Raw genomic sequence first — 57,671 nt, forward strand, 5'->3', positions numbered from 1 at the left:
GAATTCTCAAAGTCCAATTATAATGTCACTTTACCTATTGCATATATCAACACGCATTTAAAACAGAGCCAATAAATTTAATAGAGCATTAATTAATAGTAGTAGGTAATTTTTTTATTAGAATTATCTACTATTTTTTTATTCTTTAGGAATTTATATTATTAAAAAATTTGTGGATAACTTTTAAAATAATGTGTTTTAAAGGTATTATGAGTACCCCTAAAGAATAAAAAATAATCATATGCCGCACCATTATTCCTGCACTGCGTTTGGAAAGGGCGCATGGCTAAAAAAATCGACGGTTCCAAAGTCGCCTTAGCGATTTTGTTCTTGTAAATAAAGTATAGAGTTACTTAATAGTAAATATTATTCATATAAATACATTATATTTACATAAATGTTATAATAAACATTAAAGAGGAGTGATAATATTGGAGACAAATTATATGGTTATTATAAGTACAGTTGCAAATATTTTATTAATAATAGGAATTTCAATAGTAGTGGTTAAAGGTATTAAAAAAATAAAGAACTTTGTTAATAAAGTTGAAAAACTAGATAAGAAAATGGATGAGGTTTTAAAGAAATTATAAAAAATATTATGTTAAGTTATTATCAAAAAATATCTTAACATTTAATAATATTACTTATTAGGGGGATATTTATGGAGAATATGAGTATTATGAGTGGAGCTATAGCATTTGGTATAATTCCAAAGTTAATTTTATGGGTAATGGAAGTTTATGCATTATTTTTAGGGATTAAAGCACTTAAGATTTATATTGATAAGAATTCTTAGAAATAATTCAATATTATATAACAAAAGAGTTAGCAAAAATTTGTCTAACTCTTTTTTAATTAAATTAAGATATTTTATAACAACTAAAATAACTATTCTAAATGTCACTCCATGAAAAAAGGAATACTTTCTGCAAAGAAGTAATTAAAAATTTTAATAAAGTCTTTTTGTTTTTGTGGATGAAGTCCCAAAAAATATTATATTGCTTTCTTAAGTAGTAGTTCATAAATAAATTAAGTATAATAATAGCATGTAATGTTATTTTAAAAATAGTTATATGAGTATTGGAGAAATATATATATGGAAAATTACATGAACTTTATTAATAATGCATGGAAAAAATTTATTGCTACTGGAGAAGTAGATAGTAAAGTTAGAAGTGAAATAGCGGAATCATGGATAAGGTGTAGGAAATATGGTGTTGATCCTAACAATGGTAAGGGAAATGTTAAACATCCAGAGATAGATAAATTAATAAAAAGTAATATTGAACTTATTTCAGTAGCTCGACCTATTATGGAAAGTATTTATAGTATGGTTTCTGGATCGGGTTTTGCTTTATTTTTGTCAGATAAAGATGGCTATTTATTAGAGATAATAGGCGATCAAGATATAATGGAGAGGGTTAATGAATTAAACTTTTTAAAAGGAGAATTATGGACAGAAAATATAGTTGGAACTAATGCTATAGGAACAGCACTATATCTTAATAAGCCAGTTCAAACAATAGGTGCAGAACATTATGGAATAAATCAACATTCATGGACTTGTTCAGCATCACCAATTCATGATGAAGACGGAAATTTAATAGGGTGTATAAATATGTCTGGAAATTATTATAATGCTCATTCTCATACTATGGGAATAGTAACAGCTGCAGCTCAGTCAATTCAAAAACAAATGGCTTTAACTATTTCATATAAATTATTAAATGTAACTTTTGATTCTATATCTGAAGGTATGATAGTTATTAATGAAAATATGAAAGTGAAAAGGGTAAATGGAAGAGCATTAGATATATTAAATATATCATTAGAAGAAGCTATGAAAATGAACATTGATAAATTTTTAAATGGGGTACATTTTCATAAATTACTTAAGGAACAGAATAAATCTTTAAATAATATAGAATGGGATTTTCATATTAATGATAGCGTAGTTAAGTGTGTTATAAATGTAGTGCCATTAAATATAAGTGGTAAGAATAATGGGATGGTAATAACTTTTACAGAAGTTAAAAGGGTACATAAATTAGTAAATAAATTTGTAGGATACAAAGCTCAATATAAATTTGATGATATTATGACAACAAATAAAGATATGAAAAAGATGATAGCTTTTGCAAAAAAAGCTGCTGTAAGTGATTGTAATATATTAATTCAAGGAGAAAGTGGAACTGGAAAAGAATTAATAGCACAATCAATACATAATTATAGTGAGCGAGATAAAGGACCATTTGTTGCTGTAAACTGTGCATCAATTCCGAGAGAATTAGTTGAAAGTGAATTATTTGGATATGAAAAAGGTGCTTTTACAGGAGCTTCAAAAGAGGGACACCCAGGAAAATTTGAATTGGCAGATGGAGGAACAATATTTTTAGATGAAATAGGGGAACTTCCGTTAGATACTCAGAGTAAGCTTCTTAGAGTTTTAGATAATGGAAAGATTATAAGGGTTGGAGGAAATTATGAAAAGCAACTAAATGTGAGAGTTATTGGTGCTACAAATAGAATATTAAAAAATGAAATAAATAAACAAAATTTTAGAGAAGATTTATATTATAGATTAAGTGTAATGGAGATAAAAACTATTCCTTTAAGAGATAGAATAGATGATATAAATGTACTTATAAATTATTTTATAGAAAAACTAAATTTAAAAAATAAAGATAAGATTACAAAAATAAATGATTACTATGTAGATGAATTAAAAAAGTATAATTGGCCAGGAAACATAAGAGAACTCAGAAATGTAGTAGAGAGAGACTATTATCTAAGTGATGATGAACTTATAAGTATAAATAATATGAATTATGTAGAGGCAAATAAGAACTTAGAAGAGGAAAAATTTACAGAAGAAGATATAAAAATACTACCTCTTGATTACTTAGAGAGGAATGCTATAAAGGATGCTATAAAAAAATGCAATGGAAATATTCAAATGGCATCAAAGTTACTGAATATAGGAAGAGCTACATTATATAGAAAGATTAAAAAGTATGACATAAGTGTATCAAAATGAGAATGAAAAGAGTAAGTGTATCAAAATGATAAAAATAAATGTATCATATTGATACATTTATTTTTATATATAGATATAATTAAAGTTAATTTTAATATTTTATAAATAAGCTATATAGTTGTAAATACAGAGGTTTTCAATAAATAACTTTATAATTTAATAATTATGTTAAGAATTTGGCATGGATATTGCTATGTAAATATGTATGTTAATTAATTAACAATATATTTAGATATTTAGGGAGGAATTTTAATATGAAAGCAGCATTATGGTATGCAAAGAAAGATGTTAGAGTAGAAGAAATTGAAGAGCCAAAGGTTACAAGCAATGGTGTGAAAATAAAAGTAAAATGGTGTGGGATATGTGGATCAGACTTACATGAATATTTAGGAGGACCTATATTTATTCCAGTAGGACAGCCTCATCCATTAAGTGGAACAACTGCACCAGTAGTTTTAGGTCATGAATTTTCAGGTGATATTGTAGAAGTTGGTGAAAATGTAACAAAGTTTAAGGTTGGAGATAGAGTAATTGTTGAACCTATAGTTGCATGTGGAAAATGTCCAGCATGTTTAGAAGGAAAATATAATTTATGTTCATCTTTAGGATTCCATGGACTTTGTGGAAGTGGTGGAGGACTTGCAGAATATACAGTTTTTCCAGAAGAATTCATACATAAGATACCAGATGAAATGTCTTACGAACAAGCAGCCTTAGTTGAACCAATGGCAGTAGCACTACATTCAATTAGAGTAGGAAACTTTAAAATTGGAGATACAGCGTTAGTATTAGGTTCTGGTCCAATAGGATTAGCAACTATAGAATGTTTAAAAGCAGCAGGTGCAAAATTAGTAGTAGTATTACAAAGAAAATCCATAAGACAAGAATACGCTAAAAGAGCAGGCGCTGATGTTGTATTAGATCCTAATGAAGTTGATATAGCAGAAGAAGTTAAAAAGCTTACAAATGGATTAGGAGTAGATGTAGCATTTGAAACTACAGGAGCTCAAATAGGTTTTGACACAGGTATTAATAGTTTAAAATTTGAAGGAACTATGGTTATAACAAGCATATGGGAAAATGGAGTTACATTTAATCCTAATGCTTTAGTATTTACAGAAAAGAAGATAGTTGGGACATTAGCATATAGACATGAATTCCCAGCAACTATGGCTCAAATGAATGATGGTAGAATAAAAGCTGAAGGATATGTAACTAAGAGAATACACTTAGATGACATAGTAGAAGAAGGATTTGGAGCATTAACAGGTCCAGAAAAGAAGAAACACGTTAAGATATTAGTAACACCAGATAAAGGTCTTTTATAAAAGAATCAGGGGGAACATAAATGTACAAGATAGTTAGTAAAAGAGAGCTTACAAATAATATATTTTTAATGGATATAGAAGCTCCAAGAGTAGCAAAATCAGCACAGCCAGGTCAATTTATTATTATTAAGAATGATGAAAAAGGTGAAAGAGTACCTTTAACTATTGCAGGTTATAATAGAGAAGAAGGAACTGTAAGTATAGTATTTCAAACAGTTGGTAAAAGCACACAAGAACTAGCTCAATATGAAGTTGGTTCTTATGTAGCAGACTTTGTTGGACCATTAGGACAGCCAAGTGAATTTATTCATGAAGATTTAGAAAGCTTAAAAAAGAAAAAGCTAATATTCATTGCTGGGGGAGTAGGTGCTGCACCTGTTTATCCTCAAGTTAAATGGATGCATGATAATGGAATAGATGTAGATGTTATTGTTGGATCTAGAACAAAAAATTTATTAATATTAGAAGAAGAAATGAAAGCAGTAGCTGGAACTCTTTATGTAGCAACTGATGATGGAAGCTATGGATTTAATGGAAGAGTTACTGATTGTTTACAAGGTCTAGTTAATGAAGGAAACAAGTATGACCATGCAGTTGTTATAGGACCTATGATAATGATGAAATTTATGGCAGATTTAACTAAGAAATTAGATATACCAACTACAGTAAGCTTAAATCCTATAATGGTAGACGGAACAGGAATGTGCGGAGCTTGTAGAGTAACTGTTGGTGGTGAAATTAAATTTGCTTGTGTTGATGGACCGGAATTTGATGGTCACTTAATAAATTACGATGAATCAATGAGAAGACAAGCTATGTATAAAACAGAAGAAGGTAAAGCTAAACTAGCATTAGAAGAAGGTAATACTCATAGTCATGGTGGCTGTGGTTGCAGAGGTGATAAGTAATAATGGATATGAAAGAGAGAATGGTAAGAGTACCTGTAAGAGAACAAAATCCAAAAGTTAGAGCAACAAATTTTGAAGAAGTTTGTTTAGGATACAATGAAGAAGAAGCGATTAAAGAAGCTTCAAGATGTTTAAATTGTAAAAATCCTAAATGTGTAGAAGGCTGTCCAGTATCTATTAATATTCCAGGATTTATTTCACATGTTAAAGAAGGTAACTTTGAAGAATCAGCAAAAGAAGTTTCAAAGTATAGTGCACTACCAGCAGTATGTGGTAGAGTATGTCCTCAAGAAAGCCAATGTGAAGGAAAATGTGTTTTGGGAATAAAAGGTGATTCAGTATCAATTGGTAAGCTTGAAAGATTTACAGCTGATTGGGCAAGTTCTAATAACGTAGATTTAAGTGAAACAGCATCTAAAAATGGAATAAAAGTAGCTGTTATAGGAAGTGGCCCATCAGGACTAACTTGCGCAGGAGATTTAGCTAAAAAAGGATATGATGTTACTATATTTGAAGCACTTCATAAAGCGGGTGGGGTTTTAGAATATGGTATACCAGAATTCAGACTTCCAAAAGAAAAAGTAGTTAAAAATGAAGTTGATAATATAAGAAAACTTGGCGTTAAGATTGAAACTAATGTTATTGTAGGTAGAACAATAACAATTGATGAACTTTTTGAAGAAGAAGGTTTCAAAGCAGTATTTATAGGTTCAGGAGCAGGACTTCCTAAATTCATGGGAATAGAAGGAGAAAATGCAAATGGAGTATGTTCTGCAAATGAGTTCTTAACAAGAGTAAATTTAATGAAAGCAGCAGTTGATGGATATGATACACCTGTTAGAGCTGGTAAAAAAGTTGCTATAGTTGGTGGCGGAAATGTTGCTATGGATGCAGCAAGAACTGCATTAAGACTTGGAGCAGAAAGTCATATAGTATACAGAAGAGGTGAATCAGAACTTCCAGCAAGAGTTGAAGAAGTACATCATGCTAAAGAGGAAGGTGTAATCTTTGATGTTTTAACTAATCCAAAAGAAATATTAGTAGATGAAAATGGATGGGTTAAAGGAATGAAATGCATTAAGATGGAACTTGGAGATCCGGATGAATCTGGAAGAAGAAGTCCAGTTGAAATTGCAGGATCAGAATTTATTATTGATGTAGATACTGTAATAATGTCACTTGGAACATCACCAAATCCATTAATATCTTCAACAACTAAAGGATTAGAAATAAATAAGAGAAGATGTATAATTGCTGAAGATGAAACTGGATTAACATCAAAAGAAGGTGTTTATGCTGGAGGAGATGCAGTAACTGGTGCTGCAACAGTAATTCTTGCTATGGGAGCAGGAAAAAAAGCAGCTAAGGCAATTGATGAATACTTAACTAAATAATTTAGATATATTGAACTAAGCACACACTTATAAAAAGTCCTTTACTTAATAAAATGAGTAAAGGACTTTTTTTATAACTATTTTTATATAGTATTGTATAATATGATAATTATTTAAAAATAAATATAATTGAGTAAATATTAAATAATAATAAAATTTTAGCTATAAAAATAAAATTCTACAAAAAACGACCAATTTAGTAAAAACTATTTAAAAAATGAAATGAATCATATATAATGTAGCTATAAATATAAAATACAAAAACTATTTTTATAAAACCATATTTTAAAATTGAATTATATTAAAATATTATTTAAAAACATAATAGAAGCATATTAAAAATACTTAAATTTTACTTATAGTAAGGGGATAGGGGAATGTTAAAAACAATAAAAAATAAACTGATTTTTCTTGTAACTATTTTTGTAATTACTATTATATCTATGGGTATTTATTCAGTAAGGACTTTAGATGTTGTAAATCAAAAATCAACAGTTATTGCACAAGAATGGGTTCCAGCAATTATATATTCAGAAGAATTAAATACTATGACATCAGATTTTAGGCTTCTTGAATATGATCATATTATTGCAACAAGTCCAGAAACGATGCAAGAAAAAGAAAAAGCTATGGAACAAAAGAATGCAGAAATACAAAAAAAATTAGATCTTTACTCAGAAACTATAGGAACAGAAGATGATCAAGTATTATTTAATAGTATTAAAGAAGAGTGGAATAAATACTTAGAATTAAATAAACAAGTAATTACTTTAAGTAGAGAATTAAAAACAGAAGAAGTAATGAATATAATGAATAATGAATCAAAAGAAGCTTTTGATAAAGCATCTTCTTCTTTAGTGAAATTAGCTGATCTTAATGTAAAAATGTCTGAACAAGAAAGTTTAAATGGTGACAAACAATATAGTGCTACTGTGAAAATAAATATTATTATAATAGTAATATTAAGTATAGCAAGTGTAATTTTTGGAGCACTTATTATTAAGTCTATAAGAAGACCATTAAATATTTTAAAAGTTGAATTAGATTCTCTATCAGAAAGAGGAGGGGATTTAACTCAAGAAATAAAAATTAATTCTGAGGATGAAATAAGTGATTTAGCCAAGAGTTTAAATAAATTCATACAAAATTTAAGAGAAATTATTAGAACTGTTAATGAAAGTTCGGATGATATAGAAAATGTTGTAGATATTATAAAAGGTAATGTTACAAATTTAAATTCAGACATAGAAGAAGTTTCAGCAACAACAGAACAACTTGCTGCAAACATGGAAGAAACAGCAGCTTCAGCTGAAGAAATGTTAGCAACATCACATGAAATAGAACAAGCAGTAAACTCTATTGCACAAAAGTCTCAAGAGGGAGCAATTAAAGCGGGAGAGATAAATAAAAGAGCAGAGGATACTAAGATATATGTACAAGCTTCTCAAGAAAAAACAAATGAAATATTTGCAAATACAAAAGTAGAATTAGAAGAAGCTATACAATCATCAAAAGTTGTTGAACAAATAAATGTACTTTCTGAGTCAATAATGCAAATAACATCACAAACTAATCTTCTAGCACTTAATGCTGCTATAGAAGCTGCAAGAGCTGGAGAAGCAGGAAAAGGATTTTCAGTTGTTGCAGAAGAAATAAGAAAACTTGCAGAGCAATCAAAAGACACAGTAATAGAAATTAAAAATATAACAGGAAAAGTAACAGATGCAGTTAAAAATCTTTCAAACAGTTCAAACAAATTATTAAAATTTATGTCTGTAGAAGTAGATAGTGATTATAAGAATATGTTGGATGTAGCAGATAAGTACAGTAAAGATGCTGACTTTGTTGATAATCTTGTAGCAGATTTTAGTTCAAGTTCAGAGGAACTTTTAGCATCACTACAAGATGTAATTAGAACTATAGATGGAGTAGCACAAGCAGCTGGTGAGGGAGCAGGTGGTACTACGGATATTGCAAGTAGTATATTACAGGTTAACGATAAATCTAATGATGTTTTAGAGAATGCATTAAGATCACAAGAAAATGCTCAAAAACTAAAAGAAGAAATTTCTAAATTTAAGGTTTAGAATATACTTAATTTTAGAATATAGATTAAATAATTATAAGGGTAGACATTAAATGTTTGATATGCTCTCTTTATAATAGACGGTTTTATTATTTTAACTGTCTATTATAAAGGGGGCAGTTCAATTATATGATGTCTGCCTTTGTTTTTATTCTTAAATGTTTTTAGATAAGTTTATTCCACAATTATTTGTTAAGTACAATGCTTGGATAGTGGATATTTACTATTTTGAATATTTGAATTTAATTTATAATAACTATTTTAGAGATTAGATAATTCTATAAAATATATCATTTGATAATTATTATTTATATAAAATGCTTTAAATATTAACAGATAAACAATATAAGAGATGAAAAACTACAAAAAGCGACTAAATAATCAAAATTCGTTTTAAAATTTTAACAAGTAATATATAATATTATTTGTAATATAAAATAAAAAAATACAATTTTGTAAAATTAAATTATATTAAAAATACAATTTTGTTTAATTTTGAAAAAATATAGACGAAAATACATATAAGGTATTAAAATTTTATTTATAAACAGTAAGGAGCTAAAGATATGTTAAAAACAATAAAAAACAAATTGATTTTTCTTGTAGCTATTTTTGTAATTACAATTATATTTATGGGTATTTATTCAATAAAAACTTTAAATAATGTAAATAAACAATCAACAATCATAGCACAAGATTTTATCCCAGCAATGATATGTTCAGAAGAATTAAATACAATGACATCAGATTTTCGATTACTTGAGTATAGTCATATAGTTGCAACAATTCCAGAAATTATGGAAGAAAAAGAAAAAGCTATGGAAGAAAAAGAGAAAGAAATACAGAAAAAATTAGACATTTATTCAAAAACTATATATGGAGAAGAAGATAAAGAATTATTTAATATTGTTAAAGAAGAATGGAACAAATACTTAGGATTACATAATCAAGTTATTGCTTTAAGTAAAGAATTAAAAACACAAGAAGCAATGAATATAATGAATCAGGATTTAAGAGAAGCTTTTAATAAAGCATCATCTTCTTTAATAAAATTAGCAGATCTTAATAAAAAAATGACTGAAAATGCTAGTTTAAAAGGGGATAAAGAATATAATGAGTCTATTAAAATAAATATAATAATAATAGCAGTATTAAGTGTATTAAGTATAATATTTGGAACTATTATTATTAATGCTATAAGAAAGCCATTAAATGTTTTAAAATCAGAGTTAGATTCATTAGCAGAAAGAGGCGGAGATTTAACGCAAGAAATAGAAATAAATTCAGAAGATGAAATAAAAGATCTTTCAATAAGTTTAAATAAATTTATACAAAATTTAAGAGCGATTATTAGAACTGTTAATGAAAGTTCTAATAATATAGAAGATGTTGTAGAACTTATTAAAGATAATGTTACAAATTTAAATTCAGACATAGAGGAAGTATCAGCAACTACAGAAGAACTTGCTGCAAATATGGAAGAAACAGCAGCTTCATCAGAGGAAATGTTAGCAACATCACAAGAGATAGAAGAAGTGGTTAAGTCTATTTCGCAAAAATCTCAAGAAGGGGCTATTAAAGCAGGAGAGATAAGTAATAGAGCAGTAGATACTAAAATGAATGTACAAGCTTCAGAGAAAAAATCAACTGAGTTATTTAAAAGTACAAAAGTAGAATTAGAAGAAGCAATACAAGAATCAAAAGTTGTTGAAGAGATAAATGTACTTTCTGAATCAATAATGCAAATAACATCACAAACTAATCTTCTTGCGCTTAATGCTGCTATAGAAGCTGCAAGAGCAGGAGAAGCGGGAAAAGGATTTTCAGTTGTTGCTGAAGAAATAAGAAAACTTGCAGAGCAATCAAAAGACACCGTAATAGAAATTAAAAATATAACAGGAAAAGTAACAAATGCAGTTGGAAATCTTTCTAGTAGTTCAGATAAATTATTAAAATTTATGGCTGTAGAAGTTAATGGTGACTATAAAAACATGCTAGATGTAGCAGATAAATATAGCAAGGATGCCGAGTTTGTTGACAATCTTGTAACTGATTTTAGTTCAAACTCAGAGGAACTTTTAGCATCTTTACACGAAGTGCTTAAAACAATAGATGGAGTTTCACAAGCAGCAAATGAAGGGGCTGGAGGTACTACAGATATTGCAAGTAGTATTTTACAAGTCAATGATAAGTCTAATAATGTTTTAGAAAATGCATTAAAATCACAAGAAAGTGCTCAAAAATTAAAAAAAGAAATTTCTAAATTTAAGATTTAGAATATATTTAATTTAAGGTTATGTTTTAGTAGTGTGTTAATAAAATCTAATTACAATGCCACTTTGCCTATAGCATATATAAACACATATTTAAAACAAAAACTGATTTAAAAATATAATCTAAATTAATGATAGAGATAGATGTTATATATTCAAAATAATGTCTATCTTTATTTTTGTATAGCAAAATAGAACAATATATTTATAATAAGTAAAAGTTGAACAACTTATTTACAAATATGATAATACAAATGATAATCATTGTCAAGTAAGCCCCTTAGTGGTATATTATTACTATAAAGAATTTAGGTAATTAAATTTTATATTACATGATAATATTTGATTTTTTATATAATTAAAAATATTTTATAGAGGAGTTTAAGAATGGAATGTATATTTAATAATCATGAATTAATTTGTCATGATCTTATCGAAAGCATTGTGTTTGCACTGGATGCAAAAGATAGTTATACTGCGAAGCATTCAATGAGAGTTGGTGACATGGCATGTGAAGTTTGTAAATTTCTAAATTTAAGTACTGAAGATAGAGAAATAATACATATTGCTGGGCATGTTCATGATATAGGTAAAATTGGAATTCCAGATAATATATTAAATAAAAAAAGTAAATTAAGCGAAGAAGAATGGAATGTAATAAAACAACATCCAGCCATCGGTGCAAAAATTTTAAGCAGTTCAAAAAAATTAGCAAAGATAAGTGAAATTATATTATATCATCATGAACGTGTTGATGGTAATGGATATCCAAAGGGGTTAAAAGAAAATCAGATTCCATTAGGAGCTAGAATTATTTCAATATGCGATTCTATTGATGCTATGTTAAGCAAAAGAGCGTATAGAAATAGTTTGAAATTAAGTGCCTGTAAATTAGAAATAGAAAAAAATATTGGAATAATGTATGATGAAAAAATTGCAAAATGTGTATTAAACAATTGGGATTCTCTTAATAAAAGTATAAAAAGATAATTTTGAAATTATTGGGATAAAAATTTTCTACATAAGTAAAAATAAAAAATTACTAATAACTATTTAAGATATTATTATAATTTTTTATTTTAATAAAGTATTATGATAAAAATAAATTGTAAACTTAATTAATGCTAGAGGATGATAGAGAATGAAAAGTATTTATTTATTAAAAAATGATATGAATGGAGTGATATATTATTTACAAGATTTTATAAATAATCATAAGAAAATATTGATTATTATTTTAATTTTTATGTCTATTTCATTATTAGATGCATTGTATTGTTTTTTAGTTAATATTAAAGAACAACGAAAGTTTATGAAAGAATTAGAATTAGAAAGAGAAAAATATTTAATTGTAATAGAGCAGTTAAATGATATTATATTTGATTTTGATTTAATTAATGGAAAGGTAATAACTTCACCAAAGTTCAAAGAAAAATTTGGATGGAAATTAACATCAAGAGAACTAGATATAAACAAGTTAAAAGATTCTAAGATTTATACAGAAGACATATCTATAATAAGAAATATTATACCTAATATTGAAAATATGGAAAAACAATCAATAATAAAGAAGATAAGAATAAGAAAAAGTGATGGATATTATTTATGGTGTGAATTAATACTAAGTTATATTTATAGAAATAATAAGATTGTTCGCATAATTGGTAGAATTACAGATATTGATGATGAAGTGAGAGAACGAAATATACTTAAAGTAAAGTCAGAACGTGATCAACTTACTGATTTATATAATAAGTTAACGTTTTTTAATAAAGTAGATGAAAGAATAAAGAATAATGAAAATAATGAAAGTATATTAGTTTTTATAGATATTGATAATTTTAAATTAGTAAATGATTGTTTAGGTCATATAAGTGGAGATGAAGTTTTGAGAGATGTTGCAAAAAAAATTAATAGTATCTTTGATAAAGAAATTAATATCAATGCTAGATTTGGAGGAGATGAGTTTTGTGTATTTGAAGAGAATTCATCTATTTTAATGATAAAGGAAAAGATAAAGAAGTTATCTATAATATTAGAAGAAACTTATATGGGGAAAAATGGGCAAAAAGTTAATGTTTCAGCAAGTATAGGAATTGTATCTTATCCTTATGATGGGACAAATTTAAAAGAATTAATTGAAAAAGCTGATAGAGCATTGTATAAATCAAAAGAAAATGGAAAAAATCAAGTTACAATTTATAACGATGGTATTAGTATAAGTATATAAAAATAAATAAATTATGTTATACTTATAGTATTAAATTTTAATTGTAGGGTGGCGAAATTTGATGAGTATAAAAAGTATAAAGAAGTATACCAAGTTGATTTTATTATTAGTTTTTATTAGTTCTTTAGGCGGAGTTGGTTGTGGAAACCTTAAAGATAATGATACAAAACAGACTTCAGAATCAAATTCTACAGCAGAAGAGGTTCACATTAATTCGCCAGAGGGAATTGAAAATTTACCATTAGCAACTATAAAAGTTAAAGATTATGGAGTTATTGACGCTGTGTTATATCCAGAAACTGCTCCTAATACAGTAAATAATTTTATAAATTTAGCTAATAAAGGTTTTTACAATAACCTTAAATTCCATCGAATAATTAAAGACTTTATGATTCAAGGTGGAGATCCTAATGGAGATGGAACTGGGGGTCCGGGTTACTCAATTGAAGGAGAGTTTAGCTCAAATGGTATTCCAAATGGATTAAAACATACAAAAGGTGTACTATCTATGGCAAGAACCCAAAATCCTAATAGTGCAGGAAGTCAGTTTTTTATAATGACTGCAGATGCACCACATCTTGATGGGGAATATGCTGCTTTTGGTGAGGTGATATCAGGTTTGGATGTTCTTGAAAAAATAGGAAATGTTAAGACTAAATCAAAAGATATTCCTGAAGATGATGTGATTATTGAATCAATTACTGTTGATACTAAAGGTGTAGAATATAAAGAACCAAATAAAAAGTAGAACTATCTTTATAAATATATCATCATTGCTATTTAAGCTTTGATGATATATTTTTTATTCTTTAGGAATTTATATTATTAAAAAATTTGTGGATAACTTTTAAAATAATGTGTTTTAAAGGTATTATGAGTACCCCTAAAGAATAAAAAATAATCATATGCCGCACCATTATTCCTGCACTGCGTTTGGAAAGGGCGCATGGCTAAAAAAATCGACGGCTCCAAAGTCGCCTTAGCGATTTTGTTCTGTTGTACAAAAGGGGGAAATTTAAAATTGTGTACTAAAGATATGAATATTAATATGTGTAAAAACAAAAATGTTAGAACTTCTGAATCAGTACATTTAGGAATGCTTTTAGCCATTGTTGGGGGATTCCTTGATGCTTATACTTTTGTTTGTAGAGGTGGAGTTTTTGCAAATGCAGAAACAGGTAATATTGTTTTAGTAGGAGTAGAAGTAACAAAAGGAAACTTAAAAGGAGCTATCATGGCATTTTTACCTATTTTAGCATTTATAATAGGAGTTATTGTTGCAGAAACAATAAAAGAATTTGAATCCTGTATTAGAGTGGTAGATAGTCATCGTACTATTTTAATAATTGAGATGTTAGTGCTTTTTAGTGTAGGATTTATACCAACTACAATTCCAGATATATTTGTAACTACAACTATATCATTTGTTTCATCAGTTCAAATATCTTCATTTCGAAAATTAGTTGATTCTCCATATAGTACAACTATGTGTACTGGAAATTTGAGAAGTGCTTCGCAAGCTGCATATATGGCTTTTAGAAAAAAGGATAGTACTTATACTATAAAATCAATTCGTTATTGTATAATTATAATCTCATTTTTAATAGGGGCATGTTTAGGCGGAGTGTCAACTTTAAAAATTGGAGTTAAATCCGTTTGGATCTCAGTAGTTGTATTAATATGTGCTATTGTATTATTTAGTATAGATGAAAGAAGAATTAAAGAGCAATCTTAAAAATGTAATTAAATTCAATTAAATGCTATTAAAAGTAATTAAATTGAATTTAATTACAGCTACCAATAAATTGGGAAAAAACTTATTTAAATCGAGAAAAAATAGGATATTCTCATATAATAACATATTACAAAAATTACAACATTTTACTATTTGATTATATAATTGGTACAATCGATTAAGATTATTAGAATTATTTGGAGGGATAGTATAATGTTATATTCAGATATAAATCTCCAACATGAGGTTTATAGAGAAGATGTTTTTGATATTGCAAAATGGTTGAAGGATGAAGAGGTATCTAAATTTCTAAACGAAAAAGATGGAATAACCAATAGCTTAGATAATTTGGCTAACAACTCAACATTACCTGTAATGACTCAGTATTTTAATAATAATGGTCCATTTTATATGATAGAACATAAAAATAAATCTATTGGTTATTTAAAAATTGTTACTAAAGGTAATAATAACAGTGCAGAAATAGTTGTTGCTATTGGAGATAAGAAAAAATGGGGTCAGGGAATAGGCACAATAGCAGTAAAAAAAGCTTTAAGTGAGGCATTCTTAAAATACAGAGTTAAAAAAGTGGTAGCTAAAATTCATAAAGAAAATTATAGATCAAGCAAAGTATTTAAAAAAGTAGGGTTTATTGAAAATGAACTATTAGAAAAGGAAACAAAATACTTAATAACATTTAATAATTATATTAGTCAATTTAGCAGTTAAAGTCAGAAAAATTATATTTTGTCCATGAGCTTTATACTACAATATCAACACTGTTTTAAAACATAGCCTTAGATATAAGATGAAATAAATATTTTTTATGTGTTAGGAAATACTATTTAATATTAAATAGATAACTAAGGAGGAGTCAATATGAATTTCCCTAATTTATTTCCAGCACAACATCAAACTAAGCATCCAGGATTTGAATATGAAATGAACCCAATTCCAATATATTATGATCAACAATATAATAAAAAAGGTGACTTATTAAATAATAAAGTTGCAATAATTACAGGTGGAGATAGTGGAATAGGAAGAGCAGTAGCAGTAGCTTATGCTAAACAGGGCGCAGATATAGTAATTGTTTATTATAATGAAAACAGAGATGCAGAAGAGACTAAAAAACTTATAGAAAATGTAGGCAGAAAATGCATTATTATAAATGGTGATATTGGAAAAGCAGACTTTTGTAATGATGTAGTTAAAAGAACTATTGATGAGTATGGAAAATTAGATATATTAGTAAATAATGCAGCAGTTCAATATGAGTGCCAAGATATAAAAAATATATCTGATGAACAATTTGACAGAACTTTTAAAGTTAATGCATATGGAACATTTTATATGACAAGAGCTGCATTAAAACATTTGAGACAAGGAAGTTGTATAATAAATACAGCTTCAGTTGTGGCTTTTAAAGGAAATGAAACTTTAATAGATTACTCTATGACAAAGGGTGCTATAACTGCATTTACAAGATCATTAGCACTTTCACTTGCAAAACGTAAAACTGGAATAAGAGTAAATGCTGTTGCTCCAGGTCCTATTTGGACCCCACTTATACCCTCTAGTTTTGATGCAAATAAGGTATCGACTTTTGGATCAGACACCCCTATGGGAAGAGCGGGTCAACCTGTAGAATGTGCTGGAGCATATATTTTTTTAGCTTGTGAATGTGCATCATATATTACAGGGCAAACAATACACATCAATGGTGGAGAAATAGTTAATTCATAATATAAATAATATTGTTTCAAATTCAACTCATTTTGTTGCCACGGAAAATCCCAAAGAATTTAGAGGGATTTTTAAATAAACATAGAATAGAAGATTAATTAAGTTATAGTATCAAAGATGATTTCTAAATTATATAGAAATCATCTTTTTAGTTTTATAAAAAATTAAATTATTTGGTAAAAAATATCAAAAAACAAAGAAAATATAGAATAAAATTCAAAAATAGTATAATTTAAGTAAATATGGTTGACACAAGGCGAAATGTAGATTATCATATAATATATGATGGTAATATTTTACAGAGAAGTATTTATCATAAGTAAATAATATTTAATAATTAAAATTTTTTATATAAATTATTATTATTAAAAAAATGATTATAGGAGAAATGAACATGAATATAAAGATAAGAGCTATAGAAACAGAATATCCAGAAAATATTGTAAAGAATGAATTTTATATAAATCATTTTAAAGAACAAGGAAAAGATATAAATAGATTATTAGAAGCTTTCGGAAGAAAAGAAAGAAGAATAGTAGATAATGATACTGATACAACACTTAGCATGGGAATTAAGGCTTCATTAAAAGCATTAGAAAGTGCAAATCTTACAGGAGAAGATATAGATTTAATTATATTTTCAAGTCAATTTCCAGAATATATATGTCCAACTCAAGCATTAATAGTACATAATGCCATAAAAGGAAAAAGTGATACTATAGTGATGGATTTAAATGTAAATTGCCTTGGTATGTTAGTAACACTTGATACAGCATCAAGACAATTACTTCAAAATAATAAACTTAAAAGAGCATTAATAATAGGTGCAGACTATGCTTCAATTCATATGAAAAGAAATGATGAATTGTGTTATCCAATGTTTGCAGATGCAGGATGTGCAATGATTTTAGAAAAAACTGATGAAGATTGTGGATTTATTGATTCTGATTATTTTACTGACAGTAGAAAATATAGTTCTGTAATGTATCCAGAATGTGGTTCATCTTCATATTATAAGGATACCACATCTTATGATGATATGAAATTTGGATGGACAGAATGTGATGATGATGTAGTTCATATAGCAATAAATTCTATTAATAAATTATTAAAAGATAATAATTTAGAGGTATCAGATATAAGTGCCTTTTGTCTTTCACAATTTGCACTTCCTATAATAAATGGATGCATAGATGGTTTAAGATTAGATCCAGAAAAAGTTATTTTTGTAGGCGATAAGTTTGGATATACAGGGACAAGTTCACCTCTTATGGCGTTTAATGATGGAATAAAGAGTGGAAAAATTAAAAGAGGCGATTATGTAGTATTCTGGTCTATTGCAGCTACTAGAACAGCTTGTTCTGTTTTGTTTAAGTATTAGGGTCTGTTTTAGCAAAGTGTTGATTTTTGACTCTCACTTAACGATTCTCAAAGTCCAATTACAATGCCACTTTTACCTATTGCATATATCAACGCATATTTAAAAGAGATTCAGATATTAAAATAATTATCTAAAATTAAGAATATAAATAAGCATAAAATAGATTTTATTAATAATATAGTATATTTATATGAGTATATATGGGGGGAGCAACATGGAGAAAATTAAAAGTTTAATTGAAGACTTTAGTAAAAGACATGAAGTAGAAAGTATTGCACTTGGAGGATCAAGAGCTACTAAATTAAATGATAGCAATTCAGATTATGATCTATATGTTTATTTAAATTCGGACTTATCTAAGGAAATTAGAAAAAATATATTAGACAAATATTGCAAGTATATAGAATTAAATAATACTTATTGGGAAGCAGAAGATGATTGTTATTTAAATGATGGAAAAATTATTGAAATTATTTATCGTAGTATGGATGACTTTGATAAAGAATTAAAATCAGTAGTTTTAGATGGTAATGCATATAATGGATATACAACTTGTATGTGGTCAAATGTAAACCAATGTGTAGTTTTATATGATAGAAATAATAAGCTACAAAAATTAAAAGATAAATATAATATTAAATATCCTAAAGAATTAAGAAAAAATATTATAGAGAAGAATTTAAAACTATTAGATGGATATATTCCTTCATTTTCTATGCAAATAGAAAAAGCAATAATTAGAGGAGACATAGTTAGTATTAATCATAGAATTACAGAATTTCTAGCTAGTTATTTTGATATAATTTTTGCAGTTAATGAATTACAACATCCAGGAGAAAAAAGATTAATTTCAATATGCTTAAGTTCTTGTAAAGACTTACCTAAAAATTTCGAAGAAAATTTAGATAAACTTCTATCAGGAAATAGAAATAAAGAAGAGATCATGTCAGTGGTAAACAATATTGTAGATAATATAAAAGAATTAGTTTTAAATGCCAAATAAAAAAATATATCCTTAGGATAAATTCCTAGGGATATATTTTTTATTTATTAGCAGGTTCCAATTTGCAACGAACTGGTGAAACTATTAATTCTTCTTTTTTTAATTCTTTAAAAGCTTTATCAATATCTTTACGATCTTATCCAGAAAGCTTTTCAACGTCACCAGCACTTAATGGTTTGTTTGCTTCGCTCATAGTAATGATGAAGAAATAAATTAAATATTTTACAAATTATATTAGTGAATTCCATATTCTCCAGTAGTTGAATCAATAAAAAGAGGTATTTTAGGTTGAATAAATGTAAATAGAGTAAATAAAAATATAGTAATAAAGAAAAGACTAGAATATAGATAATTATTACTTAGATCATAATTAGCATAAGCCTTAAATCCAATGTATTGTCCGATAGATACGCCTAGGACTAATGAGAAGATATCTAAAACTAAAGAGTGAATTCCTAGGGCACCAGTATAAGTATAATAAAAAATAATTATTGTAATTGAAGAAATTATCATTGAAATTGTGCAAGAACAAAACCATTTTTCCCAATCTAATATTATATCATTGAAAATAATATAGGATATAATATACCAAATTATTGTAGGATATACAGCAAGTTTTAAGTGTTCCCAGATGCTTTCATTAACAGGAGTAAATAAACCAACTAATAAAGAATTATTACTTAATTTATATGTGTAATGAAATAATGTTGCAAGTAGTACTATAAAGGGAATTGACAATAGGAAATATAATTTATAATAAAAATACATCTGAAACATTATGAGTCCCTCCTAAGTATAAATTGTTTTATCATTACTATAATATATAGCAATAATGTACTTAATTATGAGTTGTGTTAAAAATTATTTTAAATGAAGGAATATATTTTGTTATTGAAACAAGAAAATGAAAATTTTGTGATGAATTTTTAGAAAAATATTGAAAAATGTTAGTAGATTTTAAGTTTGGTATGTATTAAAATATCTATTAAAGCAATATGTAATATGTTTTTAAAAATTATAAAAGAATACAATTATTATTGGGGGAATTTAAAATGTTAAAAGTTACGAAGACAGATAAAGCGCCGGCAGCAATAGGTCCGTATTCTCAAGCTGTAAGTTTTGGGAATTTATTATTTACATCAGGACAAATTCCGTTAGATCCATCAAGTGGAGAAGTTATTGGAAAATATATTGAAGATCAAGCTACTCAAGTTATGAAAAACATTAGTGCTATATTAGAAGATAATCATCTTGATTTTTCTAACGTTATAAAAACAACTTGTTTTCTTGCTAATATGAGTGATTTTTCTAAGTTTAATGAAGTTTATGCAAAATACTTTATTAGCAACCCTGCACGTTCTTGTGTTGCAGTAAAAGAATTACCTAAAAATGTATTATGTGAAGTGGAAGTAATAGCGGCTAAATAATAAAAAAGACTATACCTGTTAAGAAATAAACTTAAGGTATAGTCTTTGATTAATTTAAAGAAAGAATTTAATTCATATTTAAACTTTTTTTTCTAAACTTTATAAAAGGAATTTTGATTTCTATAATAAGAGTTGAAATGAATCCAAGAATACTGAGTATAGTATTATAATAAATTATATTTTGTAAAAAGTAATATGATAATATTAAATTTATGTATTAATCAAAATGAGCCTTAATGTTTTAAGGCTCATTTTGGTGTTCCATTATCTTTTATGCTTGGAATTGTTATTATTATTCATATTTCTATTCATGTTGTTCATATTATTTCTATTCATATTATTCATGTTATTCATATTATTCATACCATTAAATGGATTACCACCATTATTTTGATTTCCCATAAGCATATTCATAATAGGATTATTGTTCATATTAGAATTATTCATCATATTAGGATTCATTCCGCCCATAAGCATATTTAAAAGTGGGTTACCACCCATTCCTTGAGCTTGGGTGTTATTTCCACCGCCAAACATATTCATCATTTGATTTCCACCCATCATGGGATTGTTTCCCATCATAGGATTACCACCCATAGCATTCATCATACCAGCTAGTGGACTATTAGGAAATAATGCACTAAATATCATACTTAATAATGGATTCATACTATATTCACCTCAAATATTTATTGCTGTTACTGTATAGTATTATTATTAAAGTTAAAACGGTACTTAAATTATATAAGATATAGTAATTAATAAATATTTTATGTTTCTTAATTACTAATTGTAATTTGATAATAATATGAAAATGTCATATATTAATAAAAAGTCTTTCCATAAGAGTAGTAATAATAAACTTAAATTAAAAGTATTTATTAAATATAGTAATAAAAAAATTAAAAATTTTTCTTATGAATTAAAATATATTATTAGGATAAAATAACATCATAATATTATAGGAGGTGTGATTTTATGAATAATAATGAAGGAATGTTAGGGGGAGTACCAACTAATATTACTAAAGAAGTTACTACACCTAACAGTAATACACAATTAATATCAGCTGTAATAAAAAGTTCAGGGGAAATAACAGGATATGAACTTTCAAATGGTCAAAGAATATCTAAAGAAGAAGGAGTGAAAATGGCCAAAGGTGGGAAAATAGCTGGTGTATCAGTTAGTGTTTCCAGAAAAGGAGAAGAATATCTTAGGAGTTTACCAGATCAAAATGAATCAAATAATTTAAGCTCACTACCAACAATTAGTGAGTAAAAAATAGAGATATAAATAAATTTAATAGTAAATAAAAATAGTTGAGATTAAAATCTCAACTATTTTTTATATAATGCAATTATTCTAAATTTAATTTATTTTTTATGATGTAATTAGTTATTAAAAAATAACATATGAAGAAGAATAAATGAAATAATATTCCTCCAATAAAAAATTCATGAACTTGATTTAATGAAGAAATATTCCAAGAAATCATTGAACCAGAATATTTATCTGCGAAAATAATTGCGATAGTAGAAATAATAGTATTCATTATAATGTTTAAAACTATAAAAGCTCCAAATGAAGAAAGTATTTTTCTCTTATTAAATAAGTGACCAATTGAAATAGAAGCATATATCATTAAAATTCCCATACTTAGTTGTGAAAGTGCAGCTATTATAAATTCTAAACCAACCATATATCCACTAATTCCGTATTGAGCATATAGTAATGAAAATGCATTACAGATGTCTCTAAATAAATCTGGATTAAGTGCATTAGAGTTAAATGTTAGTATTAATACTGAAAGCATTGCAACAATACCACTTACTATACTCCAAATTATTGCAACTAAAAGTTTACTACATATATTTTGCCAAGGTGCTACAGGCAATGTATGCATTAAATAGCCTTCATCACCAAGAATATTTTTATAAAACCTTTGTATTATTACAAAAAATGTTACTACAAATACCGCTATCATAGTTGCAACATAAGCAAATATACTAAGGAAAGCTGGAATTCCACCTAAAGTATTTCTATCAATTACAGAAAAGTCATTATTCATAAAAATTTTATTAATTAGTGCAAATATTAAAAGTGCAGCATAAAGCGGAAGCAATACTCTTCCGGTTGCTTTTGTCTCATATTTCATTAATTTTCCTAACATTTAAATACCTCCCTAAATAAAGCATCAACACTTTTTCCATGTTCTTCTCTAATTTCATCAACACTTTTTGTCAAGTATATTTCACCATAAGATATAAATACAACATCATCTAATACTTGTTCAATATCTGATATTAAATGTGTAGATATAATTACAGTTGCATTTTCATTATAATTATTAATAATAGTGTTTAAGATATAATCTCTAGCAGCAGGGTCAACACCGGCTATTGGTTCATCTAAAAAGTAAAGTTCAGCATCTCTACTCATTACTAAAATAAGTTGTACTTTTTCTTTTGTACCCTTAGACATAGTTTTTAATTTGTCATTAGGATTAATATTTAAATTTTTTAACATATCATAAGCTTTATCAGAATTAAAATCTTTATAAAAATCCTTAAATAAATTTATGATGTCAGATACTTTCATCCAATCATTTAAATAAGTTCTTTCTGGTAAATAAGAAACTATTTTTTTTGTTTCAACTCCAGGTTTATTTCCATTAATTAATATTTCACCGCTTGTAGGTGTTAATAGGGAATTAGCAAGTTTTATTAATGTACTTTTACCGCTACCATTTGGTCCTAAAAGGCCAACAATTCTACCACGATTAATTGTTAAATCAATTCCTTTTAAGGCTTGTTTTCCACCATAATTTTTAAGTAAATTTTTACATTCTAATATAGGTGTATTATTCATTATTTCATCTCCTTCATAAATTCATCCATAATATTCAGTATTTCATTTTCGGTATAGCCTATATTTTTCATATTATTAAGAAAGCTTTCAATTTCTTTTTTAGCTAGATCATTTCTAATTTTATTAATCAAGTCTATATCCTCCGTAATAAATCTACCACTTGTTCTTTGTGTAAATACTAATTTTTTTCGTTCAAGCTCAGTAAGAGCTTTTTGCATTGTATTAGGATTAACAGATGCTTCACTAGCAAGTTCTCTTACTGAGGGTAATTTATCACCAATTTTATATATACCAGAAATAATTCTTAATTGCAGTTGATCTATTAACTGTAAATATATTGGCCTATCATCTTTGAGTTCCCAACCCATATTTTCAACTCCTTGTATTATTGTATTAATAACATAATACAATAATACAGCTATATACTAATTTTGTCAATACTATATTTGGAATTAATAGGATAAAAACTAAAATAATAGAATATTAACATTTTCAATATTCTTAAGTTTAATTACTCGGTGATATTTAATTATGCATATATAAACACAGATTATAAATTAAATAAGAATAAATATGTTTTAATAGAAGAGCATGTATAAATATGTTATTATATTTTATAAAGTAGGTTAGGGGAGGGTGAATTATGAAAATAGGAACAAATGAATTAGAAAGAGCAAATTTGTTAAACATTAAATTATTATTAATTTTATGTTTAACATTAATAGTACAGTCATATATTTTACATGGGTTAGTTAGAGGGACAACTACATTAATATTTTGTATATTTGTAACTGTATGTGTAATATGCATAAAAAAATTTGTAAGTAATTCTTTGATATGTGGAATAGGAATTCCGCTTGTTATAATGATAGCAGAATTAGTTTTTGTAATTTTAGCAGGTGGAACAGGTTTTGCTATAATATTATTTTTATCCACTTTAGTAATGAGTTCATTATACTTTGATCATAAAATAATAATAGGCTATTCAATAATATTAAATGTAATTATATTATTTATTCAGTTTATCATAGGGTTTAATTTATTAGGAAGAGGACAAGGTATAGATATATTTGTAACTCAATTTACTGCAGTAATAATATCAGAAGTAACATTATATTTTATGGTTAAATGGTCCAAAGAAGCATTAGAGAATTCAATTCAGTCTGAAAATGAAATAAAATGTGCCATTTTAAAAATAGGCAATACTACTAATAATATAATTAGTCAAATAAATACATTAAATGAAAGTACTAAGAGTACAAGAGATCAATCACAAAGTGTAACAAGAGCAATGGAAGAAATAATTCAAGGTATAGAAGTTCAAGTGACTAGTATGTCTGACATTACAAATTCTGTTCAGTATATTAAAGAAGAAATAAATTCAACATTAAAATTATCAAATGAAATTGAGGACAGCTCTAAGAATCTTAGTATAAAGACAGATGAGAACTTTTCAAGTATTAATATAGCAAGTGATCATATTAATAGCATTAGAAATATAATGAGTGAAGCTAATTTAACAGTAATAGAATTCAGTGATAATATGAAACAAGTTATAAATGTACTTAAAGGAATAAAAGAAATTTCAGAACAAACTAATCTTTTAGCACTTAATGCATCTATAGAAGCGGTAAGAGCGGGGGAAGCTGGTAAGGGATTTGCTGTTGTTGCAGAAGAAGTACGAAGTTTATCTGAAAAAACTAAAGAAACAACTAATGAAATAGAAGAATCTATTTTAGGTATACAAAGTAAGATAGAAATGGTAGTTAAATCTGTTAAAAAAGGTGATGAAGAAGCAGAAAAAGGTAAAGATATTATAGAATCTACTTTGATTAGTTTTAAAGATATGCAAAAAATGTTTGAAAATATCAAAGATGACATATATAAAGAATATGGATTAGTGGAAAAAATAAATTCATTAGTAGACAATGTACAATCAAATGTTGAAAGTACAACAGCTATTACTGAACAATATGTAGCTAATACAGAAGAAGTAACAACACTACAAGAAGAACAGGAAGAACAAATTAACAGCATACAAGAAAGTGTTGAAAACATATACAATGAAGCAACAGAACTAACGAGTTTATTTTCAAATGATTAAATAACAAGGATATGTTTTAGTAAAATGTTAATATATGTATAAACAAATTGGACGGAGCAATTAATGTTTTATTAATTGCTCCGTATTTATTTTCATAGATATTATTCTAAAATTTCTCCAGAAGTAGAAATGGTTACAATTTGCCAAGGTATTACTTTTCCACTTTCCATAAGTGCTTTTTTTATGGCATTAACTATTCCAGCACAACAAGGTACTTCCATACGAACAATAGTAATACTATTTATTTCATTATAATTTAATATTTCTATTAGTTTTTCAGAATAATCAACATTATCTAATTTCGGACAACCTATCAAAGTAATTCTATTTTTCATAAATTTATTGTGAAAGTCTCCATAAGCATATGCAGTACAATCTGCTGCAATTAAAAGATTAGCATCCTTTAAATATTCTGCTTTAGGTGAAACAAGTTTTATTTGAACTGGCCATTGATTTAATTGAGAAGATACAATATTTGTTTTTTCATTAGTTAAATCATTATGTTTTATAACTTTGGCATTAGAACCAGGACAACCTTTAGGTATATTTACATTATTATTTAAATTTAAAGTTTTAGGTATAGATGTTTTTTTATTTTCCATATTTAATTTGACTGCTTCTTCATCGTAGTCTAGAGCTTCTCTTTCTTCAAAAGAAATAGCATTTGTAGGACAAGAAGGTAAACAATCACCTAACCCATCACAGTAATCATCACGTAAAAGTTTAGCTTTACCATTAATTAATCCAATAGCATCTTCATGGCAAGCATCAACACAAAGTCCACAACCAGTACATTTATTTTCATCAATTTTAATAATTTTTCTTATCATAAAAATAACCCCCATAACAATGAATATTTATTAAACTACGTATTTCGTAATATTGATTATAGTATATAGAGAATTTTAAATCTGTTTCAAATGTAACACATTTAAAGTGAATTTTATAGGCTATGTTTTAAAACAGTGTTGATATTTTAGTATAAAGCTCATGGACAGAGGAATTTACTTTAAGAACACTAAAATAAAGCTTAGTCCAATTAATGCATGCTCCCAATCAAAGATTGTTGACAAGCAATTAATTGTAAATATTAAAAGGAAACTCGACTTCGCTGAGTAAGTTCGAAAAGCTAAATATAAAATTTAGATTCTCACTTAAGAGTTCTAAAAAGCAAATTCCAATGCCAGTTCGCCCTTATACTAAAATATCAACATTCACTTAAAACATAGCCATTTTATAAAATAATTTTAAATTATTAATGTAATAATTAATTAAAAATAGGTAATACTATACAAAATATTAATATGATTATTTATATAAAATACTAATTGTATTATGTAAACTTATAATTGCAAATTTACTCAATAATATATATAGATTTTTAGATACAATTATAAAAAGGAGGAGCAAAGTGAGAAAAAAATTTATATACGTAATACTTCCAATTGCTATAGTATTAATAACAGTTATTTCTTTAAATAGTTTTTTAAATAAAGAATTAGATGACATGTTAAGCAAGAAGGAATTAAGCAGCATAGACAAAGAATATGGAAGTATATACAAAGACAAGGGAGTGGTATTTAACGAATACGTTACCCAAAATAACGAACTAGTATTACAAGGGTCATCAGAGTTAGCTTCTCCAGTTTCACAATTACCTACAATATTTTTCCCAGTTAAAGGATTAGATACAATTGTTACAAATGGAAGATCTTATTCTCAACATTTACATCAAATATCTATTTTAGGAAGTCAACAACAAGTAGATATGGAAGGAAAGAAAGTTGCACTAATACTATCACTTCAATGGTTCTTAGATGAAAATGGAATAGATTCAGGAGGTTTTCAAGCAAATTTTTCACCAGTACAATTTTATGAGTTTTTAAGCAACGATAAAATAAGTAAAAATAATAAAAATCAATATGCAAAAAGGATATGTAGTTTATTAACCGGAAATACTCAATTTGGACCGGAAAGACTATATTCTAAAATATATATTAATGATAGTTTTTTTTATAAAATAGCTAATATAGCATTTAAACCTTATTTTATAGTAAGAAAAGAAATGGTTAAACTGAAAGATAAGGGATTATTATATAAAAAATTAAGAACTTTACCTCAAAGAAAAGCAATTAAAAGTGGAGCAGTTGATTGGAATGAAGAATATAAAAGAGCAGAAGAAGAAGGCAAATCTAAAGTAACTAATAATGAATTTATGGTTTATGACTATTACTATAATAACAATTTAAAAAATAACGTAGATTCACAAAAAGATGCAAATAAGAATGTTGATTTAATGAAGTCAAAAGAATTTGAAGATTATGAGTTATATTTAGACACTTGCAATGAATTAGGAATAAGACCATATATAATTTTAATGCCTACTAATGGATTATGGTATGACCATATTGGAATTAAAAAAGAAGAAAGAGATAATTTTTATGATAAAGTACAACGAATGGCTGAAGGTAGAGGCTTTGACGTTTTGAATTTAAAAGATGAAGAATATACACCTTATTTTATGTGTGATGTAATGCATTTAGGATGGAAAGGATGGCTTAAAGTAGATGAAGAACTTTATAAACATTTTAAAGAATAATGAAGCACTAAAATTTGCTTTAATAAGTTCAATAATATTTATTTTTGCTATTTTAATATTAGCATTTGAACCATTTAATGAAATTCCATTTATATATAATCAATTTTAAAGAAAGGTGTAGTTAAAATGAAAATATTAGAAGGAATAAAGAAATTTTCAAAAAGTAATAGAGTTGCATTAACTTGTGATGGTGAATTTATGACATACAAAGAGTTAGATTATATATCTGAAAGTGTAGCAAGTTTTTTATTAGAAGAATTTAATAATGATAGAACTCCAATCATTATTTATGGTAATAAGGAAAATTTAATGATGGCAGTTATGATAGCAGCATTAAAATCAGGAAGAGCATATGTACCAATAGATATAAGCTATCCACAAGAAAGAGTAGAAGCAATTATTAGTGAAGTTAATTCTAAAATAATTATAGATTTTAGTGAAGGAAATATTTTCGATAATATATTAGTTTTAAAAGAAAAAGAAATTAAAGAAATAGTTAATGAATATAGCGGTTTAGAAGTAAAAGCAGAAAATTGGGTAAAAGAAGATGAAAATGCTTATATATTATTTACTTCTGGTAGTACAGGAAAGCCAAAGGGAGTACAAATAAGCAGTAACAATTTAGATAATTTTGTTGAATGGATAGCAGATTATTTGAATTTAGATGAAAATGAAGAAATATTTATGAATCAAGCAGCATATTCCTTTGATTTATCAGTGGCTTCAATTTATCCAGCATTATGTTATGGAAAAATACTACATGGATTTTCAAAGAATACTCTTTCAAATTTAAAGCAGATGTTTAACAATATTAAGAAGTCAGATATTAATATATGGGTATCTACTCCTTCATTTGCTGGAATGTGCATAACTGAAACAAATTTTAATTCTAATATGTTGCCCAAATTAAAAGCAATGGTATTTGTAGGAGAGGTACTTCCAAAGCCATTATGTGAAGCGCTTTTAAATAGGTTTCCAAATACAAGAATTATAAATGGATATGGTCCTACAGAAGCAACAGTAGCAATTAGTATAAATGATATGAATAAAGAAGTACTAGAACAAGACGGAAGTTTACCTATCGGGTATCCTATGAAAAATTCAATTGTTAAAATTATTGATGAAAATGGTAATAGTTTAAAAGATGGAGAAAAAGGAGAAATTATAATAGTCGGTCCTAGTGTAAGTAAAGGATATTTTAACAATGAAGAAATTACAAAAAAATCATTTTACTATGATGAGTATGATGGAAAACGATGCAGAGCTTACAGAACTGGTGATTTAGGATACTATGTTCATGGTAAGTTATATTATTGTGGTAGGAAAGATTTTCAAATAAAACTTAATGGATATAGGATTGAGATAGAAGATATAGAAAATAATTTAGTAAAAGTGAGTAATGTAAAGAATGCATCCGTTGTTCCAGTAAATAAGGATGGAAAGATAGCATATTTAACTGCTTTCATTGAATTAAAGAAAGATAATGGATTAAGTGGATTAAAAAATGGAATAATGATAAAAAAAGAACTAAGTGAATTAATACCTTCATATATGGTTCCTAGAAATATAAAAATAGTTAAAGAATTTCCTACTAATATAAACGGAAAAATTGATAGGAAGAAATTAGCGGAGGAATTATAATGAAGTTAACGCAATATGGAGATTATTTTTATTTATATTTATTATTATTAACATTTATTCCAGCGATAATATTAGCTTTAAATGGAGTTAAACCAAAGTATTATGGAATAATTGTTTCATTTCTTATGATTTTATTAATAATGACTAAAAGTATAGGATTATCTTTATTTCTAATATTTTTATTAATAGAAACATTTTTAATTTATATGTATTTATTTATAAGAAAGAAAACAGATAATAAATATATTTATTGGTTAATATTATTTTTATCAATGATTCCTGTTATTATAACAAAATTAGCAGGAGTTACTAAATATTCATCATTAATTGGATTTATTGGTTTATCATACTTGAATTTTAAAGCTATCCAAATGATAATTGAAATTTATGATGGAAGAATTACAGAAATAAATTTTACTACATTTATATACTTTATAATATTTTTTCCAACACTAAGTTCAGGACCTATTGATAGATGGAAAAGATTTGAGGATAATTTAAATACTAAAATAGAAAAAGAAACATATATAAATGAATATTTAATACCAGGATTCAAGAAAATAATTATAGCTATAGGTTATAAATTTGTTTTAGCGTATTTAATAGATACATATTGGCTTTTTAAAATATCTACAAATATAACAGTATTAAACAGTTTGAATTATATGTATGCATATACTCTATATTTATTCTTTGATTTTGCAGGTTATAGTTTGTTTGCAGTTGGAACTAGTTATATCTATGGAATTAAAACTCCGAAAAACTTTAATAAGCCTTTTATAAGTAAAGATATGAAAGAATTTTGGACTAGATGGCATATATCTTTATCTAGATGGTTTGGTGATTATATTTTTTCAAGATTTGTGTTAAGTTCAATGAGAAAGAAAAGATTTAAAAATAGATTTATAGCATCTCATGTAGCACAAATAATAACAATGTTTATAATGGGGTTATGGCATGGTTTAACTATATATTATATAATTTATGGATTATATCAAGGAACAGCATTAGTTTTAACTGATATATATCAAAGAAAATCAACTTATTATAAAAAGCATAAAAAAGAAAAGTGGTTTCAAATGACTGAGAGAGTAATAACATTTCATATAGTATGTTTTGGTATGCTAATATTTTCTGGATATTTATTTAAATAAAGAAAATACTATTACAATGAATTTAAAATTAAATTAATGGTCATGTTTTAAAGTAATGCTGATATTTTAATATAAAGCTTAAGGAATTATGTAGCATTTGTTGCACTAAATATAAAAGGGAAGTGTATTAATTATGAAAGAAAAGGTATTAGAAATGTTTATTGAAGTTACTGGAAATGATGAAATTGCAGAAGATTTAGATTTAGATCTTTTTGAAGCAGGATTGTTAGATTCTTTAGCAATAATTGAAATGTTACTTCAAATAGAAGAAGAGCTAGGAATAAAATTACAACCTACAGACTTAGAAAGAGAAGATATGTCAACTGTAAATAAGTTAACTGAGTTCTTAGAAAGTAGATAAACAAATTAAAAAGTTCTCTTTAGTAAAGTATTGATATATACATAAGCANNGCTTGTTCCCAATATAAAATCTATTTTCTGGGATTTTTGTAGTAATATGATATTTGACATTGCTTTTTTTATAATATATAATTTAGGAACAGACGAAAATTGAATATAAAAGTTTCAAACTTCGTTACTAACATGGGGGCGCTTTGGCTTCGACGGGGGTAAGAGGAGTTTGATAAGCGAGTCGAGGCAGCATGTCACCTCGTTAATCAAGTATGCAAAAAGATAAACGCAGAAGACAATTTTGCATTAGCAGCCTAATTTAGCGCTGTTCATCAGCCCGGGGTGCCCACGCTTCGGATCACTGGTGTCATTAAAGTGGGAAACGAAGTTTAGCAAAGCTTTGAGCTAAAGGGGTATTTATGAAGCTAGCAAGTATGTTGCCTGTCTATAGGCGTTCATATGAGCGAATTTTAATATATAGACTACACTCGTAGAAAGTCAGATGCATCTACTTTCGGACAGGGGTTCGATACCCCTCGCCTCCACCATTCAAAACCACGACTAGATGTCGTGGTTTTTTAGCGTTTGAGGATTTATAGTGGGGAAGGTCATTCACCACTAGTTAATAAATAGTTGATTTCATCCGTTTACAATACGGTGTAATTGGTAGAAATATGTTTTTTTATCTAAAAGTTTCTTAGAGTAAAGATATGATATAGTGTCCTATCTTAAAAAGATTATTTAGAAAAGCAGTTACAATACCATCTTTAGAGGACTTTGAAAAATTATTTATGAAATTAGATTAGTTTTTATTACTGAGTCTAAGAAGTTTATTGGGGATTATGGTGATAGAGATATTCAACGTAGTCTTTTCTTTTTTTGAAATATTGAATAGTTTAAGAGAAAATCCTTAATAAAATAGAAGAATTGATTGAAAGATATATTTCAGTAATATATGATTTTGTTCATATCTTAAATGAATAAGGTAATAATAAATAGAGATTAATATTATACGAGGAGGAAATATAATGAAGATGGGAAATAAAACATTGAAAAAAGCATTAAAAAGTTGTGTTATATTAGCAGTTTCCATCTTAGCAATTTTAATTAATAGTAAAGCAATGAAATCTAAAGCTTTATTTAAAGTAGCAGAAAAAGAATATTTGATATTAGCATATAATGACTCTGGAATGCATTGTATACAAGATGATTATTCTGCTTTTATGATATTACCACCAGCTAATACCGTTAAGGTCCAAGTCTTTGAGAAGGGAGTAGATAAGGCTAAACTTATAGATAGTGGAATAATAGTAGAATACAAAATGAATAACAATACTACATCAGTTGATAAAAGTAATTTTTGGAAGTATGCTAAAGATTATGGCTATGATTTAAAACTTAATGAAGGAATTGCTGGGAATTATTTAAGTGGAGTTTGTAAATTGTCAAAGGATAAAAATTATTATGAAGCTGAATACATTCCAGTAACACCTTTTAACGATGGAAGTAAGGTAAGAAATCCATATCAAACCATGACTGTTACAGTAATTGATGAGGCTACCAAAAAGGTATTAGCACAAGAGGATAGTATTGTAGTTTCAGTATCAGATGAAATGAGTTGTAGTAATTGTCATGGAAAGGTAGATACTTATGTAAACATATTAAAGGCTCATGATAGGAAAGAGAAAACAAGTCTTTATTCTGATTTAAATAATAATAAAAGACATAAATGTAATGAGTGCCATTCAGATAATACGTTAGGTGCATCAGGGACTCAAGGTGTTCCAAGTCTTTCTCTGGCAGTACATGATTTTCATGCATCAATTATGGGTATGTCAGATTTGCAAAATACATGCTACAATTGTCATCCAGGGGTTGAAACACAGTGTAATAGAGGAGCTATGTATAAAGCAGGTATTACTTGCAGTGATAGTAAATGACATGGAAACATGGAAAATGTAGCTCAGTCTTTGAAGGATGGAAGAAAAGCTTGGCTTGATGAACCAAAATGTAGTAATTGTCATGGAGAACTTTATAGTATAAAAGATAATCAACTATACAGGGAGGCTTATCTACAAAATGGACCAGAAGGTATGAATGGAAAAGTAAAATGTGCAACTTGTCATAATAGTCCACATGCTGAATGGATATCATCACTTCCTCAAGATAATGAGATACCAAAAAAGATTTATGGTAAACCTGATTTTATTAAAAAATGCACGGCTTGTCATGAGAATAAGGGAAATAATAAAATACATAAATATGAGGGAGAGTAGAAAAAAATGAATTTAGGAAATTTACTTATTCTTATAGCTGTAATAGGTAGTATATTAATACTACCTATTAATATACTAATACATAATAAAAAGATAAGAGATATAATTTTAATAATTACTGCCATAAGTTTAACAGCCTCATTAATTTTAATTCTATATTATCAGTATACTTGTAACTTTAGATATAGTTATGTAGTAGAACATATATCGACAGATTTAAAACCTCTGTATAAGATTTCAGCTTTATGGGCAGGGCAAAGTGGTTCCTTTTTATTATGGGCAGTTAGTTCTATTTGGCTAGGGATTGCTATAAAAGGAAATAACAAATCTTTTAATATTTATATGATTATCACTACAGCACTTATTATCTTTGTTTATATAAGTAACCCATTTGCAATTGAAAAAGTAATTCCTAGTGAGGGAAAAGGACTCAATATAGCATTACAAAATCCTTGGATGGTTATACATCCACCATTGGTGTTTATAGGATATTCAGCTATGGCTATATTGTTTTGTGAAAGTTTTTCACATAGGGTAGAGAAAAAATGGGCTTATATTTCATTGCTTTTTTTAGGAGTTGGAATATTTACAGGAAGTATATGGGCTTATAAAGCATTAGGTTGGGGAGGATATTGGGCATGGGATTCAATTGAGAATGCTGCATTAGTTCCATGGTTAATTTTAGTGGCTATTATTCATAAGGAAAAAGTAAAGCCTTATGTAACTATGTTGCCTTTTACTCTGGCTGTTTTTGGAACATTTTTGGCAAGAAGCGGAATATTAGAAGGGAAATCAGTACATTCATATAATATTTCCACCATGTCAAAGCCAATATTGATTTTAATTAGCTTTTTATGTGTATTATTATTTATAATTGCTATAAAAAGTAAACAAAACAAAGATATAGTAAAGAATAACGGTACTTTAAAAAAAGTATTATCGGTATTTTGTAGTATTACATATTTATTTCCTGCACTTATTTTAATAGGTACTACTTTACCTATTTATTCATCTTATAATGTTGAAGTTGATTTTTATAATTTATTATCATTAGCTTTTGCAATAATTTCTTCAATTTTATTTTTCATTTATATGAAGGATTTATTTAAGGGGAATTTAGCTATTATATCAATAATAAATACAATTTTACTTATAACAATAAGCTGGATTACAAAGTTTGGAGAAGTTCAATGGCTGATTATCCTTTGGATACTAATGTTTCCATTACTTTTAAAAATAATTTATTTTAATAAGATCAAAAATAAATTAGCAAATATAGCGCATATTGGATTTATATTAATGATATTAGGTAGTATTACATCATCTATATTTGGTGAAATGGGAATGTTTTTAGAAGAAAAGGTAACAAATCAAGAAACTGTAGAGGCTATAATAATTCATAATTTTTTAGAAGATGTAATAATAACAGAAGGTGCAAAATATACAACCAAGCCATTAATATTTTTATTTTGGATAGGTGGAATTTTAATAATGATTTCTATGTTAGGGAAAATATGTTTCTTTAAGGATAGGATAAAATAAGAACATCACAGTAATGTGGTGTTTTTACATTCTTGGTGCAAAAGTATGCCTAAGCTGAAAAATATATAAAAAACAGTTTTTTAGGTTAGATGTTATAATTGGTATATAAATTATGTTTTTAAAGGTAGAATATCAAATTAATCATCTCATTTGTTTAGATTTAGAATTATGTATAATGAACTGTATCTAAGTAAATGAGGTTTTTATAAAAACTGCAAAAATTAATTGAGTATATTAAAATATACAGAAAATTATATATGGAGGTGAAATATAATGAGAGAATTTATACATTTTGAAAATGTATGAGGCTCCGAGCAAAGTCCATAATAAAATTTGTTTGGAGCCGTATTTATCTTAAATGCGGCTTATATAGCCAGATTAGATTTTGCTCGACTATGTACCAATAAAAGTAGATAGGAGCAAAAATTATGAAATATGAAAATGCAAAAGATATTTTACCGTCATATATTATAGAGATATTACAAGAGTATATTGATGGCAAATATATATATACCAAGAAAAAGCAATAATAAAAAATTTGGGGGAGAAGAAAGTGGATTTAGAAAAGAGTTGAACAATAGAAATAGAGAAATAATTAATAAGTACAATAACGGGATAACTGTAAAAGAAATATCTGAAAGTTATTATCTTACAGAACATAGTATCAGAAGGATTATTATTTATTATAATAAATTAAGTGTCTTAGTGTGATTAATAAGTTAATTACTTAAGGCACTTTTTAGTATAAGTATAATGCAGAATGATACATGTACTTGGTATAGATTAATAGTAAATAATAATATTAAAGATATAGGATATAAGGAGTAATGAATTGATATGATAAGAAGCTTAGAAAATAAAGATATTGATAAAGTAATGGATATATGGTTAAAAAGTACTATTAAAGCACATGACTTTATATCTAAAGAATATTGGGAAAAGAGTTATACTGATGTAAGAAATATTTACATTCCTATGGCTAATACTTTTTTATATGAAGATATAGAAGGAATCAAAGGTTTTATAAGTGTAATAAATAATGAATTTATTGGAGCATTATTTGTAGACGTGGATTATCAAGGAGCTGGTATAGGAAAAAAGTTAATAAATTATGCAATGGATAAATATAAAAAGTTAAATTTAGCAGTATATAAAGATAATAAAAAGCAGTAGAATTTTATATAAATAGAGGATTTAAGATAATAAAAGAACAATTGAATGATGACTCAGGCTATAATGAGTATATAATGGAAAAAATTTATAAGAAGAATTAAAAAAATATATGTTTATTTTTAATGAAAATTTGATATAATATAAATAAGAAAAGCTTAGTGCTACCAACACTAAGCTTCCTTAGAACATTTATTTTGTTTTAGGGCTATTGAATGAATTAAATAAATATTTAATTAAGAGTTAAGCACTATTCTTTGTCGGATGGGTGCTTTTTCTCTTTGCCATTAATTTCTATATGAATACCAAGAAATTTAATCTTGATAATTAACTTAGAAATAAAAAGATTATGTTTTAAAACTAATTCAATAATATAAATAGTAACAAAGCTTTTTATAGTTAATTCTAGCATATCCAATACCACCCCCCTAACTATGATGATATATTCACCAATAGTCCAAGGGGGATAAAATGTTCAAAACCCCCGTAGCCATCCTACTACGTATTTGCAATATTGTACTTTAGAATTATACCATATTTATGTAGAATATATACATAAGAATAAAATGGAAGAACTTCATTTGAAGTAGTTAAGGAGAACTGTATCACAAGCAAATTAATCTTTTACTATTTTGGGAAATAGATTATAAATTACGATTTGATTATAGTTATTTAAGGCATACCGGATTAAGAATGACTTGAAAAATGAATAAAAGAGAATAATAATTATTCTCTTTTATTTTATATAGTGATACCTACGATTAGAAGTTAAAATATATCATGTAAATTTAAAATAGAAATAGTATTAAGTATTTAGAAAGGTATTTAATTGAAAAGAAATAAGAAGATTTTTGGGGTTTTAAAATGTACAATATTTTTTGTTAAATTGAGAAAATATATCTAAGAGCTCTACTAATACTAGTTATAACTACAGAACCATGGTTTTCTTCTGGCGCAATATAGAGACTACAGTTATCATTAAAGCTTTTTATTTTATTATATATTTTTTCAGCTCCATCAACCATGTAACCTTCTTTTTTCCCTAATCCTATAAATACATTTTTATCACTATGTTCAAGGTTTTTGAAGTTTAAAATTTCATAATCATTCCACCATACTGATGGGCTAAAAGAAATTATATTTTTATAGATATTTGAACCTTTTAATAAGTTCCATAATACATAATAACCACTTAAAGAATGTCCGATTATAGTCATATCATTTTTATGGAAGTTTAAATTAGCTTGGATTATTGGTAGAAGTTCTTTTTCTATAAAAGAATTAAAATCTTCGCTACCACCAAGATTATCAGGTATCATAAATTTCCTTTTTTCATCTACAAAGTATTTTTCAGCTGGAGCTGTAAAATCTAAAAATCTCTTTTCTTTTTTCTCAAATTCTTGATGACATATTCCTACAACTATAGCAGGTTTAACACCAGTTTTAACAAATAATTGACCTTGTTGTTTTATGCAAGACTTAACTATTTCAAAATAATATCCACCATCTAGTACTACTATTAGTGGTAAATCATTTGCATTTGATTCTTCTGGAATGTAGAATTTAATATCATAAAAGCTATTAGTATAGTTTGATTTTATCTTAAAATTATCCATATAAGATGCTCCTTTGTGTTAATATTTAGTAATTAGTATAAAATAATAGAAAGGAAAGGTCAACAATGATGAAAAAAAGTATTAATTGGTTAATTGAATATTTTTCTGAAAGCTCTATTGAATTTGTTGATATTTTTAAAGCTAAATTGCCACCTAATGAAAAAGATCTTAATAGAAAAACTGCTAAAGATTTATGTGGAATAGTAATACCTATAAGAGGAGAGTGTTCTTTCTCAGTAAATAAGCAAAAATATATTTTAAATAATAATACCATTTTACATTGTGGCTCAAGAATGGATATAGAAGTTGAAACAGAAGATGTAGGAATAGAGTATTATGTAGTTCATTATAAAAATATTTCTACTGTAAAGAAATTTGAAAGTATAGAAGAGGGATCCTTTTATTTAGAAATAGAGGATAGACTGCCATTATTAAAATACTGTGAAAACATCCGCGATAAATCATTAAGTCCTGATAGTTTCACAAAGTTTTCATGTAAAGTTGAATTTATAAATTTAATTAATTCTTTAGTTGAAAATGTAAGAGCAGTACAATATAATGACAAATTAAAATTAGTTAATAAGGGAATTGAGTACATAAATAAGAATTTTAGTGAGCCCATGTCAGTTAGTGAAATAGCTGAAATATTAAATATGGATAGAAGAAGATTTAGTGATGTTTTTCAAGAAGTAACAGGATTATCACCAATAAAATATTTAACAGAATATAGACTCAAGGAAGCTAAAAGGTTATTGAAGTTTTCTAGCTATACAATTTTTGAAATAGCTGATATGACTGGATATAATGATTGTTTCTATTTTAGTAAAACATTTAAAAAAAATGTAGGTATGTGCCCTAGAAAATACAGAGAAGTTAATAGTAATTTAGTTAAAAGTTTAAGAGTAAAAAGGTAGAAGTGGCAAAAGTACAAAAATTTCTCCCGAAAGTCTATTTTACCTTCTGAAAAATTCTGATAAAATAATCATAAATTGAAAATGATTATCAATACTAATGGAGGGGCAATATGAAAAAATACTTAACTTTATTTTTAACAGTAGTTTTATTTGCAGGTTTAACAGCTTGTACTAAGAATGATGTTTCAGAAAAGAATGGTGTAGAAAATAAAGACAAGCCATTTACAATAAATTATTTAGGACAAGAGTATTCTTTTGACAAAAAGGCTGAGAATATAGTACTTGCAAGTTTAGAAGGGATGGAAGATGCAGCAACTCTAGGAGTTGAAGCAAAAGGAGTGCTAGAGGTTGCTGGTAAAGTACCTAAATATTTAGAAGAAAACTTTAAAAGTGCAACTTTAGTGGGAGACAAGATGAATCCTAACTCAGAAGTTATATTAGGCTTAAATCCTAATGTTATTATAGGAAGTTCGAAATTTGGAGAAGAGGTAATGAATAAATTAAATAAGATTGCAGTAACATTACCGTATTCACATATATCAGCTAACTGGAAAGATAATCTGTTGGCTCTAGGAGAGATAATGGGCAAGACAGATGTAGCTAATAAATTAATTTCAGATTATGAAGAAAAAGCTTCAAAGACCAAAGAAGAACTTTCAAGTGAATATAAAGATAAAGATATTTTAGTTATTAGAATTAGACGTGGATTAATGTATGTATATCCGGCAGATGTATATTTAAATCCAGTTTTATATACTGATTTAGGAATAAAGGTTCCTGGAATAATTACAAATTCAAAGGCACAAGCAGAACTTACTATAGAGACTTTAGCAGAAATAAATCCAGATGCTATATTCTTACAATTTGATAATTCTGAGAATACTGATTCACCTGAAGCTTTAAATCAATTACTAGAGAATCCTATATTTAAGAGTATAGAAGCTTCTAAAAACAACAAAGTATTTGTTAACACAGTTGATCCTTTAGCACAAGGGGGAACAGCTTGGTCAAAGGTTAGATTCTTAGATGCAGTTGTAGATAATTTATTAAAATAAAAAGAGTGAGCTGTCTTTGTGACAGCTCAATTTTTAAGGGGACAAATATGAAGAAGTTTAATAAAAAGTTTTTAATAATATTTATGATATGTATAGTAGGAATAATCACTGTAACTATTTTATCTGTTACTTTAGGAACTAAAACTATACCAAGAGAAGTTGTTTATAATGCTATATTTAAATTTGATATAAATAACGTAGATCATTTAATAATAATGAATAATAGATTACCTAGAGCAATAGCTGTATTAGTTGTTGGAGGATTTTTAGCTTTAGCTGGTGCAATTATGCAAGGTATAACAAGGAATTATTTGGCATCACCTTCATTAATGGGTGTAAATGATGGATCAGCTTTTTTTATTACTATAGCTATGGTTTTCTATCCTGAACTTTCAAATGGAAGTTTAATTTTAGTTTCTATAGTTGGATCTATAGTTGGATCCTTATTAGTTTTAGGAATAGGTTCATCTATAAAAAATGGATTATCACCAGTTAGACTTGCCATTATAGGAACCATAGTAGGTAGCTTTCTAAGTAGCTTAGGATCAGCAATTGCAATGTACTTTCAAGCATCTCAAACTATTTCAGCTTGGTATAATACAAAAGTCCATGCTGTAAATATTGATTTATTAAAAATAATTATACCAATAGGAATTGTTGGAGTTTTAATAGCAATTATGGTGGCTAAGGATATAACAATAAGCTCATTAGGAGAAGATATAGCAATTAGTTTAGGGCAAAAAACAAATATAGTAAAGTTCTTATCTATGGGTGCAGTGGTTTTACTTACAGCTACTTCAGTTGCATTAGTTGGAAAGATTGCTTTTGTTGGACTAGTAATACCTAATATAATTAGAATTTTAGTTGGACATGATTATAAATATATAATTCCTTATTCTTTAATTGGAGGAGCTTTCTTCTTAAGTTTATGTGATTTAATAAGTAGATACATAGAATATCCTTTTGAAACACCTATTGGAACAGTAACTGCTATTATTGGAGTACCTTTCTTTTTATATATGATAAAAACTAAAGGAGGGGCAAAAAATGCATAAGAGAGAACTTAAATATTCTTTTATAGTAATAGCATTATTATTGCTAATTGTAGTAGCATTTTATTTACATTTAACTAATGGTATGTTTGATATTAGTATTGGAGAAGTATTTCAAACATTATTTAATTTAAATGATAATGAGAAGTTTAGATTAGTAGTATTTGAATTTAGACTTCCAAGAATAATAATAGCTATTTTAGTTGGAGTAGGTTTATCAATAGCAGGGCTTTTCCTACAGGGAATTACTAAAAATGAATTAGCTGATCCAGGGATACTAGGAATAAATTCTGGAGCAGGGGCTGCTGTTATTATATACATGTTTTTTGTACATTTTAATTCATCAGTATCAGATGGAAGCAATTTTTTAAGTATATTTGCTATGCCTATCTTTGGTTTTATAGGCGGTATAGCAGCAGCAATGTTAATATTATTATTCTCAAAGAATAATAACAAGATGGATATGCAAAGGCTTATCTTAACTGGTATAGCTATAAATAGTGGTTTTTCAGCTATTTCTATGCTTTTTTCAATGAAAATGAATGCTTCTGATTTTGAATTTGCTGCTGTTTGGCAAACAGGATCTATATATAATGCAAACTGGACTTTTATTTATATGATGCTTCCTTGGATAATATTTTTAGGATTATATCTGTATAGAAAGGTTCATTTACTAGATTATTTTCAATTAGAAGAAGGTAGTATAATTAGCTTAGGTATAAACTTAGAAAAAGAAAAAAGAAAATTACTATTTGCTTGTGTTGGGTTAATTAGTTCTTGCGTATGTGTTGCTGGGAATATTGGTTTTATTGGATTAATGGCACCCCATATAGCAAGGCAACTAGTAGGAATAAAACATAGAAAACTTATGCCTGTAACAGCTTTAATTGGAGCCTTTCTTTTAGTAATATCAGACTTTATTGCTAAGACTGTTTTTGCTCCTTCAGAGTTAGCTGTAGGAATAGTAGTATCTATCATTGGTATTCCTTATTTTGTATATTTATTATTTAAGTCATAAGAGGTAAGATATGAAGAATGCTATTAATATAAAAGATTTAAAAATAGGATATGATAAAAAGATAATAATTGAAGAGTTAGATTTAAGCATTGAAGCGGGAAAAGTAACAAGTATTATTGGCCCAAATGGATGTGGTAAATCAACCTTATTAAAAAGCATAGGAAGAATACTTAAAAAGGAAAAAGGTGAAGTATTTCTTCTAAATAAAGATATGGATGATATGAAGAGTAGGGAAATAGCAGAAAAGCTTGCTATATTATCACAAAATCCTATAGCTCCTTCAGAATTAAAGGTAGAAGAGCTAGTTTCTTACGGAAGATATCCCCATAGATCTAATATAAATAAATTATCTAGCAAAGATAAGGAAAAGATTGAATGGGCATTAAAGGTAACTAATACTATTGACTTTAGAGAAAGAGAATTATCAGATTTATCTGGAGGACAAAGGCAAAGAGTTTGGTTAGCAATGGCCTTAGCACAAGAAACAGACATATTATTATTAGATGAGCCAACTACTTTTTTAGATATGTCTCACCAGCTTGAAGTACTTAGTATTGTAAGAAACTTAAATGAAAGACATAAGTGTACAATAGTTATGGTTTTACATGATATTAACCATGCAGCAAAGTATTCTGATTTCATTGTTGCAATGAAAGATGGGAAGATACTTTATAAAGATGAACCAAGTTCAATAATGAATAAGGAAGTATTAAAAAATATTTATAATATAGATGCAGAACTCATAAGAAATAAAAATTATAATGTTCCTTTATGCTTGAATTATGAATTATTATAATGAAATATAGATAAGGTATCTTAATTAATGTTATCTATAATTATTAGGCATGAGTTTGATTAATTAATTTAACTCATGCCGATTTTATTTTTGAAAACTTTTGGAATTTGTTGTGGATAAATAAGGGATCTTCATTCATTAAATTTAATGTGATTTTTAAAGGTAGAATTAAGAAATATTAAAAAATTTAATTTATAAATAGAAAAAGTATTATAGATTGTCAAATGGAGAAAACCATTGTGAGACATAAGGTAAAATTAAAAAATTTAACATATAGTTTTATGTAGAATATGGTGGATTTTAAAGGGCTTGATTAACTGGTCTTTTTCTATGATTAAATTTGAAATTATAGTAAAGAAAAGAGTAATATTTTAGGGGAAGAAAAACTAGTAAGATAATTTGCTCAATCTTTGTTCAAAATGCATGGGTTTCTTCTATTATAAAATCAATGTTTGCAGTACCGTTTGAATCAAACTTTATTTCAAGCCAACATCTTGTGTAAAGGGACAATTTTTTATACAACTGATGTTTTTAGTATGGTTGGTGTCCATGGAATGCTTGTATTGAGCACTCCATGGTTTTTATTAATTCTAACATTTTTCATTATAGTGCTATTAATTGTTTTATTTAGTATATAAAAAGTTTGATGTAATGGGAAATTCATAAAAATTTTAATTAAAAATTATATAATATGATTGACAAAGAAATCATTTTCATGTTATATTCTAAATATGATAATTATATTTGAATAAGGATCGTTACTGATTTAGAAATATATCAGGCGTGACCTAAAAGCTGTATGGAGAGTATATAACTTATTATTACTACAGTTTTAGGTCTTTTTTGTATATTTTTATGGAGGTTTATTATGAAAGTAAAGAAGGTATTTAATAATAATGTTGTACTGGTTGTAAATGATTTCGATGAAGAACAGATTGTAATGGGAAAAGGGATTGGCTACCAAAAGTACCCAATGGATTTAATTGAAGAAAATAAAATAGAGAAAAAATTCATATTTACTAATGACGAATCATTAAATAACTTTGACACATTAGTTAATAGAATACCTCTTAGCCATATTGAACTTGCTAGTGAGATTATACAAATGGGTAAAGAGTTCTTGAGTTATAAATTAAATGATACTATTTTAATTACTTTATCTGATCATATAAGTTATATGATTAAAAGACTCGATGAAGGATTAGTTTTTAGTAATCCACTTCAATGGGAGATTAAACAGATATATCCTGACGAGTACAAATTTAGCCAAAAAGCATTAGATTATTTAAAAGAAAAAACAGGTAAGAACATTCCAAATTCAGAAGTAGCCTTTATAACATTACATTTTGCCAATGCTCACTTAGAAACTAAAAATATGGAGGAGACACTTTTATTAACTAAGATAATAGATAATGTTTTAGATATAGTTAAGTATAACTATGGAATTGAAATAAATGAATATTCCTTTGATTATACAAGATTTGTCACACATTTAAGGTATTTTGTAAAAAGACAGCTTACTGGTGAAAGTGTAGATGGAGATACTTCATTATTAGCTATTATAAAGTTAAAGTATGCTGATGATTATAATTGTTCAGTAAAAATAAAAAAGTTTCTAGAATCTACGTATGGTTGGAAAATCACTGAAAATGAATTGTTATATTTGACATTGCATCTAAATAGATTGAGTCATAAAAGCAAATAGAAAATAATAATATACAGTTATGTAGGTTAATATAATTATAATAGGAAAATAATTTGAAAATAAATAAAAAAGGATCGTTACTGTTTGGCAGGCGTGACCTAAGTTAATATAATTAGTAAAAATAATTATCAATTTTTTACTGATTATATTAGCTTAGGTCTTTTTTTATAAAAAAATTACTTGAAGGAGGAATATACTATGAAGCATGAAAGAGAATCAGAGCAAATAATTAAAAATGTTGGTGGAAAGGATAATGTAATAAGTTTAGTTCATTGTGCAACTAGACTTAGGTTTAAGCTTAAAGATACATCAAAGGCTGATAAATCTGAATTAGAAAAAATGAGCGATGTTTTGTCAGTAGTAAATAGTGGAGGACAATATCAAGTTGTTATTGGTAATAAAGTAACAGATTATTTTGAAACTATTACTAAAAAATTAGGATTAACCAGCGAAATTAAACAAGAAAAAGGAGAGAAGACATCAATAATATCAAAGGTTTTTGAAGTTATCTCAGGAGGCTTTTCACCATTAATTCCTGCTTTAGCTGGATCAGGTATGATTAAAACTTTACTTACAATATTAACTAATATGGGATGGATGTCTGATGCCAGTACTACTTACGCAATTTTATCTGCGGCCGGAAATGCTGTGTTTTATTTCTTGCCAATTTTCTTAGGGATTACTTTAGCTATTAAAATAGGAGGAAATCCATACGTTGGAGGTGTTATTGGGGCTGCTCTATTAGAACCAACTTTTACAGCCTTAATCGGATCAGAAGGTGCAGTTACATTTTTAGGAATTCAAGTAATTCCAGTTTCTTATGCGGCAACAGTATTTCCAATATTTATAGCTATTTTTATTTACTACTTTGTTGATAAATTCTTAAAAAAGATCATTTTAAAAGATTTACAATTATTCTTAGTACCGGCAATTTCCTTATTAATTATGGTTCCATTAACAGTGATATTATTTGGACCATTAGGAACAAATGTTGGTGATATTATATCAAATTTTGTAATGTGGTTAATCAATGTAAATCACATTTTAGCTGGAATTATTTTAGGCGGCGGGATGCCTTTTATGGTTATATTTGGTCTTCATTGGGGATTCACACCAATAACTATACAAAACCTATCAGTACTTGGAGGAGATCCTATAGAAGGAGCTGCAGTTGCAGCAGTATTTGCTCAAATTGGTATTGCCATTGGATTATTTTTAAAATCAAAAAAACACTCAAAGTTAAAAGCTTTATCTGGCTCAACAGCCATTACAGGATTATTAGCAGGTGTAACTGAACCTATCGTTTATGGAATTATTTTAAGGTATAAAAAAACAATACCTATATTAGCAATTTCAGGAGCAATAGGTGGTGGTATTTGTGGAGCTTTTGGAGTAACTATGAATGCTTATGTGTTTCACAATGTATTCTCAATGCCAGTTTACACACCATTCTTCGGATATTTATTAGGAATAGGAACAGCCTTAGGAGTAGGAGCAGTTCTTGCATATTTCTTTGGATTGAAACCAGAGGAATTTCAAGAAATGGAGAAAGAAGCTAATGAGTTTAAAAGCAATGATTCTAAAGCTAATGTTCATACAAAAAGTAATGTAGAAGAAATTTTTTCACCACTTGATGGAAAACAAATTAAATTATCAGAGGTAGAAGATGAAGTGTTTTCATCAGGAGCTGTTGGAGAAGGTTTAGCTATTATTCCAGCAAAGGGGGAAGTTGTTTCTCCAGTAAATGGAGTTGTATCAGCTATTTTTCCTACTAAACATGCTATAGGGATTACTTCTGAACGAGGGGTCGAATTATTAATTCATATAGGTCTTAATACAGTGGCATTAGATGGAAAATATTATGAGAACCATGTTAAAAACGGAGATAGAGTTAGGATTGGAGACCTATTAACTTCATTCGATAAAGAAAAAATTGAAGAAGCAGGTTATAGCACTGTTACTCCTATTATAGTTGCTAATACAAGTGAACTTGTAGATGTAATTATAGAAGAATATGCAGAAGTGAAAAAAGGTGAATCTGTAATAAAAGTAATTCACTAATAGGAAAGGATGGTATAAATATGTCTTTAAATGAAAACTTTCTATGGGGAGGAGCAGTTGCAGCACACCAAGTTGAGGGCGGCTGGAATAAAGGTGGAAAAGGAGTAAGTATAGCAGATGTAATGACAGCTGGAACACATACAGTTGCAAGAGAGATTACAGATGGTGTTATTGAAGGTAAGAATTATCCAAATCATCAAGCAATTAATTTTTATGAAAACTATAAGGAAGATATTAAACTTTTTGCAGAGATGAACTTTAAATGTTTTAGAACGAGCATAGCGTGGACTAGAATTTTTCCAAATGGAGATGAAGATATACCTAATGAAGAAGGTCTTAAGTTCTATGATAATTTATTCGACGAATTACTAAAATATAATATACAACCGGTAATTACTTTAAGCCACTTTGAAATGCCTTATAATTTAGTGAAAAAATATGGCGGCTGGCGTAATCGTAAGTTAATTGATTTTTATGTTAATTTTTGTGAGACAGTTATGATTCGTTATAAAAATAAGGTTAAATATTGGATGACTTTTAATGAAATTAATAATCAGACAATAACTAGTAATCCTATATATGCTTTCACAAATTCCGGAATAATATACGAAGAAGTTGAAAATAAGGAAGAAGTTATGTTTAGAGTTAGTCATAATGAATTCGTTGCAAGTGCTAAAGTAGTAAAAATTGGTCATGAAATTAATCCCGATTTTATGATAGGGTGTATGGTTGCAGCTATGCCTAGCTATCCATATTCATGTAATCCAGATGATATTATGAAAGCTGAAGAGGCTAATAGAGAGCAGCTAATGTTTACAGATGTTCATGTTAGAGGAAAATATCCTAAACATATTCTAAAACTATGGGAAAGAAACAATTATCAAATAAAGATAACTGAAGAAGATGAGAAAATTTTGAAAGAAGGCACAGTTGATTTCATTGGCTGCAGCTACTATTTAACAACTACAGTAACTTCAGATAAGAACATGAAGCGTACAGGGAATGATTCAGCAGGTAAAGCAGATGTTGTAGAAAATCCGTATTTAAAGACATCAGATTGGGGGTGGACTATAGATCCAGTTGGACTTCGCTATTATCTAAACCAATTATATGATAAATACGATATTCCAATATTTATTGTAGAAAATGGATTTGGAACTATAGACATATTAAGAGAAGACGGAACTGTAGATGATAAATATAGAATTGAATATCTATCAAGTCATATTAAGGAAATGAAGAAAGCAATTGAAATTGATGGAGTTGATGTAATTGGTTATACAACATGGGGATGTATTGATCCAGTTTCATTTACCACAGGGGAAATGAAAAAAAGATATGGATTTATATATGTAGACAAAGATAACGAAGGAAATGGTTCTTTAAAGAGATATAAGAAAAAATCTTTCTATTGGTATAAAAAAGTTATAGAAAGCAATGGGGAAGATTTGAAAATTTAGATTTAAATATAATATATAGTGAACTGCCCCCTGTCAAGTAGATAGGGTAAATAATAAAAAATTATGCTACTAAAGTATGACTTCAATATTTTATTGGAGTCATACTTTTTAACTTTTTCTAATTCAGTATCCTTATGGTTAAGCCATTTATAGTAAGAAGAACGTGCAATGTTAACTAGTATACTTCTGACATTTGGATAAGGTTGGAATAAAAATTATTAGATAAGAATAATAATAATCTAAGAATTGAATTTCTAAGATAAGAAGATTAGTTTCAAAACAAGTAGTCCATGTTAGATTATAAAACTTTGGAGGTGTATAGAGAAATGACAAAGATTAAGACAATACAAGAAGCAGTAGAAAATATTAAAGATGGAATGAAAATTATGACAGCAGGTTTTTTAGGAATAGGTGCTCCGTTAAAGATGATAGATGCATTAGCAGAGACAAATGTTAAATATCTTACACTTATTGAAGCTGTATCAGCTCATCCAGGACAAACTCATGATATTGGCAAGCTTGTAGCAAATAAACAAATAAAAAAGTTTATAGGTTCACATATTGGAACTTGTCCTGAAATACAAGAACAATACAATGCAGGTACATTAGAAGTGGAATTTATACCTATGGGAACTATAGTAGAATGTATAAGAGCTGGGGGGGCTGGACTTGGTGCAGTTATAACTCCAACTGGTCTTGGAACTGAAATTGAAAAGGGAAGAGATAAACTTACTATAGATGGCAAAGAATATTTAGTATTTCCAGCAATAAAGGCAGATGTTGCAATAATCAAGGGGTATAAAGCTGATAAACTTGGGAATATTGTATATAGAGGGACAACTAAAGGAACAAATACAAGTATGGCACTTGCAGCTGATTTAGTTATAGCTGAAGTAGATGAAATTGTAGAAGTGGGTGAAATTTCACCTGATAGTGTTGGAACACCAGGAATATTGGTAGATATAATAGTTCAAGGCGACTCTTTTGAAGAGAGAACAAAATATTTTGAAGATTTATGGACAAAAACTAATAAAATGAAATAGGGGTGAGAAATGATGAATGGTAAAGAGATAATTGCAAGAAGAATCGCAAAAGAGTTTAAAGAAGGAATGGTTGCTAATTTAGGATTTGGTATACCTAATATGGCTGCAAACTATTTGCCAGAAGGAATGGAAATAATACTACAATGTGAAAATGGTGCATTGAAGTTTGGTGCAACTCCAAGCATAGGTGAAGCTGATCCTGACTTAGCCAATTCTGGTGGAGCTCCAATTACTTTATTGCCAGGAGCATCAACATTTGAAATGGATCTATCTTTTGCAATAATAAGAGGTGGACATGTTGATATAACTGCACTAGGCGCTTTAGAGGTCGATGAAGAAGGAAATATTGCAAATTGGAAGATACCAGGGATTTTTGCGCCAGGTATGGGTGGCGCAATGGACCTTTTAGTAGGAGCAAAATATGTAATAGCTGCTTTAAGTCATAATGATAAAAAAGGTAATCCAAAGGTGCTAAAGAAATGCACATTGCCTTTATCAGCTAAAAAGTGCGTTGATCTTATAATTACTGATAAAGCGGTTATGAAGGTTACAGATAAAGGATTAGTATTAATGGAAGTGGCACCAGGTGTAACTGTTGATGAAGTAGTAAAGATCACTGATGCTGATTTACTAATAGCTGATGATGTTAATGAAATGGAAATATAATATGATTATATACAAGATGAAGAATTTTTAAATCTGAACTGACCCCTGTCAAGTAGACAGGGTAAATAATAAAAAATTATGCTACTAAAGTATGACTTCGATATTCTATTGGAGTCATACTTTTTAACTTTTTCTGTAATCTTTTTGTATTATAAAAATCTATATATTCATCAATAGCTTGTTCAAGTTCTTCATATGTATCGAATTTTCTTAGGTAATACATTTCAGATTTAAGTGTACCCCAAAATCCTTCCATCGGACCATTATCTATGCAACGACCAACCCTAGACATACTTTGAGTTGCATTTGAAAGTGATAAGAAATATATTTATTGATTAATTTGTAAACTAAATTTGATTTAGTAAACATAGTATGATAATCTAATAACTGCATTAAATGATAAATTATTGAATAACATGCTGATGTTACAAAAATGGAGGGGTAAAATGGATGGAATAATAATTATTGGAATAATACTTTATATTTTATATATAGTGTTTTTCGGTAGAGATAAAGGATTGGATATATATAAAGAAATGACAACTCCTACAATGAAATTTATAGGGGCTGCTGGTTATAATACATATGCAAATGCAGATTGCAATGGAGTTGATATAGGTGGGATGTATGTATGTTTATGGGCTAAAAAACATATGAAAAAACTATTAAAAAGTGGTTGGAATATAAAAAATAGAGATGATTTAGAATCTACAATTGCATGGCTTTTTAATGAAGGTCATAATGAAGAATGTATGGAACTTATGAAAATATATAAGGAAAATCCTGAGTCAAATCGTATAAAAAAGAAACAGAAAGAGCTGTTTGATACATTATGTTCAGAATATGAAAATCAGGGAATATTAGCCTGGGATATATGCAGAATATGTAATCTTGCAGGATGGGGATTCCTATCAGGATATATATCATATCAAGAAGCAATAAAAGTAAGTGTTGATGCGTGCAAAGTATTACAGGCAAATTACACATCATGGGATCATATGATGAACAGTTATTTTTGTGGATTAGCTTTTTGGAATGGGCCAGCACAATCATCGCCAAAAAGCAGAGCTCAAAGCTATAATTTAACTAAACAAAGTAAAGATAGTATTTATAATATCCCATGGGATACAGATCTAGATGCAAAAGATTTTATAATGCCAAGAAAAAATGAAAGAAAAAATGTAAAATTGCTAGAATTATAAATTTTATTTTTAGTAAAAATACTATAAATGCTAGTGTGATAAACATATTTTTATGATAAATTTAATATGAAAATAACTTCTTGTTGCTAATAATCAAGATAATGAATTATTACAAAAGAGGTTATTTTTTATTTTAGAGCCATAAATTCATTATAGAATTCCTCTTTAAGTTTCATTAATACTTTAAAGCTTTATATCGAATAGAAGGACGTCCACCTGTTTTATAATCTACATCGCTAGAGATTTCTTTACATTCTATTAGATAATTCATATAACGTCTTATAGTAACCTTAGATAAATTAATTGCAGAGGATATTTCCTCACTTGTCAAATAGCGAAATTTATTTGAAATCATATAGTCTCTTATTAAGTTTAATGTTTCCTTTTGAAGTCCTTTTGACAGGTTATCATCATTTGTTTTAAAAGGTTTTGAGTTTGAACTTATAAGTTCATCAATGGAAGACTGATTAAGTTTTTTTTGCTTAGTTATCATTTCGTATTTCATAATAAATTTATTTATGGCACTTTGAAAGCGTTCATATTTGAAAGGTTTGATCAAATAATCAAGAATGCCAAGCTTTAAAGCTTTATCAATATTAGCAATGTCATTAGCAGCTGTTACCATGATTACATCTGTGCTATAGTTATTATTTCTTATTATTTCTAAAAGTTTCATACCAGAAATATTAGGCATGTACAAATCTAAAATAACTAGATCTACGCTATTAGACTCTAGATATTTTAATGCATCAGCCCCATTAGTAAATGTAGCACAAACAATTATTTTTTTAGTTTTTAGAATATAATTTTTATTAATTTCTGTTACCATTAGATCATCCTCAACAATTATTGCTTTTAACATAATAAAATCCTAACCTTTCATATAATTTCTTTTTTTATTTATCATTATTGTAATTGAAGTACCAACATCTAATTCAGATTCAACATCGATAGTTCCATTACAACTTTCAACAATATTATATACAAGATTTAAACCAATTCCACGATCATTTCCTTTTCTTGAAAATCCTCTTTTAAATATATGTTTTATATCGTCTTGTGAAATTCCAGTACCTGTATCATCTACAATAATAGTAAGACATTTGTCATCGCTATGTATATAAAGAGTTACTTCTCTTATAGAATACTTATTGTTTAATGCATCAAAAGAATTTTCTAAAAGATTACCAATTATAGTAACTAAGTTATTTGTTGAGACAAATTTATTGTGACTATCAAGGAAGCTTGTAGACTGAAGCTTAAAATCTATGTTTAATTCCTTTGCTCTGTTTACTTTTCCTATTATTAAAGCTGCTAAAGTACGATTTTTAATTTGAGAGATTATAAAGCTATAGTTTTTTTTATGATCTTCAGTAATGCAGCTTATGTAATCAATAGCTTTATCTGTATCTCCAATTTGAAGAAGACCTAATATTATGTGAAGCTTGTTCATCTGTTCATGTATATTTGCACGTAAAGCCTTTATAATATGATTTACACCTGTAAGTTCTTCTGCTAATTTTTTTACTTCAGTTTTATCTCTGAATATTGAAACTGAACCAATGAGATTTTGCTTATTATAAATAGGTATTCTACTTGTAAGTATAGTCGTATCATTTATATTAATTTCTTTATTATATTCATAATTACTCATAACAGTATTATTAATTAAATTAGAGCTTATAAATTTATCTATCAATTCATCAATAGAAGTATTATTTTCTTGGATTCTGAGCATATTGATAGCGGCATTATTGTATAATATACATTTTCCAGTATGATTTACAGCTATTATACCTTCATCAAGGGAATCAAGTACTTCTTTTTTGTGTAAATACATTTCTGTAAATGTTACAGGTTCATATCCAAGTAGAGTCTTTTTAATACTTTTTGATATGACAAATGAAAGAATCAAACCTATTATAGCTGATATTATAAATAAAAATAAGGAGTGAAATATTATTTTAGATCGTATATCACTTATGGAAGCAGAATATGAGCTTACCATAACAAAGCCTATAATATTATTACTGTAATCCTTTATTGAAGAAAAAGCACGTCTTTGCTTTGAATGACTTCCTATGGTTTCAGTTATATAATTGTTAGATCCTTCAAGAATTGGATATTCATCTCTACCTAAGAAGGGTTTTCCTATTAGAGTATGATCAGGATGATATAAGCGAATATCATCTTTATTTGTTATTACAATAAAATCTATTTTAGGAATTAAAGTAGTTAATGTATCTAAATAATCATTAATATGTTCATCTGGCATATTAGATAATGCAAGCTTTTTTATTTGTTTATCATCAGAAAGAAACTGTGCATAGTGAGAAATATTTTCATCAATTTCTGTATTTAAATCATTTATATCCTTAAATGCATTATAGCTTACTGTAAATGTCAGAATTATAAAAATTAATATGAAATAGGACATAAGTATTTTGTTCATTACTGACATAGACTTTAATCTTTTTTTAAACATAATATATATACTCCTTATCTCTTTTTTTATTCCATAACATAGTATTAATACACATAATTCATAAAATAGATATAATTACTATTTGATAATTCAATTATATATTAAAATTCAGAAGTTTTGATTTTTTTTACTTACAAAAGGTTTTATAGTTACTAAATATTTAAATTTTATACAATTGGAGTTAAAGTAAACGTATACAGAAAAAGAGGATGTATAAAATTATAGGTAAAGAGGGGTTTTTAATATGGATTATAGCAAAATGGCTTTAGAAATGCATGAAATAAATAAAGGAAAGGTTTCAGTTAAATCAAAAGTAACAATAAAGACAAGAGAGGATTTAAGTGTTGCCTATACACCAGGAGTAGCTGAACCTTGTAGAAAAATCAGAGATAACAAAGAAGATGTGTACAGATATACAGCAAAGGGAAATTTAGTTGCAGTAGTATCTGATGGAACAGCAGTATTAGGTCTTGGAGATATTGGACCAGAAGCAGCAATGCCTGTTATGGAAGGAAAGGCTATTTTATTTAAGGAATTTGCAGGCATAGATGCATTTCCAATATGCTTAGATACAAAAGATCCAGATGAAATTGTGGAAACAGTTAAGCGCATAGCTCCAACATTTGGAGGAATTAATTTAGAGGATATATCAGCTCCAAGATGTTTTGAAATAGAGAAAAGATTAAAAGAAGAATTAGACATACCTGTATTTCATGATGATCAGCATGGAACAGCAATTGTAGTTTCAGCAGGAGTATTAAATGCATTAAAGGTTGTAGGTAAAAAAATATCAGAGGTTAAAGTTGTTATAAATGGAGCAGGATCAGCAGGAATATCTATATGCAAGTTATTATTACAGCTTGGAGTAGGAGATGTAGTATTAGTGGATTTAAAGGGTGCACTTGCTCCAGGTGAAGAATGGATGAATAAAGCTCAAAAAGAGATGGCAGAAGTTACAAATAAACAAAAACAAAGGGGAGATTTAAAAGAAATTATTAAGGATAAGGATGTATTCATAGGAGTATCAGCACCTAATATTTTAAGTGCTGAAATGGTTTCTACAATGGCTAAAGATTCTATTGTATTTGCTATGGCTAACCCTATTCCAGAAATAATGCCTGATGAAGCTAAGAAAGGAAATGTAAGGGTAATTGCAACAGGACGTTCAGATTTTCCAAATCAAATAAATAATTTATTAGTATTCCCAGGAATATTTAAAGGAGCTCTTGATGCTAGAGCTACAGATATAACAGAAGAAATGAAGATAGCGGCAGTTAAAGCTATTGCAGGCATAATAAAAGATGAAGAGTTAAACGAGGAATATATTATTCCAGATGCATTTGATACTAGAGTAGTTAAGGAAGTTTCAAATGCTGTAGCAAAAAAAGCAAGAGAAATAGGGGTTTCTAAGCTATAAAAATATTATTTTAGATTATAGCTTAAAATTTAAAAGTTTAATTGGTATAAAGACTGATTCATTAAAACATAGAAAAAGTTTTAATAAATCTTAAATAAACTTATGTGAAAAGTTAAATAAAAGGAGAATTTAGGAGGTTTGATTATGCAAGTTCCAATAAAGAAAACACTAGATAAAATTCCAGGCGGTATGATGATCGTTCCACTTTTTTTAGGGGTATTAGTTAATACATTTTGTCCACAAGTTTTAAAAATTGGAGGTTTTACTACAGCATTATTTGATTCAAAAGCATCATCAACAATATTAGCATGTTTTATGTTTTTTATAGGTTCACAAATTAATTTTAAATTGGCACCAAAGGCGTTAAAAAAAGGTGCTTTGTTGATACTTGGAAAATTTATAGTTGGAGCAGGCATTGGTATAGCAGTAGGAAAAATATTTGGACCAGCTGGGGTATTGGGTTTATCACCACTAGCAGTTCTTTCAGCATTAACAAATTGTAATGGTGGGTTATATGCGTCTCTTGCATCACAATATGGAGATGAAACTGATGTGGGCGCTTATGCATTATTATCATTGAAAGATGGTCCATTTTTTACATTAGTTGCTTTAGGTGCATCAGGTCTTGCACAAATTCCTCTTATGTCTCTTGTTGCAACATTGCTTCCAATATTAATAGGAATGATTTTAGGAAACCTTGATCCAGATATGAGAAAATTTCTTGGAAGTAGTAAGTTATTACTTATACCATTTTTTTCATTTCCTTTAGGAGCAGGAATGAATTTATCAACAATAATTACTGCAGGAGGTCCAGGAATATTATTAGGTATAATAGCTTCATTTACAGGAATCGGTGGTTATATATTATTAAGAATGTTTAAGGAAAAACCATTAATAGGATTAGCAACAGGATCAACAGCAGGAAATGCAGTAGCTACACCAGCAGCTGTTGTTGCATTAGATCCAACACTTGCTGTTGTTGCCACAGCAGCTACAGCACAAGTTGCAGCTTCATGCGTAGTATCAGCAATGATATGTCCAATAGTTGTTTCTTATATGGTTAAGAGATTTGATAATAAGAATGTGATTATTAAAAAACAACAAGTGACAGAATGATAAATTTCATAGTGTGTTTTTACTTGCGATAAAGTTTATTGCGGTAATAAATAAGTAAAGTAATGCAAATGGTGAATTTTAAATGCACTTAATAAGCCTATTTAATATATTCCATAATTAGGAATGAAATTTTAATTCATGAAAATGATTTTGAGTTCTTTCATTGATGGAAACGTTGACAAATAGAAAAATATATGTTAAGATGACAATATATTAAGAGGAACAGGGTAGTAATTGTTTAAGTGCAAGCTAAGCCTATTCATTAATATGCAGGGGAGGATTATATTCTCTTTTGCATTATAATGAATGGGCTTTTTCATTTTTAGATAAAATTTAATTTATATAACTAAATTAAGCAAAACATCCTTGAAAGGGAGGAAAAGCTATGGTTATTAATAGACTTTTGAATAATAATGTTGTAATTACAGTAGATTCTAATGGTGAAGAAATAATTGTTATGGGAAAAGGAATAGGATATCAAAAGTCCAAAGGCGATGCTATTGATGAAGAGAAGATAAATAAGGTATTTAGAATATCTAATAAAGAAATCTCAAATAAGTTTGAAGAGTTACTTAATAGCATACCAATACAATATATGAAGTTATGTGATGAAATTATTGAATATGCTCAAGATAAGTTAAATAAAAAATTGAATGAAAGAATTTATATTTCATTAAGTGATCATATATATACTGCAATTCAAAGAACTAAAAATGGGATTATAGTGAGAAATGCTCTTCTTTGGGAGATAAAACGTTTTTACATAGATGAATTTGAAATTGGAATGAAAGCATTAGATATTATAAGAGAAAAGACAAAAGTCAAACTTCCAGATGATGAAGCAGGATTTATTGCTTTTCATATTGTAAGTGCACAGTTAAATGAAGAACAGCCTATGGTTCAAGGGATTACAAAGTTAATAAATGAAATACTTACCATAGTGAGAATTCATTTTGGAGTTCAATTTAAAGAGGAATCAGTATTTTATTATAGATTTATTACACATTTAAAGTTTTTTGCCCAACGTTTATTTTCAGATAATACATATAATGGAGATACAGATGAAGAACTTTTAAGCATAATAAAGAAAAAATATTCTAAGGAATTTGAATGTATCATTAAAATTAGAACTTTTATTCATAAAAAATATAACTATAATTTAACAGTTGATGAAATGATATATTTAACTATACATATTGCAAAGGTAATACAAGATTTAAAATTAAAAATATAGATATTTATTATATAGTTTGAAAGGATGTGGTATTTGTACAAATTAGCTTTTAAGTTGGATAGTAACATTAAGTTGGCTAAACCTTCAAATTTCAATTAATAATTTTAAAAGAAAGATGGAGGAATAAAAAGATGAAAAAATATAATCAATTAGCAAAAGAGATTGTAAAAAATGTTGGTGGAAAAGAAAATATTATTGGTTTAACACATTGCATTACTAGATTACGTTTTAAATTAAAAGATGATAATGTAGCAAATGATGATGTATTAAAAAATATGGATGGTATTGTTACAGTTATGAAAAGTGCTGGACAATATCAAGTAGTTATAGGAAATCATGTTCCAGATGTATATTCAGAGGTATGTGAATTAATAGATATTGATAACTTTGATAAAGGTTTGGAGGAAAAAAAATCAGGCAGTTTACTTGATAAGGGAATTGATATTGTATCAGGAATCTTTCAGCCTATATTAGGTATTATGGCAGCTTGTGGTATGATAAAGGGATTAAACGCATTATTTGTAGCAATAGGATTATATACGAACACTTGTGGTGGATATTTAACAATAAATGCG

Annotated in this window: 51 protein-coding genes, 1 other RNA gene and 4 pseudogenes (1 of these 56 running past the window's edge); 44 read left to right on the forward strand and 12 right to left on the reverse strand. The window is 27.4% G+C overall.

The window, feature by feature from the left end; all coding sequences use genetic code 11:
* Positions 1–431: 431 nt before the first annotated feature.
* The 16 genes from NG918_RS03430 to NG918_RS03500 all read left to right on the forward strand — a co-directional run bounded on the left by NG918_RS03430 (position 432) and on the right by NG918_RS03500 (position 19,124).
* Positions 432–593 carry a hypothetical protein gene (locus NG918_RS03430; protein WP_252224894.1) on the forward strand — a complete coding sequence of 54 codons (162 nt, stop codon included), beginning with the start codon at positions 432–434 and terminating at the stop codon, positions 591–593.
* A gap of 71 nt (positions 594–664) precedes the next feature.
* Positions 665–799 carry a hypothetical protein gene (locus tag NG918_RS16960; protein ID WP_012422723.1) on the forward strand — a complete coding sequence of 45 codons (135 nt, stop codon included), beginning with the start codon at positions 665–667 and terminating at the stop codon, positions 797–799.
* A gap of 300 nt (positions 800–1,099) precedes the next feature.
* On the forward strand, positions 1,100–3,040 hold the full coding sequence (locus tag NG918_RS03435; RefSeq protein ID WP_252224552.1) for a sigma-54-dependent Fis family transcriptional regulator: 1,941 nt from the start codon (positions 1,100–1,102) through the stop codon (positions 3,038–3,040).
* A gap of 254 nt (positions 3,041–3,294) precedes the next feature.
* Positions 3,295–4,368 (forward strand): 2,3-butanediol dehydrogenase, encoded by a 1,074-nt coding sequence (locus NG918_RS03440; RefSeq protein WP_017826274.1) that lies wholly within the window; start codon positions 3,295–3,297, stop codon positions 4,366–4,368.
* 20 nt (positions 4,369–4,388) lie between these two features.
* On the forward strand, positions 4,389–5,276 hold the full coding sequence (locus NG918_RS03445) for a sulfide/dihydroorotate dehydrogenase-like FAD/NAD-binding protein (protein ID WP_252214645.1): 888 nt from the start codon (positions 4,389–4,391) through the stop codon (positions 5,274–5,276).
* A gap of 2 nt (positions 5,277–5,278) precedes the next feature.
* A complete protein-coding gene (gene gltA, locus NG918_RS03450; protein WP_252224556.1) occupies positions 5,279–6,670 on the forward strand; it encodes an NADPH-dependent glutamate synthase in 1,392 nt (463 codons plus the stop codon).
* Between the two features lie 377 nt (positions 6,671–7,047).
* On the forward strand, positions 7,048–8,757 hold the full coding sequence (locus tag NG918_RS03455) for a methyl-accepting chemotaxis protein (RefSeq protein WP_252214649.1): 1,710 nt from the start codon (positions 7,048–7,050) through the stop codon (positions 8,755–8,757).
* A gap of 565 nt (positions 8,758–9,322) precedes the next feature.
* Positions 9,323–11,032, forward strand: coding sequence for a methyl-accepting chemotaxis protein (locus tag NG918_RS03460; protein WP_252224560.1), 1,710 nt, complete (start codon positions 9,323–9,325; stop codon positions 11,030–11,032).
* Between the two features lie 384 nt (positions 11,033–11,416).
* On the forward strand, positions 11,417–12,019 hold the full coding sequence (locus NG918_RS03465) for an HD-GYP domain-containing protein (protein WP_252214653.1): 603 nt from the start codon (positions 11,417–11,419) through the stop codon (positions 12,017–12,019).
* Positions 12,020–12,170: 151 nt separating this feature from the next.
* Positions 12,171–13,259 carry a sensor domain-containing diguanylate cyclase gene (locus NG918_RS03470; RefSeq protein ID WP_252214655.1) on the forward strand — a complete coding sequence of 363 codons (1,089 nt, stop codon included), beginning with the start codon at positions 12,171–12,173 and terminating at the stop codon, positions 13,257–13,259.
* Positions 13,260–13,320: 61 nt separating this feature from the next.
* Positions 13,321–14,007: a peptidylprolyl isomerase gene (locus NG918_RS03475; protein ID WP_252214657.1), complete on the forward strand. Its 687-nt coding sequence runs from the start codon at positions 13,321–13,323 to the stop codon at positions 14,005–14,007.
* A 273-nt stretch (positions 14,008–14,280) separates the two neighbouring features.
* Positions 14,281–14,994, forward strand: a complete 714-nt coding sequence (locus NG918_RS03480) for a YoaK family protein (protein WP_252214659.1) — start codon at positions 14,281–14,283, stop codon at positions 14,992–14,994.
* A gap of 213 nt (positions 14,995–15,207) precedes the next feature.
* On the forward strand, positions 15,208–15,723 hold the full coding sequence (locus NG918_RS03485; protein ID WP_252224565.1) for a GNAT family N-acetyltransferase: 516 nt from the start codon (positions 15,208–15,210) through the stop codon (positions 15,721–15,723).
* Between the two features lie 150 nt (positions 15,724–15,873).
* The gene (locus tag NG918_RS03490) at positions 15,874–16,740 is read left to right on the forward strand and encodes an SDR family oxidoreductase (RefSeq protein WP_252214663.1); all 867 of its coding nucleotides are present in this window, start codon (positions 15,874–15,876) and stop codon (positions 16,738–16,740) included.
* Positions 16,741–17,134: 394 nt separating this feature from the next.
* Positions 17,135–18,121 carry a ketoacyl-ACP synthase III gene (locus tag NG918_RS03495; RefSeq protein ID WP_252214666.1) on the forward strand — a complete coding sequence of 329 codons (987 nt, stop codon included), beginning with the start codon at positions 17,135–17,137 and terminating at the stop codon, positions 18,119–18,121.
* A 214-nt stretch (positions 18,122–18,335) separates the two neighbouring features.
* The gene (locus tag NG918_RS03500) at positions 18,336–19,124 is read left to right on the forward strand and encodes a nucleotidyltransferase domain-containing protein (protein WP_252214669.1); all 789 of its coding nucleotides are present in this window, start codon (positions 18,336–18,338) and stop codon (positions 19,122–19,124) included.
* A 40-nt stretch (positions 19,125–19,164) separates the two neighbouring features.
* Here NG918_RS03500 and NG918_RS03505 read toward each other — a convergent pair.
* Positions 19,165–19,317: pseudogene (locus NG918_RS03505) on the reverse strand (transcriptional regulator).
* A 41-nt stretch (positions 19,318–19,358) separates the two neighbouring features.
* The gene (locus tag NG918_RS03510; protein WP_252214672.1) at positions 19,359–19,901 is read right to left on the reverse strand and encodes a DUF6512 family protein; all 543 of its coding nucleotides are present in this window, start codon (positions 19,899–19,901) and stop codon (positions 19,359–19,361) included.
* A 275-nt stretch (positions 19,902–20,176) separates the two neighbouring features.
* Here NG918_RS03510 and NG918_RS03515 point away from each other — a divergent pair, with 275 nt between their 5' ends.
* A complete protein-coding gene (locus tag NG918_RS03515) occupies positions 20,177–20,551 on the forward strand; it encodes a RidA family protein (protein WP_252214675.1) in 375 nt (124 codons plus the stop codon).
* A gap of 264 nt (positions 20,552–20,815) precedes the next feature.
* Here the strand turns inward: NG918_RS03515 and NG918_RS03520 are convergent, their stop codons facing one another.
* Positions 20,816–21,220 carry a hypothetical protein gene (locus NG918_RS03520; protein ID WP_252224576.1) on the reverse strand — a complete coding sequence of 135 codons (405 nt, stop codon included), beginning with the start codon at positions 21,218–21,220 and terminating at the stop codon, positions 20,816–20,818.
* A gap of 309 nt (positions 21,221–21,529) precedes the next feature.
* Between NG918_RS03520 and NG918_RS03525 the strand changes: the two genes are divergently transcribed.
* Positions 21,530–21,829, forward strand: coding sequence for a DUF3892 domain-containing protein (locus tag NG918_RS03525; RefSeq protein WP_252224579.1), 300 nt, complete (start codon positions 21,530–21,532; stop codon positions 21,827–21,829).
* A gap of 79 nt (positions 21,830–21,908) precedes the next feature.
* Here NG918_RS03525 and NG918_RS03530 read toward each other — a convergent pair whose 3' ends face one another.
* From NG918_RS03530 to NG918_RS03540, 3 genes are read right to left on the reverse strand one after another with little or no spacing between them, the layout of a single operon-like run.
* Positions 21,909–22,721 (reverse strand): ABC transporter permease, encoded by an 813-nt coding sequence (locus NG918_RS03530; protein ID WP_252214683.1) that lies wholly within the window; start codon positions 22,719–22,721, stop codon positions 21,909–21,911.
* On the reverse strand, positions 22,715–23,419 hold the full coding sequence (locus tag NG918_RS03535) for an ABC transporter ATP-binding protein (protein ID WP_252214686.1): 705 nt from the start codon (positions 23,417–23,419) through the stop codon (positions 22,715–22,717). Before NG918_RS03535 ends, NG918_RS03530 begins: the two co-directional genes overlap by 7 nt.
* Positions 23,419–23,787 carry a GntR family transcriptional regulator gene (locus NG918_RS03540; protein ID WP_252214689.1) on the reverse strand — a complete coding sequence of 123 codons (369 nt, stop codon included), beginning with the start codon at positions 23,785–23,787 and terminating at the stop codon, positions 23,419–23,421. Before NG918_RS03540 ends, NG918_RS03535 begins: the two co-directional genes overlap by 1 nt.
* Positions 23,788–24,062: 275 nt before the next feature.
* Between NG918_RS03540 and NG918_RS03545 the strand changes: the two genes are divergently transcribed.
* Positions 24,063–25,523 (forward strand): methyl-accepting chemotaxis protein, encoded by a 1,461-nt coding sequence (locus NG918_RS03545; protein WP_252214691.1) that lies wholly within the window; start codon positions 24,063–24,065, stop codon positions 25,521–25,523.
* Between the two features lie 101 nt (positions 25,524–25,624).
* On the opposite strand, the gene NG918_RS03550 is transcribed toward NG918_RS03545, so the two are convergent.
* Positions 25,625–26,353 carry an ATP-binding protein gene (locus tag NG918_RS03550; protein WP_252214693.1) on the reverse strand — a complete coding sequence of 243 codons (729 nt, stop codon included), beginning with the start codon at positions 26,351–26,353 and terminating at the stop codon, positions 25,625–25,627.
* A 581-nt stretch (positions 26,354–26,934) separates the two neighbouring features.
* Between NG918_RS03550 and dltD the strand changes: the two genes are divergently transcribed.
* The 10 genes and pseudogenes from dltD to NG918_RS03600 all read left to right on the forward strand — a co-directional run bounded on the left by dltD (position 26,935) and on the right by NG918_RS03600 (position 36,360).
* Positions 26,935–28,122, forward strand: a complete 1,188-nt coding sequence (dltD, locus tag NG918_RS03555; protein WP_252214695.1) for a D-alanyl-lipoteichoic acid biosynthesis protein DltD — start codon at positions 26,935–26,937, stop codon at positions 28,120–28,122.
* 126 nt (positions 28,123–28,248) lie between these two features.
* Positions 28,249–29,763, forward strand: a complete 1,515-nt coding sequence (gene dltA, locus NG918_RS03560) for a D-alanine--poly(phosphoribitol) ligase subunit DltA (RefSeq protein ID WP_252214696.1) — start codon at positions 28,249–28,251, stop codon at positions 29,761–29,763.
* A complete protein-coding gene (dltB, locus tag NG918_RS03565) occupies positions 29,763–30,917 on the forward strand; it encodes a D-alanyl-lipoteichoic acid biosynthesis protein DltB (RefSeq protein WP_252224589.1) in 1,155 nt (384 codons plus the stop codon). The genes dltA and dltB overlap by 1 nt, the downstream gene beginning before the upstream one ends.
* A gap of 133 nt (positions 30,918–31,050) precedes the next feature.
* Complete coding sequence (gene dltC, locus NG918_RS03570; RefSeq protein WP_252224592.1) at positions 31,051–31,278, forward strand: D-alanine--poly(phosphoribitol) ligase subunit DltC; 228 nt, start codon at positions 31,051–31,053, stop codon at positions 31,276–31,278.
* Positions 31,279–31,462: 184 nt separating this feature from the next.
* Positions 31,463–31,816: a transfer-messenger RNA gene (gene ssrA / locus NG918_RS03575) on the forward strand.
* A gap of 480 nt (positions 31,817–32,296) precedes the next feature.
* Positions 32,297–33,208 carry a hypothetical protein gene (locus NG918_RS03580; RefSeq protein WP_252214700.1) on the forward strand — a complete coding sequence of 304 codons (912 nt, stop codon included), beginning with the start codon at positions 32,297–32,299 and terminating at the stop codon, positions 33,206–33,208.
* Between the two features lie 9 nt (positions 33,209–33,217).
* Positions 33,218–33,544, forward strand: coding sequence for a cytochrome c3 family protein (locus NG918_RS03585; RefSeq protein WP_252214701.1), 327 nt, complete (start codon positions 33,218–33,220; stop codon positions 33,542–33,544).
* Between the two features lie 6 nt (positions 33,545–33,550).
* Complete coding sequence (gene ccsA, locus NG918_RS03590; protein WP_252224596.1) at positions 33,551–35,086, forward strand: cytochrome c biogenesis protein CcsA; 1,536 nt, start codon at positions 33,551–33,553, stop codon at positions 35,084–35,086.
* 428 nt (positions 35,087–35,514) lie between these two features.
* Positions 35,515–35,797 (forward strand): annotated as a pseudogene (locus NG918_RS03595) (CD3324 family protein).
* Positions 35,798–35,923: 126 nt separating this feature from the next.
* Positions 35,924–36,360: pseudogene (locus tag NG918_RS03600) on the forward strand (N-acetyltransferase).
* 146 nt (positions 36,361–36,506) lie between these two features.
* Here the strand turns inward: NG918_RS03600 and NG918_RS03605 are convergent.
* Entirely contained in the window at positions 36,507–36,674 is a 168-nt protein-coding gene (locus tag NG918_RS03605) for a hypothetical protein (protein ID WP_252214705.1), read from the reverse strand.
* A 463-nt stretch (positions 36,675–37,137) separates the two neighbouring features.
* Positions 37,138–37,872, reverse strand: a complete 735-nt coding sequence (locus NG918_RS03610) for an alpha/beta hydrolase (protein WP_252214707.1) — start codon at positions 37,870–37,872, stop codon at positions 37,138–37,140.
* Positions 37,873–37,937: 65 nt separating this feature from the next.
* Here NG918_RS03610 and NG918_RS03615 point away from each other — a divergent pair, with 65 nt between their 5' ends.
* The 10 genes from NG918_RS03615 (at position 37,938) to NG918_RS03660 (ending at position 49,642) form a co-directional block, all read left to right on the forward strand.
* Positions 37,938–38,786 carry a helix-turn-helix domain-containing protein gene (locus NG918_RS03615; RefSeq protein ID WP_252224602.1) on the forward strand — a complete coding sequence of 283 codons (849 nt, stop codon included), beginning with the start codon at positions 37,938–37,940 and terminating at the stop codon, positions 38,784–38,786.
* A 110-nt stretch (positions 38,787–38,896) separates the two neighbouring features.
* Positions 38,897–39,841 (forward strand): ABC transporter substrate-binding protein, encoded by a 945-nt coding sequence (locus NG918_RS03620; protein WP_252214711.1) that lies wholly within the window; start codon positions 38,897–38,899, stop codon positions 39,839–39,841.
* 47 nt (positions 39,842–39,888) lie between these two features.
* Complete coding sequence (locus tag NG918_RS03625) at positions 39,889–40,896, forward strand: FecCD family ABC transporter permease (protein ID WP_252214713.1); 1,008 nt, start codon at positions 39,889–39,891, stop codon at positions 40,894–40,896.
* The gene (locus NG918_RS03630) at positions 40,889–41,911 is read left to right on the forward strand and encodes a FecCD family ABC transporter permease (RefSeq protein ID WP_252214716.1); all 1,023 of its coding nucleotides are present in this window, start codon (positions 40,889–40,891) and stop codon (positions 41,909–41,911) included. Before NG918_RS03625 ends, NG918_RS03630 begins: the two co-directional genes overlap by 8 nt.
* A 10-nt stretch (positions 41,912–41,921) precedes the next feature.
* Positions 41,922–42,707, forward strand: a complete 786-nt coding sequence (locus tag NG918_RS03635) for an ABC transporter ATP-binding protein (protein WP_252214718.1) — start codon at positions 41,922–41,924, stop codon at positions 42,705–42,707.
* A gap of 868 nt (positions 42,708–43,575) precedes the next feature.
* Positions 43,576–44,412: a BglG family transcription antiterminator LicT gene (gene licT / locus NG918_RS03640; RefSeq protein ID WP_252214720.1), complete on the forward strand. Its 837-nt coding sequence runs from the start codon at positions 43,576–43,578 to the stop codon at positions 44,410–44,412.
* Positions 44,413–44,610: 198 nt separating this feature from the next.
* Positions 44,611–46,473, forward strand: coding sequence for a beta-glucoside-specific PTS transporter subunit IIABC (locus NG918_RS03645; RefSeq protein WP_252214722.1), 1,863 nt, complete (start codon positions 44,611–44,613; stop codon positions 46,471–46,473).
* Between the two features lie 20 nt (positions 46,474–46,493).
* Complete coding sequence (locus tag NG918_RS03650) at positions 46,494–47,933, forward strand: 6-phospho-beta-glucosidase (RefSeq protein ID WP_252214724.1); 1,440 nt, start codon at positions 46,494–46,496, stop codon at positions 47,931–47,933.
* 326 nt (positions 47,934–48,259) lie between these two features.
* Positions 48,260–48,976 (forward strand): CoA transferase subunit A, encoded by a 717-nt coding sequence (locus NG918_RS03655; protein ID WP_252214726.1) that lies wholly within the window; start codon positions 48,260–48,262, stop codon positions 48,974–48,976.
* A 12-nt stretch (positions 48,977–48,988) separates the two neighbouring features.
* Positions 48,989–49,642 (forward strand): 3-oxoacid CoA-transferase subunit B, encoded by a 654-nt coding sequence (locus NG918_RS03660; RefSeq protein WP_286673939.1) that lies wholly within the window; start codon positions 48,989–48,991, stop codon positions 49,640–49,642.
* A 76-nt stretch (positions 49,643–49,718) separates the two neighbouring features.
* Here NG918_RS03660 and NG918_RS03665 read toward each other — a convergent pair.
* Positions 49,719–49,943: pseudogene (locus NG918_RS03665) on the reverse strand (transposase); the annotation flags it as partial.
* Positions 49,944–50,088: 145 nt separating this feature from the next.
* Between NG918_RS03665 and NG918_RS03670 the strand changes: the two are divergent.
* Complete coding sequence (locus tag NG918_RS03670) at positions 50,089–50,844, forward strand: DUF1266 domain-containing protein (RefSeq protein WP_252214730.1); 756 nt, start codon at positions 50,089–50,091, stop codon at positions 50,842–50,844.
* Between the two features lie 175 nt (positions 50,845–51,019).
* Here the strand turns inward: NG918_RS03670 and NG918_RS03675 are convergent, their stop codons facing one another.
* Together NG918_RS03675 and NG918_RS03680 are read right to left on the reverse strand one after the other, a co-directional pair.
* The gene (locus NG918_RS03675) at positions 51,020–51,706 is read right to left on the reverse strand and encodes a response regulator (protein WP_286673940.1); all 687 of its coding nucleotides are present in this window, start codon (positions 51,704–51,706) and stop codon (positions 51,020–51,022) included.
* A 9-nt stretch (positions 51,707–51,715) separates the two neighbouring features.
* Complete coding sequence (locus tag NG918_RS03680; RefSeq protein WP_252214735.1) at positions 51,716–53,329, reverse strand: ATP-binding protein; 1,614 nt, start codon at positions 53,327–53,329, stop codon at positions 51,716–51,718.
* A gap of 244 nt (positions 53,330–53,573) precedes the next feature.
* Here NG918_RS03680 and NG918_RS03685 point away from each other — a divergent pair, with 244 nt between their 5' ends.
* The 4 genes from NG918_RS03685 to NG918_RS03700 form a co-directional block, all read left to right on the forward strand.
* Complete coding sequence (locus tag NG918_RS03685) at positions 53,574–54,746, forward strand: NAD(P)-dependent malic enzyme (RefSeq protein ID WP_252224615.1); 1,173 nt, start codon at positions 53,574–53,576, stop codon at positions 54,744–54,746.
* Between the two features lie 144 nt (positions 54,747–54,890).
* Positions 54,891–55,862 (forward strand): 2-keto-3-deoxygluconate permease, encoded by a 972-nt coding sequence (locus NG918_RS03690; RefSeq protein WP_252214739.1) that lies wholly within the window; start codon positions 54,891–54,893, stop codon positions 55,860–55,862.
* Between the two features lie 385 nt (positions 55,863–56,247).
* Positions 56,248–57,096, forward strand: coding sequence for a BglG family transcription antiterminator LicT (gene licT, locus NG918_RS03695; RefSeq protein ID WP_252214741.1), 849 nt, complete (start codon positions 56,248–56,250; stop codon positions 57,094–57,096).
* A gap of 131 nt (positions 57,097–57,227) precedes the next feature.
* Positions 57,228–57,671, forward strand: the start of a protein-coding gene (locus NG918_RS03700; RefSeq protein WP_252224620.1) for a beta-glucoside-specific PTS transporter subunit IIABC. The gene runs 1,464 nt beyond the window's last position; 444 of the gene's 1,908 nt are visible here — the first part of the coding sequence; the start codon lies at positions 57,228–57,230; its stop codon lies beyond the right edge, outside the window.

Source organism: Clostridium sp. ZBS2 (assembly GCF_023845855.1).
In the GTDB taxonomy this organism is placed as follows: domain Bacteria; phylum Bacillota; class Clostridia; order Clostridiales; family Clostridiaceae; genus Clostridium; species Clostridium aquiflavi.

Excerpts from the sequence above, each read along its gene's own strand:
- NG918_RS03510 (WP_252214672.1), bottom strand. The coding sequence starts at position 19,901 with ATGTTTCAGATGTATTTTTATTATAAATTATATTTCCTATTGTCAATT.
- dltC (WP_252224592.1), top strand. The coding sequence starts at position 31,051 with ATGAAAGAAAAGGTATTAGAAATGTTTATTGAAGTTACTGGAAATGAT.
- NG918_RS03670 (WP_252214730.1), top strand. The coding sequence starts at position 50,089 with ATGGATGGAATAATAATTATTGGAATAATACTTTATATTTTATATATA.
- NG918_RS03675 (WP_286673940.1), bottom strand. The coding sequence starts at position 51,706 with ATGTTAAAAGCAATAATTGTTGAGGATGATCTAATGGTAACAGAAATT.
- NG918_RS03435 (WP_252224552.1), top strand. The coding sequence starts at position 1,100 with ATGGAAAATTACATGAACTTTATTAATAATGCATGGAAAAAATTTATT.
- NG918_RS03470 (WP_252214655.1), top strand. The coding sequence starts at position 12,171 with ATGAAAAGTATTTATTTATTAAAAAATGATATGAATGGAGTGATATAT.
- NG918_RS03690 (WP_252214739.1), top strand. The coding sequence starts at position 54,891 with ATGCAAGTTCCAATAAAGAAAACACTAGATAAAATTCCAGGCGGTATG.
- NG918_RS03680 (WP_252214735.1), bottom strand. The coding sequence starts at position 53,329 with ATGTTTAAAAAAAGATTAAAGTCTATGTCAGTAATGAACAAAATACTT.
- NG918_RS03645 (WP_252214722.1), top strand. The coding sequence starts at position 44,611 with ATGAAGCATGAAAGAGAATCAGAGCAAATAATTAAAAATGTTGGTGGA.
- NG918_RS03495 (WP_252214666.1), top strand. The coding sequence starts at position 17,135 with ATGAATATAAAGATAAGAGCTATAGAAACAGAATATCCAGAAAATATT.
- licT (WP_252214741.1), top strand. The coding sequence starts at position 56,248 with ATGGTTATTAATAGACTTTTGAATAATAATGTTGTAATTACAGTAGAT.
- NG918_RS03465 (WP_252214653.1), top strand. The coding sequence starts at position 11,417 with ATGGAATGTATATTTAATAATCATGAATTAATTTGTCATGATCTTATC.
- NG918_RS03655 (WP_252214726.1), top strand. The coding sequence starts at position 48,260 with ATGACAAAGATTAAGACAATACAAGAAGCAGTAGAAAATATTAAAGAT.
- dltB (WP_252224589.1), top strand. The coding sequence starts at position 29,763 with ATGAAGTTAACGCAATATGGAGATTATTTTTATTTATATTTATTATTA.
- NG918_RS03625 (WP_252214713.1), top strand. The coding sequence starts at position 39,889 with ATGAAGAAGTTTAATAAAAAGTTTTTAATAATATTTATGATATGTATA.
- NG918_RS03535 (WP_252214686.1), bottom strand. The coding sequence starts at position 23,419 with ATGAATAATACACCTATATTAGAATGTAAAAATTTACTTAAAAATTAT.
- NG918_RS03660 (WP_286673939.1), top strand. The coding sequence starts at position 48,989 with ATGAATGGTAAAGAGATAATTGCAAGAAGAATCGCAAAAGAGTTTAAA.
- licT (WP_252214720.1), top strand. The coding sequence starts at position 43,576 with ATGAAAGTAAAGAAGGTATTTAATAATAATGTTGTACTGGTTGTAAAT.
- NG918_RS03515 (WP_252214675.1), top strand. The coding sequence starts at position 20,177 with ATGTTAAAAGTTACGAAGACAGATAAAGCGCCGGCAGCAATAGGTCCG.
- NG918_RS03530 (WP_252214683.1), bottom strand. The coding sequence starts at position 22,721 with ATGTTAGGAAAATTAATGAAATATGAGACAAAAGCAACCGGAAGAGTA.
- ccsA (WP_252224596.1), top strand. The coding sequence starts at position 33,551 with ATGAATTTAGGAAATTTACTTATTCTTATAGCTGTAATAGGTAGTATA.
- NG918_RS03585 (WP_252214701.1), top strand. The coding sequence starts at position 33,218 with ATGGAAAATGTAGCTCAGTCTTTGAAGGATGGAAGAAAAGCTTGGCTT.
- NG918_RS03630 (WP_252214716.1), top strand. The coding sequence starts at position 40,889 with ATGCATAAGAGAGAACTTAAATATTCTTTTATAGTAATAGCATTATTA.
- NG918_RS03485 (WP_252224565.1), top strand. The coding sequence starts at position 15,208 with ATGTTATATTCAGATATAAATCTCCAACATGAGGTTTATAGAGAAGAT.
- NG918_RS03635 (WP_252214718.1), top strand. The coding sequence starts at position 41,922 with ATGAAGAATGCTATTAATATAAAAGATTTAAAAATAGGATATGATAAA.
- NG918_RS03580 (WP_252214700.1), top strand. The coding sequence starts at position 32,297 with ATGAAGATGGGAAATAAAACATTGAAAAAAGCATTAAAAAGTTGTGTT.
- NG918_RS03455 (WP_252214649.1), top strand. The coding sequence starts at position 7,048 with ATGTTAAAAACAATAAAAAATAAACTGATTTTTCTTGTAACTATTTTT.
- NG918_RS03475 (WP_252214657.1), top strand. The coding sequence starts at position 13,321 with ATGAGTATAAAAAGTATAAAGAAGTATACCAAGTTGATTTTATTATTA.
- NG918_RS03615 (WP_252224602.1), top strand. The coding sequence starts at position 37,938 with ATGATGAAAAAAAGTATTAATTGGTTAATTGAATATTTTTCTGAAAGC.
- gltA (WP_252224556.1), top strand. The coding sequence starts at position 5,279 with ATGGATATGAAAGAGAGAATGGTAAGAGTACCTGTAAGAGAACAAAAT.
- NG918_RS03525 (WP_252224579.1), top strand. The coding sequence starts at position 21,530 with ATGAATAATAATGAAGGAATGTTAGGGGGAGTACCAACTAATATTACT.
- NG918_RS03520 (WP_252224576.1), bottom strand. The coding sequence starts at position 21,220 with ATGAATCCATTATTAAGTATGATATTTAGTGCATTATTTCCTAATAGT.
- NG918_RS16960 (WP_012422723.1), top strand. The coding sequence starts at position 665 with ATGGAGAATATGAGTATTATGAGTGGAGCTATAGCATTTGGTATAATT.
- dltA (WP_252214696.1), top strand. The coding sequence starts at position 28,249 with ATGAAAATATTAGAAGGAATAAAGAAATTTTCAAAAAGTAATAGAGTT.
- NG918_RS03685 (WP_252224615.1), top strand. The coding sequence starts at position 53,574 with ATGGATTATAGCAAAATGGCTTTAGAAATGCATGAAATAAATAAAGGA.
- NG918_RS03610 (WP_252214707.1), bottom strand. The coding sequence starts at position 37,872 with ATGGATAATTTTAAGATAAAATCAAACTATACTAATAGCTTTTATGAT.
- NG918_RS03650 (WP_252214724.1), top strand. The coding sequence starts at position 46,494 with ATGTCTTTAAATGAAAACTTTCTATGGGGAGGAGCAGTTGCAGCACAC.
- NG918_RS03490 (WP_252214663.1), top strand. The coding sequence starts at position 15,874 with ATGAATTTCCCTAATTTATTTCCAGCACAACATCAAACTAAGCATCCA.
- NG918_RS03545 (WP_252214691.1), top strand. The coding sequence starts at position 24,063 with ATGAAAATAGGAACAAATGAATTAGAAAGAGCAAATTTGTTAAACATT.
- NG918_RS03500 (WP_252214669.1), top strand. The coding sequence starts at position 18,336 with ATGGAGAAAATTAAAAGTTTAATTGAAGACTTTAGTAAAAGACATGAA.
- NG918_RS03460 (WP_252224560.1), top strand. The coding sequence starts at position 9,323 with ATGTTAAAAACAATAAAAAACAAATTGATTTTTCTTGTAGCTATTTTT.
- NG918_RS03550 (WP_252214693.1), bottom strand. The coding sequence starts at position 26,353 with ATGATAAGAAAAATTATTAAAATTGATGAAAATAAATGTACTGGTTGT.
- NG918_RS03440 (WP_017826274.1), top strand. The coding sequence starts at position 3,295 with ATGAAAGCAGCATTATGGTATGCAAAGAAAGATGTTAGAGTAGAAGAA.
- NG918_RS03620 (WP_252214711.1), top strand. The coding sequence starts at position 38,897 with ATGAAAAAATACTTAACTTTATTTTTAACAGTAGTTTTATTTGCAGGT.
- NG918_RS03540 (WP_252214689.1), bottom strand. The coding sequence starts at position 23,787 with ATGGGTTGGGAACTCAAAGATGATAGGCCAATATATTTACAGTTAATA.
- NG918_RS03445 (WP_252214645.1), top strand. The coding sequence starts at position 4,389 with ATGTACAAGATAGTTAGTAAAAGAGAGCTTACAAATAATATATTTTTA.